The sequence below is a fragment of the Caldicellulosiruptor kronotskyensis 2002 genome, assembly GCF_000166775.1.
Classification (GTDB): Bacteria; Bacillota; Thermoanaerobacteria; order Caldicellulosiruptorales; family Caldicellulosiruptoraceae; genus Caldicellulosiruptor; species Caldicellulosiruptor kronotskyensis.
In genome coordinates this window covers 1,031,886-1,089,556 of the sequence record NC_014720.1, presented here as the reverse complement: position 1 = coordinate 1,089,556, position 57,671 = coordinate 1,031,886, and the positions used below count along the sequence as shown (strand labels likewise).

41 protein-coding genes, 5 pseudogenes and 1 riboswitch (1 of these 47 only partly in view) are annotated in these 57,671 nt (G+C 34.6%); of the genes and pseudogenes, 18 read left to right on the top strand and 28 right to left on the bottom strand.

The features are described 5' to 3' along the window. The 14 genes from CALKRO_RS04545 to CALKRO_RS04480 all read right to left on the bottom strand — a co-directional run. On the bottom strand, window positions 1-123 hold the beginning of the coding sequence (locus tag CALKRO_RS04545) for a thiamine diphosphokinase (RefSeq protein WP_013429916.1). It extends 513 nt beyond the left edge of the window; the window shows 123 of its 636 coding nt (coding positions 1-123); it begins with the start codon at window positions 121-123; the stop codon falls past the left edge of the window. A gap of 30 nt (window positions 124-153) precedes the next feature. Next, a complete protein-coding gene (locus CALKRO_RS04540; protein WP_013429915.1) occupies window positions 154-4,362 on the bottom strand; it encodes a PolC-type DNA polymerase III in 4,209 nt (1,402 codons plus the stop codon). Then, window positions 4,359-5,027: a glycosyltransferase family 2 protein gene (locus CALKRO_RS04535; RefSeq protein WP_013429914.1), complete on the bottom strand. Its 669-nt coding sequence runs from the start codon at window positions 5,025-5,027 to the stop codon at window positions 4,359-4,361. The genes CALKRO_RS04540 and CALKRO_RS04535 overlap by 4 nt, the downstream gene beginning before the upstream one ends. A gap of 20 nt (window positions 5,028-5,047) precedes the next feature. After that, on the bottom strand, window positions 5,048-6,094 hold the full coding sequence (gene ispG, locus CALKRO_RS04530; protein WP_041741574.1) for a flavodoxin-dependent (E)-4-hydroxy-3-methylbut-2-enyl-diphosphate synthase: 1,047 nt from the start codon (window positions 6,092-6,094) through the stop codon (window positions 5,048-5,050). Next, window positions 6,091-7,140, bottom strand: coding sequence for a M50 family metallopeptidase (locus CALKRO_RS04525; RefSeq protein WP_013429912.1), 1,050 nt, complete (start codon window positions 7,138-7,140; stop codon window positions 6,091-6,093). The genes ispG and CALKRO_RS04525 overlap by 4 nt, the downstream gene beginning before the upstream one ends. Then, window positions 7,140-8,306: a 1-deoxy-D-xylulose-5-phosphate reductoisomerase gene (locus CALKRO_RS04520; RefSeq protein ID WP_013429911.1), complete on the bottom strand. Its 1,167-nt coding sequence runs from the start codon at window positions 8,304-8,306 to the stop codon at window positions 7,140-7,142. Before CALKRO_RS04520 ends, CALKRO_RS04525 begins: the two co-directional genes overlap by 1 nt. Before the next feature lie 26 nt (window positions 8,307-8,332). Further along, window positions 8,333-9,118, bottom strand: a complete 786-nt coding sequence (locus CALKRO_RS04515; RefSeq protein WP_013429910.1) for a phosphatidate cytidylyltransferase — start codon at window positions 9,116-9,118, stop codon at window positions 8,333-8,335. Between the two features lie 19 nt (window positions 9,119-9,137). Then, on the bottom strand, window positions 9,138-9,884 hold the full coding sequence (locus tag CALKRO_RS04510; RefSeq protein ID WP_013429909.1) for an isoprenyl transferase: 747 nt from the start codon (window positions 9,882-9,884) through the stop codon (window positions 9,138-9,140). 85 nt (window positions 9,885-9,969) lie between these two features. Then, a complete protein-coding gene (frr, locus tag CALKRO_RS04505) occupies window positions 9,970-10,524 on the bottom strand; it encodes a ribosome recycling factor (RefSeq protein WP_013402856.1) in 555 nt (184 codons plus the stop codon). 1 nt (window position 10,525) lies between these two features. Next, window positions 10,526-11,245, bottom strand: coding sequence for a UMP kinase (gene pyrH, locus CALKRO_RS04500; protein WP_013402855.1), 720 nt, complete (start codon window positions 11,243-11,245; stop codon window positions 10,526-10,528). Window positions 11,246-11,376: 131 nt separating this feature from the next. Continuing rightward, window positions 11,377-11,991 (bottom strand): translation elongation factor Ts, encoded by a 615-nt coding sequence (gene tsf, locus CALKRO_RS04495; RefSeq protein WP_013402854.1) that lies wholly within the window; start codon window positions 11,989-11,991, stop codon window positions 11,377-11,379. 37 nt (window positions 11,992-12,028) lie between these two features. Next, window positions 12,029-12,805 (bottom strand): 30S ribosomal protein S2, encoded by a 777-nt coding sequence (gene rpsB, locus CALKRO_RS04490; protein ID WP_013429908.1) that lies wholly within the window; start codon window positions 12,803-12,805, stop codon window positions 12,029-12,031. Window positions 12,806-13,063: 258 nt separating this feature from the next. Beyond that, complete coding sequence (locus CALKRO_RS04485) at window positions 13,064-14,344, bottom strand: nucleotide sugar dehydrogenase (protein WP_013429907.1); 1,281 nt, start codon at window positions 14,342-14,344, stop codon at window positions 13,064-13,066. Then, window positions 14,337-15,503 carry a glycosyltransferase gene (locus CALKRO_RS04480; protein ID WP_013429906.1) on the bottom strand — a complete coding sequence of 389 codons (1,167 nt, stop codon included), beginning with the start codon at window positions 15,501-15,503 and terminating at the stop codon, window positions 14,337-14,339. Before CALKRO_RS04480 ends, CALKRO_RS04485 begins: the two co-directional genes overlap by 8 nt. A gap of 167 nt (window positions 15,504-15,670) precedes the next feature. Between CALKRO_RS04480 and CALKRO_RS04475 the strand changes: the two genes are divergently transcribed. The 4 genes from CALKRO_RS04475 (at window position 15,671) to CALKRO_RS04455 (ending at window position 21,192) form a co-directional block, all read left to right on the top strand. Next, window positions 15,671-16,189 (top strand): DUF4330 domain-containing protein, encoded by a 519-nt coding sequence (locus tag CALKRO_RS04475; RefSeq protein ID WP_013429905.1) that lies wholly within the window; start codon window positions 15,671-15,673, stop codon window positions 16,187-16,189. Between the two features lie 551 nt (window positions 16,190-16,740). Further along, on the top strand, window positions 16,741-18,126 hold the full coding sequence (locus CALKRO_RS04465) for an O-antigen ligase family protein (RefSeq protein WP_013429903.1): 1,386 nt from the start codon (window positions 16,741-16,743) through the stop codon (window positions 18,124-18,126). A 3-nt stretch (window positions 18,127-18,129) separates the two neighbouring features. Next, the gene (locus tag CALKRO_RS04460) at window positions 18,130-19,887 is read left to right on the top strand and encodes an Rqc2 family fibronectin-binding protein (protein ID WP_013429902.1); all 1,758 of its coding nucleotides are present in this window, start codon (window positions 18,130-18,132) and stop codon (window positions 19,885-19,887) included. Window positions 19,888-19,944: 57 nt separating this feature from the next. Next, entirely contained in the window at window positions 19,945-21,192 is a 1,248-nt protein-coding gene (locus tag CALKRO_RS04455) for a 6-phosphofructokinase (protein ID WP_013290916.1), read from the top strand. Between the two features lie 52 nt (window positions 21,193-21,244). On the opposite strand, the gene CALKRO_RS04450 is transcribed toward CALKRO_RS04455, so the two are convergent. Genes CALKRO_RS04450 through CALKRO_RS04435 form a run of 4 tightly spaced genes read right to left on the bottom strand, consistent with a single transcriptional unit; the run spans window position 21,245 to window position 25,765 of the window. Then, window positions 21,245-23,734, bottom strand: coding sequence for an ATP-dependent Clp protease ATP-binding subunit (locus tag CALKRO_RS04450; RefSeq protein WP_013429901.1), 2,490 nt, complete (start codon window positions 23,732-23,734; stop codon window positions 21,245-21,247). 16 nt (window positions 23,735-23,750) lie between these two features. Beyond that, a complete protein-coding gene (locus CALKRO_RS04445) occupies window positions 23,751-24,737 on the bottom strand; it encodes a protein arginine kinase (protein ID WP_013429900.1) in 987 nt (328 codons plus the stop codon). A gap of 9 nt (window positions 24,738-24,746) precedes the next feature. Continuing rightward, entirely contained in the window at window positions 24,747-25,259 is a 513-nt protein-coding gene (locus tag CALKRO_RS04440) for a UvrB/UvrC motif-containing protein (RefSeq protein WP_013429899.1), read from the bottom strand. Window positions 25,260-25,306: 47 nt separating this feature from the next. Then, on the bottom strand, window positions 25,307-25,765 hold the full coding sequence (locus CALKRO_RS04435) for a CtsR family transcriptional regulator (RefSeq protein WP_013429898.1): 459 nt from the start codon (window positions 25,763-25,765) through the stop codon (window positions 25,307-25,309). A 168-nt stretch (window positions 25,766-25,933) separates the two neighbouring features. Between CALKRO_RS04435 and CALKRO_RS04430 the strand changes: the two genes are divergently transcribed. Beyond that, complete coding sequence (locus CALKRO_RS04430) at window positions 25,934-26,836, top strand: polysaccharide deacetylase family protein (RefSeq protein ID WP_013429897.1); 903 nt, start codon at window positions 25,934-25,936, stop codon at window positions 26,834-26,836. Between the two features lie 42 nt (window positions 26,837-26,878). On the opposite strand, the gene CALKRO_RS04425 is transcribed toward CALKRO_RS04430, so the two are convergent. Together CALKRO_RS04425 and fusA are read right to left on the bottom strand one after the other, a co-directional pair. Further along, window positions 26,879-27,175 (bottom strand): zinc-ribbon domain containing protein, encoded by a 297-nt coding sequence (locus CALKRO_RS04425; protein ID WP_013290922.1) that lies wholly within the window; start codon window positions 27,173-27,175, stop codon window positions 26,879-26,881. A gap of 127 nt (window positions 27,176-27,302) precedes the next feature. Then, window positions 27,303-29,387, bottom strand: a complete 2,085-nt coding sequence (gene fusA, locus CALKRO_RS04420) for an elongation factor G (protein WP_013429896.1) — start codon at window positions 29,385-29,387, stop codon at window positions 27,303-27,305. A gap of 253 nt (window positions 29,388-29,640) precedes the next feature. Between fusA and CALKRO_RS04415 the strand changes: the two genes are divergently transcribed. Then, window positions 29,641-30,693 (top strand): HD-GYP domain-containing protein, encoded by a 1,053-nt coding sequence (locus CALKRO_RS04415; protein ID WP_013429895.1) that lies wholly within the window; start codon window positions 29,641-29,643, stop codon window positions 30,691-30,693. Here CALKRO_RS04415 and tsaD read toward each other — a convergent pair. Further along, window positions 30,690-31,700 carry a tRNA (adenosine(37)-N6)-threonylcarbamoyltransferase complex transferase subunit TsaD gene (tsaD, locus tag CALKRO_RS04410; RefSeq protein WP_013429894.1) on the bottom strand — a complete coding sequence of 337 codons (1,011 nt, stop codon included), beginning with the start codon at window positions 31,698-31,700 and terminating at the stop codon, window positions 30,690-30,692. The genes CALKRO_RS04415 and tsaD overlap by 4 nt on opposite strands. Window positions 31,701-31,846: 146 nt before the next feature. Here tsaD and uppP point away from each other — a divergent pair, with 146 nt between their 5' ends. Beyond that, window positions 31,847-32,644 (top strand): undecaprenyl-diphosphatase UppP, encoded by a 798-nt coding sequence (uppP, locus tag CALKRO_RS04405; RefSeq protein ID WP_013429893.1) that lies wholly within the window; start codon window positions 31,847-31,849, stop codon window positions 32,642-32,644. On the opposite strand, the gene CALKRO_RS04400 is transcribed toward uppP, so the two are convergent. Beyond that, the gene (locus CALKRO_RS04400) at window positions 32,610-33,590 is read right to left on the bottom strand and encodes a hypothetical protein (RefSeq protein ID WP_013429892.1); all 981 of its coding nucleotides are present in this window, start codon (window positions 33,588-33,590) and stop codon (window positions 32,610-32,612) included. The two genes, uppP and CALKRO_RS04400, sit on opposite strands and share 35 nt — an antisense overlap. 92 nt (window positions 33,591-33,682) lie before the next feature. On the opposite strand from CALKRO_RS04400, the gene CALKRO_RS04395 reads away from it, so the two are divergent. From CALKRO_RS04395 to CALKRO_RS04385, 3 genes are read left to right on the top strand one after another with little or no spacing between them, the layout of a single operon-like run. Next, entirely contained in the window at window positions 33,683-34,309 is a 627-nt protein-coding gene (locus CALKRO_RS04395) for a DedA family protein (protein ID WP_013429891.1), read from the top strand. A gap of 53 nt (window positions 34,310-34,362) precedes the next feature. Next, window positions 34,363-35,568 (top strand): aspartate aminotransferase family protein, encoded by a 1,206-nt coding sequence (locus tag CALKRO_RS04390; RefSeq protein ID WP_013429890.1) that lies wholly within the window; start codon window positions 34,363-34,365, stop codon window positions 35,566-35,568. Continuing rightward, window positions 35,546-36,103 carry a uracil-DNA glycosylase gene (locus CALKRO_RS04385; protein ID WP_013429889.1) on the top strand — a complete coding sequence of 186 codons (558 nt, stop codon included), beginning with the start codon at window positions 35,546-35,548 and terminating at the stop codon, window positions 36,101-36,103. The genes CALKRO_RS04390 and CALKRO_RS04385 overlap by 23 nt, the downstream gene beginning before the upstream one ends. 59 nt (window positions 36,104-36,162) lie before the next feature. On the opposite strand, the gene CALKRO_RS04380 is transcribed toward CALKRO_RS04385, so the two are convergent. Further along, entirely contained in the window at window positions 36,163-37,893 is a 1,731-nt protein-coding gene (locus tag CALKRO_RS04380; RefSeq protein WP_013429888.1) for an S-layer homology domain-containing protein, read from the bottom strand. Window positions 37,894-38,149: 256 nt separating this feature from the next. On the opposite strand from CALKRO_RS04380, the pseudogene CALKRO_RS13295 reads away from it, so the two are divergent. The 4 genes and pseudogenes from CALKRO_RS13295 to CALKRO_RS04360 all read left to right on the top strand — a co-directional run bounded on the left by CALKRO_RS13295 (window position 38,150) and on the right by CALKRO_RS04360 (window position 43,037). Continuing rightward, window positions 38,150-39,572: pseudogene (locus tag CALKRO_RS13295) on the top strand (transposase). 334 nt (window positions 39,573-39,906) lie between these two features. Further along, window positions 39,907-41,055, top strand: coding sequence for a GAF domain-containing protein (locus tag CALKRO_RS04370; protein ID WP_013429887.1), 1,149 nt, complete (start codon window positions 39,907-39,909; stop codon window positions 41,053-41,055). A gap of 46 nt (window positions 41,056-41,101) precedes the next feature. Next, a complete protein-coding gene (locus CALKRO_RS04365; RefSeq protein WP_013429886.1) occupies window positions 41,102-41,845 on the top strand; it encodes an MBL fold metallo-hydrolase in 744 nt (247 codons plus the stop codon). Then, complete coding sequence (locus CALKRO_RS04360; RefSeq protein WP_013429885.1) at window positions 41,832-43,037, top strand: sensor domain-containing diguanylate cyclase; 1,206 nt, start codon at window positions 41,832-41,834, stop codon at window positions 43,035-43,037. The genes CALKRO_RS04365 and CALKRO_RS04360 overlap by 14 nt, the downstream gene beginning before the upstream one ends. Before the next feature lie 62 nt (window positions 43,038-43,099). Here CALKRO_RS04360 and CALKRO_RS04355 read toward each other — a convergent pair whose 3' ends face one another. Continuing rightward, window positions 43,100-43,519 (bottom strand): hypothetical protein, encoded by a 420-nt coding sequence (locus tag CALKRO_RS04355; protein ID WP_013429884.1) that lies wholly within the window; start codon window positions 43,517-43,519, stop codon window positions 43,100-43,102. A gap of 140 nt (window positions 43,520-43,659) precedes the next feature. After that, a riboswitch (cyclic di-GMP riboswitch) is annotated at window positions 43,660-43,757 on the bottom strand. A 142-nt stretch (window positions 43,758-43,899) separates the two neighbouring features. On the opposite strand from CALKRO_RS04355, the gene CALKRO_RS04350 reads away from it, so the two are divergent. The 4 genes and pseudogenes from CALKRO_RS04350 to CALKRO_RS13290 all read left to right on the top strand — a co-directional run. Next, on the top strand, window positions 43,900-47,361 hold the full coding sequence (locus CALKRO_RS04350; RefSeq protein WP_013429883.1) for an adenylate/guanylate cyclase domain-containing protein: 3,462 nt from the start codon (window positions 43,900-43,902) through the stop codon (window positions 47,359-47,361). A gap of 175 nt (window positions 47,362-47,536) precedes the next feature. Then, window positions 47,537-48,422: pseudogene (gene istA / locus CALKRO_RS04345) on the top strand (IS21 family transposase); the annotation flags it as partial. Between the two features lie 169 nt (window positions 48,423-48,591). Continuing rightward, window positions 48,592-49,221 (top strand): annotated as a pseudogene (locus CALKRO_RS04340) (transposase). A gap of 54 nt (window positions 49,222-49,275) precedes the next feature. After that, window positions 49,276-49,443: pseudogene (locus CALKRO_RS13290) on the top strand (ATP-binding protein); the annotation flags it as partial. A 231-nt stretch (window positions 49,444-49,674) separates the two neighbouring features. On the opposite strand, the pseudogene CALKRO_RS04335 reads toward CALKRO_RS13290, so the two are convergent. From CALKRO_RS04335 to CALKRO_RS04320, 4 genes and pseudogenes are all read right to left on the bottom strand, one after another. Next, window positions 49,675-50,713, bottom strand: a pseudogene (locus tag CALKRO_RS04335) (IS256 family transposase). Window positions 50,714-50,855: 142 nt separating this feature from the next. Next, window positions 50,856-53,387, bottom strand: a complete 2,532-nt coding sequence (locus tag CALKRO_RS04330; protein ID WP_013429881.1) for a rhamnogalacturonan lyase family protein — start codon at window positions 53,385-53,387, stop codon at window positions 50,856-50,858. Between the two features lie 199 nt (window positions 53,388-53,586). Beyond that, window positions 53,587-54,930 carry a pectate lyase gene (locus CALKRO_RS04325; protein ID WP_013429880.1) on the bottom strand — a complete coding sequence of 448 codons (1,344 nt, stop codon included), beginning with the start codon at window positions 54,928-54,930 and terminating at the stop codon, window positions 53,587-53,589. Window positions 54,931-55,277: 347 nt separating this feature from the next. Continuing rightward, a complete protein-coding gene (locus CALKRO_RS04320; protein ID WP_013429879.1) occupies window positions 55,278-57,659 on the bottom strand; it encodes a helix-turn-helix domain-containing protein in 2,382 nt (793 codons plus the stop codon). Window positions 57,660-57,671 lie beyond the last annotated feature (12 nt).

The window sequence follows — 57,671 nt, the reverse complement described above, 5'->3', positions numbered from 1 at the left end:
ACCATATTTGTATGCTACGTTTGCTCCACCGTCACAGCAAATTATAAAATCAGCATCTTTCATATGTTCATCATAAAATGACTTGTCTGCAATCTTGCCATTTGAGATTATAACACCCTTCATGTCTTTTTTCCCTTTCCTGATAATAAATTTTTAGAAAAAGCTTAGCTGACTTGTCTGTGGCAAGTCTTTTAACACTTTATACTGAGTCAAAATCTCTATAACCTGCTTGTTTAGCTTTGCACGTCTTATAAGGTCATCCACAGACAAAAATCTTCCTTCTTTGCGCGCCTCCACAATGCTTTTTGCAGCTGCCACCCCAACATTTGGCAGAGCATTAAAGGGTATTAAAAGCCCTCCATCTTTTATAATGAACTTCTCAGCATCAGACTCGTTCAAATCAACAGGGTAAAACTTTAAACCCCGTGCTAACATCTCATTTGCAATCTCAAGCACTGTCAGAAGGTTTTTGTCTTTCTGAGAAAGACTACTTATCCTGTTTTCCAAATCTCTTATCTTTTGCCTTATAGCGTCTCTTCCCTTGAGGATTGTTGCATAATCAAAATCGTCTGCTCTGACTGTAAAATATGTTGCATAGAATGCCTCCTTATAATGTACCTTGAAATAAGCAATCCTGAACGCCATCATTACATAAGCTGCAGCATGTGCTTTTGGAAACATGTAGGTTATCTTTTTACAACTCTCTATATACCAGTCTGGAACATTGTGAGCTCTTAGAAGTTGCTCATCCTCCGGTTTTAGTCCTTTACCTTTTCTAACATCTTCCATGATTCTGAAACTGTCTTTTGGTGGAACACCCTTTTGAATTAAATATAACATAATATCGTCCCTTGTAGAAATTACCTCTTTGAGCGTTGCAATTCCATTTCTTACTAAATCCTGAGCATTGTTTGTCCACACATTTGTACCGTGCGAAAGACCTGAAATACGAACAAGCTCAGCAAACGTCTTTGGTTTTGTCTCAATTAACATCTGTCTTACAAACCTTGTCCCAAACTCAGGTATACCGAAAGTCCCTACTTCACAATCTATGTCCTCAGGAGAAATTCCAAGAGCTTCTGTGCTTGTAAAAATTGACATGGTAGCCTTATCGTCAAGTGGTATTGAGCGCGGGTCAACTCCTGTTAAGTCCTGGAGCATTCTTATAACAGTCGGGTCATCGTGTCCAAGAATATCAAGTTTTAAAAGTCTTCCTGATATTGCATGATAATCAAAGTGCGTTGTAATAACACTTTTGTCAGTGCTATCTGCTGGATGCTGAATAGGTGTGAAATCAAATATTTCTTTGTCTCTTGGAACAATCATAAGTCCCCCAGGGTGCTGGCCTGTTGTTCTTTTTACTCCTGTGCAGCCCTGAGAAAGTCTTAAAACCTCTGCAGGATGAAGATTCAAACCTTTTTCCTCAGCATATTTTGTCACAAACCCGTGCGCAGTCTTTTCAGCAACTGTTGAGATTGTACCAGCTCTGAAAACATAACCTTGTCCAAAAAGTTCTTCTGTAAACTTGTGCGCAATTGGCTGATAATCACCAGAAAAGTTAAGGTCAATATCAGGTTCTTTGTCACCATCAAATCCCAAGAAGGTCTCAAACGGAATGTCGTGCCCATCTTTTTTAAGTTTCTCCCCACAGCGTGGACAGTTTTTGTCTTCCAAGTCATAACCACATCCAACAGAACCATCTGTTATAAATTCAGAATACTTGCAGTTTGGACAAATATAATGTGGGGGCAACGGATTTACCTCGGTTATCCCACACATTGTTGCAACAAGAGAAGAACCAACAGAACCTCGCGAACCAACAAGATAACCGTCTGACAAAGATTTGGACACAAGCTTTTGAGCAATCAAATACATTACTGCAAAACCATTCTTGATTATCGAATTCAGTTCCTTTTCAAGCCGTGCTCTTACAATCTCCGGAAGAGGGTCCCCATATATTTCGTGAGCTTTCTTCATTGTCATATTGTATATTTCTTCCTCAGCGCCCTCAATCTTGGGTGGAAAAGTCTCATCGGGTATTGGTTTTACATCTTCTATCATATCGGCAATCTTATTGGTATTTTCTACAACAACTTCATAACAAGAATCACTGCCAAGATATTCAAATTCTTTTAGCATCTCATCTGTTGTTCTGAAATAAAGTAATGGGTCATTTTCAACATCATCGTATCCTTGGTTATGTTTCAAAATCTGGCGCAAGATTCTTTGGTGTGGATGACAATAGTGCGCATCAGATGTCGCAACAACAAGCTTGCCAAGTTTTTTGCCAAGATTGTAAATCTTCCTATTGATTTCTCTTAAATCTTCTTCATCTTTTAAATATCCTTCTCTAATCAAAAAAGAATTATTCTCAACCGGCATTATCTCAAGGAAATCATAAAATGCTGCTATCTTTTCTATCTCTTCCTCACTTTTTCCTTCCAAAAAGGCCCTGAAAATTTCACCAGACTCACATGCACTTCCTATCAAAAGTCCATCTTTTAATTGTATCAAAAGACTTTTGGGTATCCTTGGCCTTTTGTAGAAGTATTCTAAATGAGAATATGATACCAGTTTGTAGAGATTTTTTAAACCCTGTTGATTTTTTACAAGTATGGTTGCATGATAGCTGTGAGATTTGAGGTCTGCTTTTGTGTTTGACTCAATTGAATTAAGTTCTTTTAACCATTTGTATCCTCTTAATTTTAACTTTTCTAAAAGAGAGGTAAAGATACCAGCTGTTGTTTCTGCGTCAGAATCAGCTCTGTGATGATGTTTTAACTCTACATTTAAAAACTCTGCAACTTTGTTTAACTTATGAGAAGAAAGGTCTGTCAAAAGCCTTCTTGAAAGTTCCAGCGTATCGATATATGTATAGTCGAATATAATTCCACATTCATGATACGCCTTTTTCAAAAATCCAATGTCAAATTGAGCATTATGTGCAACAAGAATACTTCCGCTCGCAAACTTTTCAAACTCCAAAATGGCATCATTCAGCTTTGGGGCTTTATCAACCATATCTTGGTATATGCCTGTTAGCTCTGAGATCCTAACAGGGATTTTGCCTTCGGGGTCAACAAATGTAGAAAATCTCTCTATTATTTGACCGTTTTCTATTTTCACAGCACCAATTTCTATTATTTTATCTCTTTGACTGTCAAACCCTGTTGTTTCAATGTCAACAACCACAAAGGTAGAGTCAAATCCTTGTCCTTCCTTAGGATTGTAAACAACTGGCGCACCATCATCAATAAGATAACATTCCATCCCATATATTACTTTAATATTACAATTTTTACTTGCCTCTTGTGCTTCTGGAAACGCTTGAACAACTCCATGGTCTGTTATTGCAACTGCTCGGTGTCCCATTGAAGCTGCCAATTTTATTAATTCTTCTGCAGAGCACACAGCATCCATAGCTGACATTTTAGTATGAGCATGAAGTTCTACTCTCTTGTTATTGCTTGTATCAAGTCGCTGAGGTTTTTGACTTTTGTTTATGTTTTTAGCATTCACCACAACCGCTTTTTCAAAATCGTCAAATTCTACCCTGCCTTCAACCTTAACATAATCTCCAACAGAAATTGAAGTAGGAATTTTATCTTTCTTGGCAACAATTTTTACAAAGGTTGAATTTAAATAGTCTGTGATGTAAAGCTTGTATATGAGCACATTCTGGTTTTTAGTCTCTTTTATCTCAAGATTAAAAATTTCACCTTCAATCACACAATCAGTACCAACTTTGATAAGAGAAATAGGAATTACCTCTTTCTTTTCATCTATCTTTTTGCCAAATATAATGGTCGGGTCTGTCTCAACCCCACTCTTTTCAGTTGTAATTTTCTCAGTTTCTTCTTTCTTTTCCTCGAAAAACATTAGATATTTTTCTACTTCTTGGTCTGTGTCAAACTGGATAAAAAAGTCTTTAATCTTAAAATCCACGTCGCATACTATTCCGAACTCTTCAGACAGTATTTGCTTTACAAGTACATCTACCTTTCTTTCAAAAAGGATATCTCTTATACCATTTGGAACCAGAAAATCTAAGCCGTTTGAACTTGGCACAATCTCACATTCTCTCAAAAAATGACTAAGACCGTTACATCTTTTTGAAATCTTATAAAATAAAAACCATCTATATTTCTTCAAAAGTTCTTCCAACGTCAGGTTTCTGGTTTTGAAAAGTTTTATCTCAACATCCCTGCAACTTTCTAAAAGAGACTTAAACCTTTGTTCAATGCCAATAAGGTCTGTACCTTGAAGACTATCAAGGCTTTCCACATAAACTTTAAGGTCCTTACTTGATTTATCAAACTCAATCTTGACAGGCTTTACTGGCAAAAATAGAGTCTCGCTCATTGCCCATCCCTACTTTTTTTGAGATTGACATAACCTTTTATTATATCTGAATACATCTTCATCCGGTGCTGAGCACCTTTTATAAAACCCAGTTTTTCTTCTTTCATCACATGCGAAACCTTTGGTAGCGGTACTGTCAATACTCTTAAGTTAAACTTTTTAGCATACTCAGTTAATATAATCTCTATTGCATACCCTAAATCTTTTATATCCTTACGCGACTCTAAAATTTTTTCAAAAACCCATCTTTTTACTCCTCTCTGGCCTGACAAAAAAGGCGAAATCTTCTGGGCAAGGTCGGTTGAAAATCTGCCATCAGAGAAGATTCCAATTGTCATGTCAGCATGGTCTTCAAGCAAAGGTCTAATTAAATTTTCAACATCCTCAACTTTAAGATTTACAAGGTCTGCATCAAGCATCAATATTATATCACCTTGTGTATTTTCAACACCGTAAAAAATAGCATAGCTCTTTCCCCTGTTTTTTTCAAGTCTTAAGACACTCACACAATTTTTTGCTGCTACTTCAGCTGTTTTATCTACAGAACCATCGTCAATTACAAAAATCTCATCTACAAGTTCACACTTTTTTACAACACTAAGCACAGCACCTATTCTCTTTTCTTCGTTGTAAGCAGGAATAAGACAAACCACCTTCTTACTCATATTTTCACCTCATCGAAAAATTAAGAAAGAGAATAGATTTCCTTTACAAGCTCATCTACAATCTCATTCTCTTTCACTTTCCTTAAAATCTTGCCTTTCTTAAACAGAAGTCCTTCACCAACTCCACATGCCACACCTACATCAGCTTCTTTTGCCTCACCAGGACCGTTTACTGCACAGCCCATTATTGCGACTGTAATGTCCAAGTCCAAATTTTGTAATCTCTTTTCAACCTCATCTGCAATCTTTAAAAGGTCAACATTACATCTTGCACAGGTAGGACATGATACTATCTTAACACCTTTTCTGAGATTTAAACTTTTTAAAATCTCTTTTGCCACAATAACCTCTTTCTCTGGACTATCTGTAAGAGAAACTCTTATTGTATCACCAATACCCTTCATAAGAAGATAGCCAATTGCAATACTGGACTTAACAGTTCCTGCAACAAAAGTTCCTGCTTCGGTAAGACCAACATGAAGAGGATAGTTTAGGTTTTGGGATAGTATCTCATAGCTCCTAATAGTAGTTAAAACATTTGAAGATTTGACAGACACAACAATATTGTCAAAGTCAAACTTTTCAAGAAGTTTTACCTGATAAATTGCAGCCTCCACAATAGCCTCTGGTACAGGAGATTTGTATTTTTGCAAAATATCCTTTGGGAGCGAACCTGAATTTGCACCGACTCTGACGGCAATCCCATATCTTTTGGCCTCTTTAGCTATTTCTTGGACTTTTCTTTCATCTCCAATGTTCCCAGGATTTATTCTAATCTTATCAGCGCCATTGTATATAGCTTCAAGCGCGAGCTTATAGTCAAAATGAATGTCAGCAACAAGTGGAATGTGGATTCTTGACTTTATTTTACTTATGGCCTTAGCACTATCTAAATCAGGGACAGCAACTCTTATGATGTCGCATCCCAAACTCTCAAGGCTAAGTATCTGCTCAACTGTAGCCTCAACATCCTTTGTCTTTGTATTTGTCATTGACTGAATTCTAATTGGCTCACCGCCACCAATATAAAGATTGCCTATTTTAATCTTTTTCGTCAACAATTTCACCTTCCAGGCATTATAATGTTCTTTATATCATTAAAGGTAACTATCACCAGCAAAAACAGAAGAAGTACAAAACCAATTGTGTGAATCAGTGCTTCTTTTTCTCTATTAAAAGGTTTTCTTGCCACAGCTTCGTACAAATAAAACACAAGCCTGCTGCCATCTAAAGCAGGAAATGGGATGAGATTTATAACACCCAAGTTCACTGAAATCAGCTGCATAAGCCACAGAATATTCAAAAGACCACTGAGCACGCTCTGTTTAAATCCGGCATTCGCAGCCTCTCCAATTGTTTTCACCATACCAACAGGTCCCATAATCTCAGAACCAGAAACTTTTCCTGTTATCATCAGCACAACACTGTATATAGTCTCTTTTATCTCAGCATATGTCCCAAATATTCCATAATAGATGCTATCAAATAAATTTTTACGTGATATCTTTGACGAAACGCCTATTCGCTTTGTTTTTGTATTCGGGTCATACTTAGGCATTACCCTGAAAGTATATTGTTTGCCATCTCTTAAAACTTTTATCTTAACTTCTCTGTCTTTGTAGAGCATATTGTGAACAGCCAAATAAAAGCTTACCTGGTCCCAGACATAAACTCTATTTTTGTCAAGCGCAACAATCCTGTCACCACTTCTTATCCCAGCCTCATATGCAGGCATGTTTGGCTCCACCCTACCAATGGTGTTGGTTCCAAAACCAATAAAATAACCAATTCCTATCATGATTATTATGGCAAGAACAAAGTTCATAACAGGTCCCATCAAAACCATCAAAATTCTTTTGTGAACCTTTGCGTTATTGAGTGCTCGTGGGTGGTCAACATCCTGGTCTTCACCAAGAGGCTTTACATACCCTCCTATCAAAAATGCCCTCACAGAATATTCTGTCTCTTTGCCTTTGATGCTAAAGAGTTTGGGACCAAAACCAATGGCAAATTCTTCAACAAGTACACCTGAAAGTTTACATACAATAAAATGTCCAAATTCATGAACAAGTATCACTATTGTCAGCACAATTAAAGCCAGTATAAGATTCATTAGCTTTTCTCACCTTCCACAAGATTTTTAAACTTTTGCCTTGTCTCCGTATCAATTTCCAAAACGTCCTGAATGGATTCCACTTTTTGCCCCCTGTGACTTTCAATATTTTTAGCTACATACTTCATAATATCAACAAAGCCAATTTTCCCTTCCAAGAAATATTTTACAGCCTCTTCATTGGCAGCATTGAGCACAATCGGGTAACTTTCTCCTTTTTTTGCACACTCATATGCAATTTTGAGCAAAAAGAATGTATCAAAATCAGGCTCTTCAAATGTAAGGTTTTTTACTCTTACAAGGTCAAGTGGCGCAGCTACTGCTTTGCCTCTTTCGGGAAAAGTAAGCGCATATTCAATCGGAAGACGCATATCAGGATAAGATAGCTGTGCTTTTACTGACCCATCAATAAATTCAACCATTGAATGAATAATACTTTGAGGATGTATAACAACATCAATATCATCACATTTTTTATCAAAGAAAAACATGGCTTCTATCACTTCAAAGCCTTTGTTTATCAGGGTGGCTGAATCAACCGTGATTTTCCTACCCATGTTCCACGTAGGATGCTTCAGCACATCTTCTACATTGACACTTTGTAAGTCTTTGAGTTTTTTGCCTCTAAAAGGTCCTCCTGATGCTGTGAGAATTATCTTTTTTATATTTTTTTTGTCTTCACCTACAAGGCACTGGAAAATAGCACTGTGTTCTGAGTCAACAGGAATAAGAACAGGGATAGAATCTTTTGCTTGTTTTTGGGAAAGAATCCTTTTTATAATCTTTCCACCTGTCACAAGCGTCTCTTTGTTGGCAAGAGCAACTCTTTTACCTGCCAAAATAGCCTCAACTGTCGGCACCAAACCAGATATACCAACAAGTGCATTTACAATCAAATCTGCTGCTGGATATGTTGCAACACTAATTAGCCCTTCCTGACCTGTTACAACTATCTTATCAGGAAAATTCTCTTTTAATAAAGTATAGTACTTCTCATCTCCAATACATAAAATGTCAGGATCAAGCTCTCTTGCCTGCTCAATCAAAAGAGCAACATTTTTGTATGCTGAAAGTCCCACAACTTTAATCCCAAGTTTTGTTGCAACATCTATTGTTTGAACACCTATTGACCCGGTTGACCCCAGGATGCAAATGCTCTTTGTCATATACTTCGCTCCCTTAAAAGCAATTATTAAAGTAGTCCAAATTTTGCAAGAAAATAGATTATTGGTGTAACCATGATTAAACTGTCGAACCTGTCAAGCACACCGCCATGTCCTGGTAAAATAGAACCAAAATCCTTTTTCTGCTGCTGTCGTTTTAGCATTGAAGCAAACAAATCACCTGTGTGTGCAACTACAGATAGCATCATACCTTCTGCTGTACTTATAACCATAGTTGATAAATCAAAATTTTTGCCTGAAAGTCCAAACTGATAAAACCAGACAGCAAATATACCTCCAACCATTGCTCCAAAAAAACCTTCCAAACTTTTCTTAGGACTAATATTTGACCATATTCTTCTTTTACCAAATGCAAGACCAATAAAATACGCAAAAGTGTCTGAAAGCCAACATACAAGGTATGGAATCCATATCAGTTTTTCCCCATTTCCATATTCTCTAAGCAGTATCAAAAATAAAATGGGAAAAACTATGTAAATAAAAGAAAATAACACATAAATTATGTTCTGTGAAGCTATCCTGTTTTTAAAGCTTTCTATTAAAGCAAGTAGAAAAAGGAGTATAAATAAAAACAATATTTTATTGTTAATACTATAATTACTACAAATAACAAATAAGCTTAATGCTATGCTCAAATACAGCATATATCTTTCTATTCTAAACAAATTGAAAAATTCATACAAAGCAACCCCTGTAACAAGAGCACCAAAAATCTTCAGCCAAATTCCTCCAAGAAAATTTGCTAAAGCCACTAACGCTATTCCCCAGATAGCAGTGATTATCCTTTGTTTCATCATTTTTCCTCCAAAAAGGCTATTTAACACCGCCAAATCTTCTTTCTCTCTTTTGATAGTCTTCGATAGCTTTTAAAAGGTGATCCTTTTTGAAGTCTGGCCAAAGGACATTTGAAAACCAAAATTCTGTATATGATATCTGCCACAAAAGAAAGTTTGAAACCCTCATCTCTCCGCTTGGTCTTATCAAAAGGTCAGGGTCAGGGATATCCTTCGTGTAAAGGTACTTTTTAAAGAGGTTCTCATCAACATCTTCGATATCAATTTTACCACTCTTTATGTCCAAAGCCAAATTTTTTACCGCATTTATTATCTCCTGTCTTGCCCCATAATTGAGAGCTATAACAACACAAAGTCCTTTTTTGTCTTTTGTTCTTTCTTCAGCACTTACAATTCTCTCTTGAATATCTTTATCAAGCTTTGAAATATCTCCTATAACCCTGATTCTTATCTGGGTCTTGTGTATGAGGTTTTCTATCTCTGTATCAAAGAATTCTCTCAAAAGGTTCATAAGATTGTCAACTTCCTCTTTAGGTCTTTTCCAATTCTCGGTTGAAAAAGCGTAAACTGTAAGGTACTTTAGTCCTATCTCATCGGCAAAAAGGACTATCTCTTTTAGCTTCTGCGCACCAAACCTGTGCCCCGCTGAACGTGGAAGCCCTCTTTTTTTTGCCCATCTGCCATTTCCATCCATAATGATTGCAATGTGCTGTGGCATCTTTTCTTTATCTATTTTAATTTTTTTTCTTTTTAAAAATTCAAACATTTGTTTCATTCTCCTTTTTTTGAATTAAAAAAATAACGGGGTTGCCACCCCCGCCAAAACCTTAATCTTAACTGGTGTAAAAATCTTATACTTCCATAATCTCCTTTTCCTTTGCACTCAAAAGCTTCTCAATCTGCTCTATGTATTTGTCGTGAAGTTTCTGGACATCCTCTTCGGCGTCTTTGAGGTCATCTTCTGTAATCTCATTGTTCTTTTTCATCTTTTTGTATTCATCAAGTGCCTCTCTTCTTATGTTTCTAATTGCCACCTTTGCATCTTCAGCCATCTTTTTGACCTGTTTTACAAGTTCTTTTCTTCTTTCTTCTGTGAGTTCAGGGAAAATAAGTCTTATAACCTTTCCGTCATTTGTTGGATTTACTCCAAGGTCAGATTTTTGAATAGCTTTTTCAATTTCTTTGAGCATCCTTGCTTCCCATGGCTGGATAACAATCATTCTCGCTTCGGGAACAGTTATGCTTGCAACCTGAGGAATGGGAGTTGGAACACCATAATAGTCCACCATCACCTTGTCCAGAATATGAGGATTTGCTCTTCCTGCCCTGATTGTGGCAAACTCCTCTTTCAAAGTCTCAATTGCCTTTTTCATCTTCTCCTCTGCAACCTGAATAGGTTCTGCCATTTTACTTTGCCTCCTTTACATTTACAATTGTTCCTATGTTCTCGCCCATAACAGCCTTGAGAATATTTCCTTTTGCAAGTTCAAACACCAAAATAGGAATTTCATTGTCCATGCACATAGATGTTGCTGTTGAGTCCATAACCTCAAGTCGCTGATTGATGACATCTAAGTAAGTTATAAAGTCATACTTTTTAGCATTTGGATTTTTCTTCGGGTCACTGTCATAGACACCGTCTACTTTTTTTGCAAGAAGGATTGCCTCTGCATCAATCTCAGCAGCACGCAAAGCTGCTGCAGTGTCTGTTGAGAAGAAAGGATTGCCTGTGCCACATGCGAAAATCACAACCCTGCCCTTTTCCAAGTGGCGAATTGCTCTGCGTCGGATGTACGGCTCTGCAATCTGTCTCATCTCGATTGCGCTCTGGACTCTTGTCGGAATGCCTCTTTTTTCAAGAATGCTCTGAAGTGCAAGTGAATTAATAACAGTTGCAAGCATTCCCATATAGTCGGCTGTTGCTCTGTCTATATGTTCAGCACTTCTTCCTCTGAAGAAGTTGCCGCCACCGACCACAATAGCAACTTCCACTCCAAGCTCCCTTACCTTTTCAATCTCTTCACAGATGGTTTCAACAACCTGCCAGTCAATTCCAAAGCCCTTTTCACCGCCCAAAGCTTCACCACTTAATTTTAATATTACCCTTTTGTATTTTGGCTTAACCATTTTTATCTTCTCCTTCTTTACGATAATATTTTACAAACAAAGATACACTTATATCAAGAGTTTTTGCTCAAAAAAAGGGAACACCACTTTTCAATAAAATAGTGTTCCCTTCCTCTGCCATATTTAAAATTTTAACAAGAAGCAGCCTTTTCAATTCCTTCTCCTCTTTCAAATCTTGCAAATCTTCTTATAACAATATTTTCACCAATTTTTGCAATTTTTTCTGTGAGCAAGTCTTTTATCTTCATATCAGGGTTTTTAATCCAAGGTTGCTCAAGTAAGCAAACCTCTTCAAAGAACTTCTCAAGCCTACCCTCAACAATCCTGTCAACAACATTTTCCGGCTTTCCTTCATTCAAAGCCTGCTGTCTTAAAATTGCCTTTTCTTTTTCAATTACATCAAGAGGTACCTCTTCTCTTGAAACATATTTTGGATTTGCTGCTGCAATCTGCATAGCAATATCCTTTGCAAATTGTCTAAATTCTTCATTTCTTGCAACAAAGTCTGTCTCGCAATTTATCTCAACCAAAACACCAATTCTGCCATTTCCATGGATATAGCTTTCAACAATCCCTTCTGCCGCAACACGTGAAGCCTTCTTTGCAGCCTTTGCAAGGCCTCTTTCTCTCAAAAGTTCTATTGCCTTGTCCATATCGCCGCCTGCATCTTCCAAAGCTTTTTTACAGTCCATCATACCAGCACCAGTTTTTTCTCTGAGCTCTTTTACCATCTCAGCAGTAATCATAAAAAATCCCTCCTACAATTGTTTGATAAAAAACATATTACTCTTCCTCTATGCCATCATCAATTGTTATTTCCGCTTGTTCTACCTCTTTGTCAGCTTCTTGAGAAGTAGCTGTAGCAGGTGTAAACTGCTCACCTTCTCTTCCTTCAATCACAGCATCTGCAATCTTGGATGTGATGAGCTTTACAGCACGGATTGCATCATCATTTCCAGGAATTACGTAGTCAATCTCGTCAGGGTCACAGTTTGTATCGACAATCGCAACTATTGGAATCCCAAGTTTTCTTGCCTCAAGCACAGCATTTCTTTCTTTTCTTGGGTCAACAATATACAGGATATCAGGAATGCGTGGCATATTTTGAATTCCACCAAGATATTTCAAAAGTCTTTCTTTTTCTTTTCTCAAGAGATTTACTTCTTTCTTTGGCAGAACTTCGAATGTTCCGTCTTCTTCCATTCGCTGTAACTCTTTTAACCTCTCAATTCTTGTCTTGATTGTTCTGAAGTTTGTCAAAAGTCCTCCAAGCCATCGCTGATTGATGTAAAACATTCCACATCTTTCAGCTTCTTCTTTGATTGTCTCTTGAGCTTGTTTCTTTGTCCCAACAAAGAGTACAATCTTACCTTCTGCTACCTGAGACTTTACAAACTCATAAGCCTCGTCCATTTTCTTTACTGTCTTCTGAAGGTCAATGATATAAATTCCATTTCTTTCAGTAAAGATGTATTCAGCCATCTTGGGATTCCATCTGCGTGTCTGATGACCGAAATGCACACCTGCTTCAAGAAGCTGTTTCATTGTTAAAACTGGCATTTGTCTTACCTCCCTCAATTCGGTTTTTCTTCGAGCCGGATAATAAGAAGGCTTTTTATGCCTTCCACCGAAGATTTCCGACTCTGCTTTTTTACAAAGCCGACAATATTATAGCACAGGTTAATATTAATAACAAGACAATATTGTTTTTTTGCAAAAATTTTTATATAATCATATCTGCAAAACCCCCCAAATTTTATTTTGAAGGTCTATATCCAAAAAAAGAGGTCGTGGCAAGTTGCCATGACCTCTTTTTCTTTATATCTTTTCCAACACAAATCCTTTTTCTTTTGCATCATTGTAAGAAAACACATTTCGGGTGTCAATAATAATTGCCTTATAAGGAGAAATATACTCAAAAATTTTTTCAAATTCTATCCCGTGCTGCTTTGCCAAAATCAAAACAAGCTGTACATCTTTCAAAGCCTCTTGCAAACTCTCAACTTTAAAATCATATTTGGTTTTTACCGCAGGGTCAAACGCTTTAACCTCAACACCTCGATCTTTTAAGATCTTAATTATTTCAATGGCAGGGCTGAGCCTGTCATCAGAAGAATAATCTTTCATCGCAATGCCAAGTACTGCAATCTTTTTATCACAATTATATTTTTCAATAGTTTTCATAACAAGGTCGGAAATATAATTAGGAATGCCTTCATTGAACATTCTTGCGGTTTTAGAAAGTTTAAGCTCAATACCCAGCTCCTGTGCCTTTGCATCTAAGTAATAAAATGCATTAGGGATGCAAAATCCTCCAACCCCAGGCCCAGGATACAAGAGATTTACTCTTTTGTGAGTGTTTGCAACCTTTATCACCTCAAATATATCAAGATTCATTGCCTTTGTAAATCTCTCAAACTCGTTTACCATCGCAATATTTATATCTCTTTGCAGATTCTCAATCACCTTTGCTGTCTCAACAACTTCAAACGAAGATGCAACAATTATTTCTTCCTTGCAAATCACCTTAATCAAATCAACAGCTCTTCTTACGCTATTTTCACAAAATCCCGCCAAAGCAGTAGGCATATTTTCAAATTCTTCAAAAGCCTTCCCCTCTGCAATTCTCTCTGAAGCATAGGCTAAATAAAAGTCCTCTCCACATTTCAAACCACTCTCTTCTAATATTGGTAAAAATATATTTCTTGTTGTACCTGGAACAACGGTTGAACGCAAAAGTATCAGCTGATTTTTTCTCAAGTTTTTGCTTATCTCTTTTGCACACGAAATGAGATAATCAAAGTAAGGTTTTCCACCGTAAACAGGTATTGGAACCGTTACTATTACATCATTTACATCTTCAAGTGCCAGCTTGTAATTTACCATGGGAATAAAGTTTCCATTTTCAAGCTGCTCCTTTAAAATCTCCTGTATAGTCTTTCCATTGTAACTTTCTAAATGGTGAGTCTCTCCCTTTTTAAGCTCCTCAATCAATTTTTCATTGCTATCAACACCAAAGACTTTGAAACCTTTCATTGCAAACGAAAGAGCAAGAGGAAGACCAACATATCCAAGGCCAATTACACATACATTATTCAATAGCTATCCCTTCCCTCTTTAGTATATCAATAATTTGAGTTACTCTGCTATCCCATGAGGTTTGCTTTGCATACTTTATTCTTTTTTCTATCTTTTCAATATCAGGATTTTGTGCCTCTTGCAGAGCTTGACTGCACTTTGCAAGAATATCTTCATAGCTTTTACCAATATAAACAACATCAGAGAATTCTTCTACTTGGGGCATTGAAGTTGAAACAATTGGTTTTCCTGTTGCCAAATATTCATAAAATTTTAGCGGGCTTACATTCTCTGAGAGCTTGTTTGTTCTGAATAAGTTTAAGCAAACATCAAATTGAGATACATACTGCGGCAAATCCTTGTTATCAATCCTTCCAAGTAAATAAACATTGCTCAGTTTCTTTAAATTATCTACGCTTACACCAGCACCAACAGGTCCTATCAAAACAAAAGACCACTCTCTTTTTTCTTTTGCTAAATATTCTATAAGCTGAGTGTCTATCCATGTGTGGATAACACCTACAAAGCCAAAGATAGGACGGGGTATATTATTCATCTTATCGGGTACAGGCAGTTTATTTGAAGCTTTATTAAAGTGTTCAAACTCAGCACCGTTTGGCACAAGATATGTGTGAGGATTTAATGGCTTAAGTTTATTATATAATCCATGGGTTGTTGTAAAAACTACATTACTCTTTTGAGCAAGCTCATCTTCCATGCTCTCAACCAAAGCCTTGTCAATAAACCCTTGAAACTCTGAATGTTTGTCTATACAGTCGTAAACTAAAAAACTGTAAGAAAGATGTTCAAGAAGATCAACAGTGTTTGGCATGTAGGTCCATATTATAGGTGACTTTAAATCAAAGTTTTGATAGATAACTTCTTTCACAAAATTTGCTATCATTTTTTGATTGAACTTATTGATGGACCTTTTCTTGTTATAAAAAGGAATAATTGGTGGCAGAGCAAATACAAAAAGGTTCTCCTTTATTCTTTTTGGAGACTTTCTAAATCTTGTTAGGTAAGGTCTCAAACTAGGGTCTTTTAATGGACCTATCAAGGTCACAGGTGGGTCTAAATAAAATATTCTACAGTTTTGTGGCATTCTTTTCATTATCTGTTGTTTACGTGTTGGTATAGGATCCCATGGTGTTGTTGAAAAACAAATTATATCTATCATCTTTATCCCAGTCCCTTAGTAATTTTTTTGAAACTCTTTTTACAAATCTTAAGATACAATATTTCTGGCAGTCCAGTCAACAAAAAATTCTAAAATCTCTTGACCAAGCTAAATAATTTGTAATACTATGGTCTTGATAAACTATTGTGGTGGAGGGAGAAACAAATATGAAAATAGTGGACCAAAAGGGAAAACTATTTGGCATCATTAATATTGTTGACCTCATTTTGATAGTGTTGATTGTTGCAATTGCATGGGTAGGGTTTGCAAAGATTTCCTCACATACGAAATCATCCGAAAACACTCCACAGAATGAATTTGTGGAAATTAAGCCGGGTGAAGCAATCATCAATGTAAAAATTCCTCTTGTTGACCCTGCTATGGCTCAGTCTCTTCACAAAAAGGATTATTTGGTAACTGGCGACACTTTGACAAAATCATACATTCAAGACATTCAAATAAAAGATGGAATATATGAAAGAACATCATCAGACGGCAAAATTGTTGTCGCAACCCATCCATACAAGAAAGATGTCTATCTTACTATCTATGGCTATGTAACTTTGCAAGGGGCAACAATAAAGCTTGACAAGCAAACAGTCAGAGTTGGAAAGACATTTTATGTAAAGACAAGAACTACAGAACTTGTTGGAGTTGTTACTGGAGTGAAAATTGTGAAAGAATAAGGCTGGTGGAAACATGATTAAAGAAAGTTATTTCTATAAATTAGCTATGTTATTAGCAAGATATTTGAAGGAGAGCAGAATATATGAGCTTGTTTCCAAGCTATTTTATTTTTCAAGATACTCAGCAGTTTTTGAACTTGTTAGAAAAAAGCCAAAAGAAGACTACATACAACAATCCCTTATTTTAAGGGTTCTTTTGAACTTTTATAACCAAATTATTAATATTATGCATCGGAGGCTGCTATTCTCAAAAAGTCTGTGGTCACACAGTTTTTTGGTTTATGTTGTCCGTGAACAGATAAGATTTATGAAAGAAAAACCTGTTTTTTTCTGCATTCTTTACGCTTTTATCTTCTACACTGGCTTTATAGCTGGAAAAATTGTAAAAGGTATACTCTCAATAAATAGTTTATCTTTATGGGCAATCTTGCTACTTTTAAATTTTTTCAGCTTTCAAGATATAAAGAAAAAGTTTTCAAAAGAAAGTATAATTATCAGATTCTTCAAAGATATTTTTGCTTGAAAATAGAATTGTTGAAAGGTGAAATAGGATGGTGGAAAAGAAATCTTTATATATCACCTCTTTTTTGATATTTGTGCTGGGAATTGCAAGCAGTTTAATTTCTGTAAAGTTAGGTATACTTGTACTTGGTCTGTTTTTGCTTGTGCTGATAATGTTAGAAGACCCATCTAAGTTGATATATGGTGTTGTACTTTATGCTTTTGTGGATTTTCTTTTCAGAAAACTTTCTATTTTAAGCGGTTTTGCTTCTGTGTGGGATGAAGCGCTATTTTTGATAATTGTCTTTGCGTTCTTATTAAAGTCAATTATAAAAAATCAATCAAGTTTGAGAGTTTCCCCTTTAGATGTATACATTCTGATTTTTTTTCTTGTCTGTGTGTTTTTACTGTTTAAAAATTCGCCTGATATGAGAATAGCAATAGAAGGATTTAGAGTATATGCAGAGTACGCTTTATGGTTTTTCGTAGGACTGTGGCTTTTAAAAGACGCAAGGCAATTTGAAAGGATTATTACAATATTTATCCTGATGATGTTTATAATATCCATCTACGGCATATACCAGTATATTATTGGTGTTGAAATACCTTCAAGCTGGATTGATAGCAGTAGAGAAACGTATATAAGAACAAGGGTATTTTCAATTATAGGAAGTCCAAATGTCCTTGGAAGTCTTTTGGCAATGTCAATACCTTTTGTTCTTCCTTACGTCCTTTATGAGAAGAATATTAAAAAGAGAATTTATTATTCGGTTGTATTAATTTCAATGATTGCCTGCCTTGGGTTTACATTTTCAAGAGGAGCATGGCTTGCATTTTTGTTTTCAATGCTTCTTTTTGGTTTTTTCATAGATAAAAAAGTTTTGGGAATTCTGTTTGCCATCTTTATATCAGTCCCTATTTTGGCACCTTCAATAGTGATGAGGATACTTTATATGCTCAGCTCTGAGTATGCAAAAAGTAGCGCAAGGGCAGGAAGAATTGCACGCTGGACAAAAGCATACGAAATTTTGATGCAGCATCCTCTTTTTGGTGTTGGATTTGGAAGATTTGGCGGTGCGGTTGCAAAGAGAAATATAGCCAATGCGTTTTATGTTGATAATTTTTACCTTAAAAGTGCTGTTGAAATGGGAATTACTGGAGTGGGTATTATGATATTTTTATTCATAATAGGACTTTTATTCGCTGCAAGAACTGTAAAACATCTGCGCTCAAAAGAACTTAAGAATATAGCAAGCGGAGTGCTCATTGGTCTTGCAACAGTCTTGATGCATAACGTGGTTGAAAACATTTTTGAAGTTCCAATGATGACAACATATTTCTGGCTGTTTTTGGGATTTTTGTTTGCTCTCAAATCAGCAGAAGATAAAAGCCAATTTTCTGAACAAAGCAATATTTGCAACAATGGGGGAAGCTAAAAGATGCCATTTGACGGTGTTGTTTTAAGTGCTCTTAAAAAAGAATTAATTTCGGAGCTTGTAGATGGTAAAGTTGAAAGAATATATCAGCCAAATCAGTTTGAAGTCAATCTTTATGTTTATAAGCTCGGAAAAACAAAAAAACTCATTATCTCCGCAAATCCTTCTTTGCCAAGGATATACATCACAGAAAGGCAAAAGAAAAACCCAGAAGTTGCTCCAAATTTTTGCATGATTTTGCGCAAGAATTTGCTCGGAGCAAGGCTTGTCGGAATTTATCAGCAAGGTTTAGAAAGAATTTTGCAAATAGAATTTGAAACAAAAAGTGAACTTGGTGACACAGAAGTAAAGTATCTTATATTTGAAATGATGGGGAGACACAGCAATATATTCTTGGTAGATTCCAACTACAAAATTATTGATGCTATAAGAAGATTGTCATTCGAAGATTCACCAAGACCAATTTTACCCGGAGTCAAATACACATTGCCGCCAGTTTTGACAAAGAAAAATCCTATTGAAGTTTCATTTGATGAATTTATATCATTTTTTAAATCCTCAAATAAAAGTCCAGAAAATATATTGACCGACAATCTTTCAGGAATTAGCAAACAATTTGCAAATGAAGTTATCTTGCGTGCACAAGTTTTTGAAAAAAGTCTTGAAAATGTAGATACAATTAAAAGGATTTTTGACTCATTAAAAGAATTATTATATTGTATAGTCGAAAAAGGGGAGATACTTCCAACACTCTATACTGAAAGAGGAAACGTTGTAGACTTTTATGCTATCGATTTGAAATGTTACACAGATTACTCCAAGAAACATTTTTCAAATCTAAATTTGTGTATAGACGAATACTATTTTAAAAAAGAACAATATACAGTATTTATTGAAAAACGTCAACACCTTCAGAAGATTATAGAACAAAATGTAAAAAAGCTGAGTCAAAAATATGATCAGAACATTCAAAAAATACAAGAGGCTAAAAATGCTGAGATGTACAGAAAATATGGTGACCTAATTTTAGCAAATCTTTACCAGCTCAGAGAAACAAATGAGGATTTTGTTGAGGTTATTGATTATTACAGTGAAGATTTATCTACTATAAAGATTCCGCTTGAAAAAGACAAAGATTTGAAACAGAATGCTGAGAGGTATTATAAGCTTTACAATAAGCTTAAAAAAGCTGAAGAGTATGCTAAAAATGAAATTGCTGAAATTGAAAAAGAACTTGAATTTTTGCAAAGTTTAGAAGCACTGCTTGAAAAGAGCCAAGAGATAGAAGACCTTTTGAGTATTGAAGAGGAGTTGGAAAAGGAAGGCTATATCAAAACTCAGGCAGAAAATGCAGGTCAGCAAAAGAAAAAAGAAAATCAGAAATCAAAACCTCACCACTTTATCAGCTCAGATGGATTTGACATATATGTGGGAAGAAACAACCTACAGAATGATTTTCTTACCATAAGATTTGCTTCAAGCCATGACATCTGGCTTCACACCCAAAAGATTCCCGGCTCTCATGTTATAATTCGAACAAACAACAAAGAAGTCCCACAAACAACCTTGGTTGAAGCTGCACTTCTTGCAAGCTACTTTAGCAAAGCCAAGCATTCAACAAAAGTGCCGGTTGACTATACCTTTGTAAAGTATGTAAAAAAGCCACCTAAATCCAAGCCAGGTTTTGTTATATACGACAACTTTAAAACTATCATTGTTGATTCACCTGAAAATATTGATAACTTCAACAAAGTTGAGTAATGGCTTCTATGTTTAACAATTTAGATAAACTAAAAATACGGACGGGAGGGATTTTGAATGCCAAAAGAAGGTAACTGCGTGGTTGCGCAATCAGGAGGACCAACTGCTGTCATCAACGCATCGCTTTTAGGTGTTATTGAAGAAGCTATGAAACAGCACCCAATTCGTGCTATTTATGGTGCTAAAAATGGAATCATTGGACTTATTGATGAAGAGCTTTATGACCTCAGAATGGAAGACCCTGAAGAGCTAAAACTTTTAAAGACAACTCCATCCTCTGCCTTAGGTTCTTGCAGGTATCAGCTCAAGCCTTTTGAACATGATGAAAAAGACTATATCAAGATTTTTAATGTATTTGAGGCGCATAACATTCGCTACTTTTTCTATATAGGCGGAAACGACTCAATGGATACAGCTGATAAGCTTACACGATACGCGCAGAAAATTGGGTATGACATCTGCATAATCGGAATTCCAAAGACAATTGACAACGACCTTGTGATGACAGACCACTGTCCGGGTTTTGGAAGTGCTGCAAAGTACATTGCAACATCTGTGATGGAAATTGCAAGAGATGCAGTTGTGTATCCGACAAACATTGTTACTATAATTGAAGTGATGGGAAGAAATGCTGGTTGGCTTGCAGCAGCATCTGCTCTGGCATCCAAAGATATAGGTGCACCAGATTTAATATACCTCCCTGAGGTTCCATTTTCCATTGACAAGTTTTTGGATGATGTAAGAAATATTCACAAGAAAACTGGAAAGATTACCATTGTTGTATCAGAAGGTATTAAAGACAAAGAAGGCAAATATATTGCTGATATGAGCCACAAGTTTGGAATAGACGCGTTTGGACATGTACAGCTTGGCGGAGCAGCATTTGTTTTAGAGAACATCATCCGCGAAGAAGTGGAAAAGAGAGTAAAATCAATTCAATTCAACGTGCTACAGCGAAGTGCTGCTCACATCATGTCCAAAACTGATGTTGAGGAAGCATACATGGTTGGACGCATGGCAGTAAGGTATGCGGTTGAAGGTGCTTGTGGATACATGGTAGCAATAAAACGCGACAGTGACAATCCTTATTCAAGTTCAACAGAACTTGTTGAGCTGAACAAGGTTGCAAACGCTGAAAAGCTTGTCCCGCTTGCGTGGATTTCTCATGACGGCAACTATGTAAAAGAAGACGCTTTAAATTATATCCAGCCACTAATTGAAGGTGAAGTTGAAGTCAAGTACGAAAGAGGCCTTCCTCGATATGCAAAGCTCAGAAAGATAATGGTTCCAAAGAAGGTTGTATAAATCACAAAAAAGCGGGAGCTTTAAACCAAAAGTCCTGCTCCCGCTTTAATTTTTACTGTGACTGAGCCATTTCAGATGAAGATGTAGATGCCTTTTCTTTTTTGATTATCTCTGTATTTCCATCAACAAAGTCTACTATAAATTCATCGCCCTGTTTTATCTTCCCTTCCAAGATAGCCTCGGAAATCTTATCTTCTACCATACTCTGGATTGCTCGCTTTAACGGTCTTGCACCAAATACAGGGTCAAATCCTTTTTTAGCAATTGCTTCAACTAAGGAAGGAGTAAACTCTGCATAGTACTCGCTTGCTTTTATCCTTTCCTGTAGATTTTTGAGCATTATTTCTACAATCTTTTTAACATCCTCTTCATCAAGCGGATGGAAGACTATAATTTCATCAATTCTGTTCAAAAACTCTGGTCTGAAAGTTTTCTTAAGCTCTGCCATGACATTTTCCTTTATTCTCTCATATGTTCTTTGTTTTTCATCTTCTGAAGTTGAAAATCCTAACTTTTTAGGGTTTGTGATGAGGTTTGCTCCTATGTTAGATGTCATGATGATAACAGTGTTTCTAAAGCTTACCGTTCTTCCCTGAGAGTCTGTGAGCCTTCCATCGTCAAGTATCTGCAAAAGCAGGTTAAAAACATCAGGGTGCGCTTTTTCTATCTCATCGAACAGCACAACAGAGTACGGTCTTCTTCTGACCTTTTCGGTAAGCTGGCCACCTTCTTCATATCCGACATAACCTGGAGGCGAACCAATGAGCTTTGACACATTGAACTTTTCCATATACTCCGACATGTCGATTCTTATCATAGCATCCTCTGTGCCAAACAGTGCTTCTGCTAAAGCCCTTGCAAGCTCTGTTTTACCTACACCAGTAGGTCCAAGGAAGATAAATGAACCAATTGGTCTTTTCGGGTCTTTGAGACCAACTCTTCCTCGTCTTATAGCCCTTGCAACAGCTTTAACAGCCTCATCCTGACCAACAACTCGTCTGTGCAAAACCTCTTCAAGCTTTAAAAGTCTTTCAGATTCATCTTCGGTAAGTTTATTTACCGGAATCCCTGTCCAGCTTGATACAATGTACGCTATATCATCTTCTGTAACAATTGGCTGTGTCTTTTGCTGATCATTTGTCCATGAATTTTTTATCTTTTCAAGCTCTTGGCGAAGTTTCATTATTTCATCTCTTATCTTTGCAGCTTTTTCGTACTCCTGAAGTCTTATAGCCTCTTCCTTTTCTTTTTCAAGCTTTTCAATCTTCTCTTCAAACTCCTTAACATGCGGTGGCAGTGTGTACATTCTGAGTCTCACTCTTGATGCTGCTTCATCAATAAGGTCAATTGCTTTGTCCGGCAAGTATCTATCTGTAATATATTTAGTAGACAGCTCAACAGCAGCTTTTATAGCCTCATCAGTTATCTTTACACCATGATGAGCTTCGTATTTGTCTCTAAGACCTTTTAAAATCTGTATAGCCTCTTCAGGTGTTGGCTCACCAACCAAAATTGGTTGGAATCTTCGCTCAAGTGCAGCATCTTTTTCTATGTGTTTTCTGTACTCATCAAGTGTAGTTGCACCAATTACCTGTATCTCACCGCGTGCAAGAGCAGGTTTTAAGATGTTTGACGCATCAATTGCACCTTCTGCTGCACCAGCACCAATTATGGTGTGCATCTCATCAATAAATAGAATTACATTTCCTGCTTTTCTAACCTCTTCCATAGCTTTTTTGAGCCTTTCTTCAAACTCTCCTCTGAATTTTGACCCTGCAACCATAGCGGAAAGGTCTAAAGCCACAACTCTTTTATTTCTCAAAAGTTCAGGAACATTTCCCTCAACAATCTTTTGTGCAAGCCCTTCAACAATGGCAGTCTTACCAACCCCCGGCTCACCAATCAAGCACGGATTGTTCTTTGTTCTTCTTGACAAAATTTGAATAACTCTCTCTATCTCCTTCTCACGGCCAATTACAGGGTCAATTTTGCCCTCGAGCGCAAGCTGTGTAAGGTCCCTACTAAACTGATTTAGCGTTGGAGTGTTCTGTGTTTGGAAATTGATCTGCTGCTGCGGAGATACCCCACCAACATTTTTTGCGTCCTCATTCAAAAGCTTCATTATCTCTTCAAAAAGTCTCTGCGGGTCAACACCAAGGTCCATTAAAATCCTGACAGCAACACTTTCTCCTTCTCTCATTATCGCAAGCAGGATATGTTCTGTGCTGATATAACTGCTGCCAAGTCTTCGCGCTTCCATAAAGGCAATCTCAAACACTCTTTTGGTCCTTGGGGTAAAACCTGTCGGTGGCTGTGGAAGCTGATAATCGCCTCTTCCAATTAGCTCTTCAATTTCATCAATAACCTTTTCTTCAGTAACACCCTGGCTTTGCAAAACTCTTGCAGCAATGCCACCACCTTCTCTTATAAGTCCCAAAAGCAAGTGCTCTGTTCCAACATAGTTATGGCCAAGCTCGGCAGCAGCCTGCTGCGCAAGCATTATTGCCTTTTCAGCTCTTTCTGTAAACCTTCCTTGAAACATATTAATTCTTCCCTCCCTATTCTAAAATTTTTCTTATAAGTTCTGCTCTTTTTATGTCTCTTTCCTCTGGTGTCATTTCCCTGCCAAAGTAGTCTTGGATAATGGCTGGCTGAATTAAATTCAAAAGCACATCCAGCCTGTCAATTGTTGTCTCTTTAATTATACCCATACTGATACCCATTCTCACATCAGATATGAGCTTTAAAGCTTCGTTTGAAGAGATATTCCTTGCATATTTTAAAATTCCATATGCTCTGTAGACCTTGTCTTCGACAAAAGCTCTGTTTTCGCTCAAAAGCTTCAATCTTGCCTGCTGTTCCTGCTCTATTATCTGGTTTGTAATTGAAACCACATTTGCTATAATGTCTTCTTCAGGCTGGCCTAAGGTAATCTGATTAGAAATTTGATAAAGATTTCCTGCTGCCTCGCTTCCCTCACCATAAAATCCTCTCACTGCAATCCCCAGCTTTGTTATTGTGTCAATTATTCCTTTCATGTATCCCAAAAGTGTCAAAGCAGGAAGATGAAGCATAAAAGATGCTCTCAAACCAGTTCCAACATTTGTGGGACATGAAGTAAGATACCCCCATGTTTCGTCATAGGCATAAGAAAGATGCTGTTCCAAAAAGTCGTCAATCCTGTTTGCATCTTCCCATGCTTTTTGTATCTGCTGTCCCCTATAAAGAACCTGAATTCTTAAATGGTCCTCTTCATTTATCATAATGCTGATATTCTCATTTTGGTCAATTGCCACAGCACTTTTTATTTTTGATGATGCAAGTGCGGGTGATATTAAATGTTTTTCTATTAACACCTGCCGTTTTATAAGAGGTAGCTTTTTTATCTCAAAAAACTCAAAATGATACTGTTTGTTTTTTAAGATTACATCCCTTACCCTGTCTATAACATTTGAGGCATCATAGTCATTCATCTTTATGGTAAAAGGCACATCAGAAAGATTCCTTGCAAGTCTTATTCTGCTTGTAATAACAATATCACTCATCTTGAAAAATCACTCCCGTGAAAGCTTTTTTTCAAGCTCTCTTATCTTATCTCTAATCTGTGCAGCTTTTTCATATTCCTCATTCTTTATAGCCACATTGAGCTCTATTTTGAGTCTGTCTATTTCCCTTTTTATTGCTATGTCTTCACCCATCTTGGTAGGAATTTTACCCACATGCTTGGTATTACCATGAATTCTGCGAAAAATGGGATAGAGTTTTTCTGAAAAGGAGCTGTAACACATAGCACAACCAAACCTGCCAGCTCTTCTAAACTCGTCAAACGTCATACCACAACCCTTGCATGTAAGCTGCATTTCGAAAGAGGGTTTCAAAACCTGGGTTCCAAAAGCTGGCTCCAGTATTCCTGCCAAAAAGTTTGTTACAGAAAATGGTGCATCGAACTCTATACTGCCTTTTTGCTTTGCACATACTTCGCAAAGATGCATCTCGGTTTTAACTCCGTTTATAATCTGGGTATAGTGTACAGTTGCTGGTCTTTTCCCACAATTTTCGCAAAGCACGATATCTCACCGTCCTTTAAAAAGAAAAGCTTCTTCACATTTAAATATTACCCATTCATAAGAGAAATTATCATTGCTTTTAGAATTAACATTCTAAGCGTATCTTTCAACGGCTGGTTCACAGGTATTGTCTTGTCATTGAGCGCAGCTTTCATTATATTTGCTTCTCTTTTTGATATCACACCATTTTCAAGTAAACACTCAACAATTTCGTTTGCCTGATGCTGGCTTACAGGTGAGTTTATATTGTTCAAAATATTTTCAAGAAGATTAGAAGAATTTTCAAACTTGACCTTTACAATTCTAATAGACCCGCCACCACCACGTTTACTTTCAATGTAATATCCTCTTTCAATAGTAAACCTGGTGGAAAGCACATAATTTATCTGAGATGGTGCACAGTTGAAAAAGTTTGCAAGTTCATTTCTTTGAATCTCAACCTCACCATCTTTTTTTTCAATAAGTTGTTTTATGAACTCCTCAATGATGTCAGAAAGCCTTGGCATAAAAATTCCACCCCGCTTTAACCTTTGCTGACTTTGACTATCTTTGACCTTGCAAATATATTTTAAAACATTTTTCTTTAAAATGCAATATATTTCTTGTTGTTAAGATGTAACAAATATATTATAATCATTTGTATAAAATGCTTGTTTGAGAGGTAAGAAAAAAGGTTGAACCTCAAAAAGTTAGTATTTGTAACCTCTTTGATAGTTTTGGCGTTATTTTCCTTCTTCTTATCCATGCATATTAGCAAAAACTTTTTCTCAGCTATAATTTTAAAACAAAATCACAACTACATTCAAGAAGAGAGACTTAAGATTTTTGAAAAACCAAAACCTTCACATAATCAAAATTCAGCCAATCTCAGTCTAAATAAAAATGATAAAAGTAAAAATCTTCTTCATACTCAAAATAAAGATGTACAAGTTGAAAAGCAGGAAAAAAATGAAAAAATTATTTATCTTACTATTGATGATGGTCCATCACCTGTCACCCCTTCTATACTCGAAATTTTGGAAAAGGAAAAAGTTAAAGCTACATTTTTTGTTGTAGGTGTAAACTGTATAAAATATCCACAATACTTAAAAGAAATTTATCAGAAAGGTCATTTGATAGGAAATCATTCATATTCCCATAAGTATAATAGCATATATAAAGATTTTAAACATTTTGTTGAGGACTTCAAAAAGGCACAAGCTACTATATATAAAATTATAGGAGTAGAACCCAAATATTATAGATTTCCTGGGGGGTCTTTAAGCAGAGTTTCACCTCAAATTAAAAAATTTCTTGATGCAAATGGTATAGTATATATCGATTGGAACGCAATTACTGGCGACTCAATTAGAAATCATGAAAATCTTACACCAAATCAAATCTTAAAAATTACAACTTCGACAGCTAATAAAAAAAATGAAGTTGTACTTTTAATGCATGACAGCTCTTCTAAAAAGAATGTAATAGAAGCTCTGCCAAGTATAATCAGAACTTTCAAAAAACAGGGATACAGATTTGAAACAATTGACAGGATACAAAAACCCATTCAGTTTAAAACAAAAGCCGCATCACACTGATGCGGCTTTTAATCTCCCCATTTTATTTAAAACCTGCAGCGGTTATCTTGCAGCCTTTATCTTGGAAAAACAATCACTGCAGTATATGGGTCTGTCGTTTCTGGGTCTGAACGGAACCTTTGTCTCTTTCCCACAAGCGCTGCACACTGCATCGTAAAGTTCGCGTCTTTGGGTTTGTCTTCCTTCTCTTCTTTGCATAGCCTTTCTCTGGTCTCTGCACTCTTTACATCTTGTTGGTTCGTTCTTGAACCCCTTCTGCGCGTAAAATTCCTGTTCACCTGCTGTGAACACAAACTCTCTTCCGCAATCCTTGCAAACTAAAACCTTGTCTTGATACATTCTAAAATTCCCCTCACTTCATGGATTTAGATTTTTCTGACGCCCATTGTTCTTTTGCCGAACAACTAACGTCTTCTTAATTATAACCCCATTTTAGCATTTTGTAAATAGCAAATTAAAAATTTTTTTACTCCTCTTCTTCCTCCTGCAATGAAGCTTTAGCTGCCTCTATTACCTTTTGGGCAATATGGCTTGGAACCTCTTCATACCTTGCAAACTCCATGGAAAAATATCCTCTTCCCTGTGTCATGGACCTGAGGTCTGTTGCGTATTTGAACATCTCAGCAAGAGGAACCTCTGCCAAGATCTCTTCTAAGTGATTGTCAAGCGGCTGCATACCCAGAACTCTTCCTCTTCGCCTATTCAAATCACCCATAATATCACCTGTATAGTCTTGTGGAACTACAACCTTCACACTCATGATAGGCTCTAAAAGCACCGGGTTTGCCTGCGCAAGACCTTTTTTGAAGGCTAAAGATGTTGCAACTTTGAACGCAAGCTCTGAAGAGTCAACCGGATGGTATGATCCATCAACCAAGGTAGCTTTCAAATTCATAACAGGATAGCCTGCAAGCACACCCTTTTTAATACACTCTCTCAGTCCCTTTTCAACAGCAGGAATGTACTGTTTTGGAACAGCACCACCAAATATCTTCTCTTCAAAAACTAAGTCTTCTTCCGGGCTTGGTTCAAATTCAATAAACACATGCCCGTACTGGCCATGTCCACCTGTTTGTTTTTTGTACTTTCCTTCGCTCTTTACCTTTTTTCTGATAGTTTCTCTATAAGGAACTTTTGGGTCAGACAAGACAACTGAGACACCAAACTTGTTTTTAAGCTTGCTGACGATCACATCTATGTGCATCTCACCAATACCATAGATGATGTTTTGACCAGTCTCATTGTTCTTTTCTATCCTGAAAGTGAGGTCCTCTTCCATAAGCCTGTGAAGACCATTTGAAATCTTTTCCTCATCGCCTTTTGTCTTTGGTTCAATTGCAAGCATTAGCCATGGACGTGGAAAATCAATCTCTTGAAGCTTGACAGGTTTTGACTGTTCGCACAGGGTGGAGTTTGTCAAAGTAGATTGTAGCTTTGTCACAACACCAATGTCACCTGCCACAAGCTCAGATACAGGAATCTGTTTTTTGCCTCTTATCATAAAGATTTGTGAAATCTTTTCAGGCTTTTCTGACATGGTATTAAGCAAGGTCATCTCCGGCTTTAAAACACCGCTTACCACTTTAAGATATGAAATTCTACCAACAAACGGGTCAGCAACTGTTTTGAATACAAAAGCACAGACAGGTTGGTTTTTATCAACTTTTATATTTAATTCATTTCCATTTTTCGTATCCTTTGCTTTATACTGCTTTTCATTAGCTGTCGGCAAGAGTCTTGAGATGCTGTCCAAAAGTTCTTTAACACCAAGACCCTTTGTAGCACATCCGCACAATATCGGAAAGACCGACCTTTGTTTTACCCCTTCGCTAAGTCCCCTGTAGATTTCATCCTCAGAGATTTCTTCGCCTGCAAAATATTTTTCCATCAGATTTTCATCATTTTCGACCGAATCCTCAATAAGACTATTTCTTATCTCTTCAATTTTATCACTCAACCCGCTAGGAATTTCTATTTCCTTTGCGGTGTTATCTTCATACCTATAAGCTCTTTTTGAAATCACATCAACAAAACCAACAAACCTTCCATTTTCGACTATCGGATACTGAATTGGGATTGCCTTTGGCGTTAACACTTGCTTAATTTTATCCACTACTTTATCAAAATTGGCATTTTCCTCATCCATCTTGTTAACAAATATAAGCACCGGAAGACTATGTTTTTGAGCAAGCTCCCATGCCTTCTCAGACCCAACCTGCACACCTGTTTTTGCACCGATCACCAACACTGCAGAGTCAGCTATATGCAATGCTTCACATACCTCTCCAACAAAGTCAAAGTATCCCGGTGTGTCAAGAATGTTTATCTTGTAGTTCTGCCACTCAAGAGGTTCTACTGTCATTGAAATTGAGATTCGCCTTTTTATCTCTTCAGGGTCAAAATCTGATGTTGTTGTACCATCTTCTATCCTTCCCATTCTGTCTATACATTTTGCGGCAAACAACATACTCTCTGTGAGGATTGTTTTTCCATCCCCCCCGTGACCAAGTAAAACCACATTCTTTATATACTGCGGAGCATAATCTTTCATACAGGCATTCCCCCTTGTAACTTAAAAGATTTAAATTTGTGTACGATAAATAAGATATTCTACAATGATTTTAAAAATCCTTTTGCTACTTTGCTAATCTTTTCAGAAAAAATTTGAAAAGGTATGTTTAGCAGAAGTTTAAAATGAGTTAAAATATATAAATCTTATTGACGTGGCAAAAAATGTTGCTGTAAAATTTTAAATAGGATACTTTTTAATCTGATTTTAAAAAATAAAGGGGTTTTAAAATCACATGAAAAAAGTGACAGTTGATAAGCTCGAAGAAGGTATGAAACTTGCGCGGGATGTGTTTACTGAAAACGGCAAGCTTTTGCTTCCAGAAGGGTTTATCATAAAACCTTCATTTATTCAAAAGTTGAGAGAACACAACATTGACAGCGTCTATGTGGAAGATGAAAAAGCTGAAAGTTATGTGAAAGAAGAGGTTATTTATCATGAAACCTTTGTTGCCATTCAGGACCTGATGCTGTCTGCAAAGGCAGGAGAAGTTGTTGACCCATTTGTTGCAAAAGAAATAGTAAACGACATTGTAGGGCAAATAATTGAAGAAGAGGATGTGTTCTTGAGAATAGTTGGATTTAGAGATGTCGACAACTATACATATTTCCACTCTGTTGATGTGAGCATTTTTGCTGCTATAATTGGAAAGCTTTTAGAACTTGACAGAAAACAAATAGAAGATTTGGCTTTGGCAGCACTTCTGCATGATTTTGGCAAGATGAAGATTCCCCATGAAATATTAAATAAACCTGCAAAGCTTACTGATGAAGAGTTTGAAGAAATGAAAAAACATACTATATATGGATATCAAATTGTAAAAAACATGGATGGTATTTCTGAACAAGTTGCAGAAGTAGCACTTTTGCATCACGAAAGACTTGATGGTTCTGGATATCCTCTCAAACTAAAAGGTGATAAAATACCACTATTTGCCAAAATTGTGGCAGTGGCAGATGTTTACGATGCGCTTACAGCAGACAGAGTGTATAAAAAGAAAATAGTGCCAACAAAGGCGGCAGATTATCTTACAAAATATTCGGGTATTCATTTTGACAAAGATATTGTCCAAAAGTTTTTAAAGATGGTAGTTAAATATCCGGTGGGTTGCTTTGTTGTTCTAAATACTGGCGAGATTGCAATTGTGTACGAAGAAAATCCTTTCAACAAGACAAGACCAATCGTGAAGGTTGTTGCAAGAAAAGAAGGTCCACCTGTACTCATTCCTTATTTTGTGGACCTTTCTCAAGATTATAAAAGGGAAATTATTGATGTAATTAACTATTAACTTTTTTTGCTTAAAAGATTTATATAAGGGACAGCATTTTCACAGTAAGATGATATTATTCCTTTTTGCAGCTTAAAGTATCCACACGAAGCAATCATAGCTGCATTGTCTGTACAGTACTTAAAGTCAGGCACAAAAAATTCAATATTGTGCTCAGCACACCTTTTATAAAATTCGTTTCTTAGCCTTGAGTTTGCAGCAACGCCACCGGCAACTGCTATTTTTCTTATATTTGTCTCAAGTGAAAGATTGATTGTTTTTTCAACAAGTATGCTCACAACTGTTTTTTGAAATGACGCAGCAACATCTTCTATTTTAAATTCTTCGCCCCCCTGCCAAAGCCCATGAACATGGTTTATCACGGCAGATTTTAATCCGCTGAAGCTAAAATTGTATCCATCAACATCAGCAACAGGATATTTGTATTTGTTCTCATCACCTTGCTTTGCGATTTTGTCTATGGCAGGACCGCCCGGATATCCAAGCCCTAAATACCTTGCAATCTTATCAAAAGCCTCGCCTGCCGCATCATCTCTTGTTTTTCCAACCACTTCATATTCATCAAAATCTCTAAAAATAATTAGATTAGTATGCCCTCCAGAGACTACAAGAACAATTAGTGGTGGAGTAAGTTGAGGGTATGTTATAAAATTGGCATAAATATGCCCTTCAATGTGATTCACAGCAATAAACGGAAGTTTTCTGGCATAGCTTAATGCCTTTGCAAAAGAAAGTCCAACAAGAAGCGAACCTACAAGACCAGGTCCGTACGTTGCAGCAATACCATCAATGTCGTCTATAGTCAAACCTGCCTGTTTGAACGCCATATCAACAACGTATGAAATTTTTTCAACATGCTTGCGAGAAGCTATTTCTGGAACAACGCCACCAAATTGATAATGAATATCTATCTGGGAGTATATTACATTTGACAGAACCTTTCTTCCATCTTCTACAATTGCAGCAGAAGTTTCATCGCATGATGTCTCGATCCCAAGTACAAGCATCTTTTAGTTCTCAGCTCCTTAACAAGAATAAAGTTTAATACCCTTTTATTATACCAAATTCTCGTAGAATTTTAATTTTTCATATTACATATTTTTGATATAATAGATTAGTCTAAGACTTTTTTAAACAGAGGAGGGTATGGCTTTTGACAACATTTCAAGCAATCTTCTTAGGAATATTGCAGGGGCTTGGAGAATTCTTGCCAATTTCAAGCTCTGCACACCTGATAATCTTCCCATGGCTTTTTGGCTGGAAAGAACACTCTCTTGTATTTGATGTTGCTTTGCATCTTGGAACACTCTTGGCGGTACTTGTATATTTTTGGAAGGATTACTTGGATATCGTGGTACAAGGAATTGCAAAGCCAAAGTCAGAAAAAGGAAAATTGCTTTGGTTCATAATAGTTGCAACAATTCCGGGTGCACTTTTTGGATACTTTTTTGAAAATATTGTAGAAGAAGTTTTTAGAAAACAATATCTTTTGATTGCAATTGTGCTTGCAGTATTTGGATTCATACTATACTATGTAGATTCAATCGCAAAAAACAAAGTGGAACTTTCAAAGATGAATGTGTTGCAAGCAGCTTTAATTGGTGTCTCACAGGCGTTTGCTCTTTTCCCCGGAATTTCGCGATCTGGCATAACAATGACAACAGGACTTTTGCTTGGTCTTAAAAAAGAAGCTGCAGCTAAATTTTCGTTCTTGATGTCAGCACCTATTATACTTGGTGCAGGAGCTGTGTCGCTTTTAAAAAACATCAATCATGTGTCTGCTGAGTTTTCCAACTTTGCAATTGGCTTTTTTACATCGGCAGTTGTAGGTTTTCTGGCAATTCATTTTTTGCTTGGTATTGTCAAAAAAAGTGGTTTTAAAATCTTTGCATATTATAGATTTTTCTTAGCTGCAGTCATTTTAGCTTTCTATCTTTTAAGAGCAGTGTAGATAAGCTCAGCATTGCTATAATGCCAAGGCCTATATATCCCATGAGAGAATAAAGTTTTCTCAGCAGATCCTGAAACTCATTAAAACCTAAAATAAGCGAAACGATGATAATCGCAAATTCAACTTTTGGATTTTTGATAGAATAAGAAAGCCCTATGTAGTTTGCAAGAGTAGTTGTGAGTATTTCTAAAAATGCACAAGTAACAAGGACATACTGCAAAATAGTATTCTTTTCAACTTTCAAAAGAGGCATCTGGGAGATTTGAATACTCCCCGTTGAAAGTAACAATGTGTTTATAATACTCAGTAACAAAAAAATTAGTATTGATGATATTATTATTGATATTTTTATTTCCTTTTTGCTAAATCTTTTTTTGAGACTATCTATTACAGGAAAAGCAATTAGTGAGTTATAAGTAGAGTAAAGGACAGGAAAGATAAAGTGTTTAAAAATATTTTTGGGAAAAATATATTGTAAACTTTCAAATTGAAAAACTAATTCACTTTTATGTACAAATCTTAGAAAAATTAAAATAATGGTTGTAGTTAAAATGCTAACCACAACTTTATTTATATTTATAACTGCCAGTAAACCATGTTTAAAAATTGCAATGCTCAAGACAAAACAAAGCAAAGTAAACATATATCTATTTGCTCCCAAAAATTCTTTTCCTAACTGACCAAATGCTGAAAACATAACTATTAATGTGATTATAGAAAAGAGTAATATGTAATATTTGAAAATAATTAAAATTATTCTGTTCTTAATTTTGATGTTTATAAGATAAAGCAAAATAAGAAATATCAAAATGGAAGAAAGGCTAATATAAAAAATGCTTGTTTCTTTGAACTGAGAGAAAAAATAGAAAACCTCCTGACCGGTAGAAAAACCAGCACCTATTATTGACCCTAAGATTGTAGAAACAATTGCAAAAATTTTTCCCATGTAGGATGGTTCTCCTTACCTACACATATCTCTCAAATTACATGATATTTAATTTCAAAATACTATATGAAAGAATTCTGGAGGAAGAAAAAATGGAGTTTATAAAACAAATATTTATCTCAATTGCTGAATACCTCTCTCAGTTTGGTCATTCAGGCATATTCATAGGAATGACGCTCGAGTCTGCCTGCATTCCAATACCCTCTGAAGTCATCCTGCCACTTGGTGGGTATCTTGTATACAAAGGAATTGGAAGTGTACTTTCCATGACCATTGTTGCAACCATGGGATGTTTAGCAGGATCTGTAATAGCCTATGTAATAGGGTATTTTGGCGGAAGGCCATTTATACTCAAGTACGGTAAATACTTTTTTATCTCAAAGCACGATTTCGAAAGAGCAGAAAAATTCTTTCAAAAAAGAGGGGAAATTACTATATTTTTAAGCAGACTTCTGCCTATTATAAGAACATTCATCTCACTTCCTGCTGGAATTGCAAAGATGAATTTTGCAAAGTTTTGCTTTTATACAATCCTTGGTTCATTCCCATGGTGCTTCCTTTTTGTGTATCTTGGCAAAAAACTTGGAGATAATTGGAAGTCAATTGAAGAGCATTTAAAAGGTTTTGATTATCTTATATTAGCCCTAATAATTGCTGCAATTGTGGGTTATGTTGTCTATAAAATCTTCAAAGGCAAAAAGTCAGCTGATGTTGAATAAATATAAATGTTGATGTATAATTATTAAAAACATTTGAGTGAGGGACCAAAACAATGAAGTTAGATGAGATAATCTCTTATGATTCACAGTACTATGTCAACGTTTTTGGCAGTCGAATACCACTTGCATTTGTAAGAGGAGAAGGATGCATTCTTTATGACAGCCAAAATAAAGAATATCTTGATTTTATTTCTGGAATTTCTGTGTGCAATTTGGGGCACAGCCACCCAAAATTTGTTGCTGCCCTGAAAGAACAGATTGAAAAGCTTATACACACATCAAGCCTGTTTTATATTGAACCTCAAGCACTTTTGGCAAAAAAACTTGCTGAAGTTTCTAAATTTGACAAAGTATTTTTCTGTAACTCTGGGGCTGAGGCAAACGAGGCTGCAATAAAGCTTGTGAGAAATTATTTTTATAAAAAAGGGCTTTCTAAATATAAAATCATCACACTTGAAAATTCGTTCCATGGAAGAACTCTTGCAACAACTGCTGCAACAGGTCAAAAAAAGTATCAAAAGCCCTTTGAACCAATGCCAGAAGGATTTATAAACGTTGAAGCAGACATTGAAAAGATAAAAAATGCTATAGACGACAAAACAGCAGCGGTTATGATTGAGCTTGTTCAGGCAGAGGGCGGAATAAAGGTACTTTCAAAAGAATTTGTACAAAAGCTTTATAGCCTTTGCAAAGAACATGGGCTCTTGTTTGTAATTGACGAGATTCAAACAGGAATTGGAAGGTGCGGAAGTCTTTTTGGTTTTGAGCAGTATGATATAACACCTGATATAATTACTCTTGCAAAAGGGCTTGGAAATGGTGTGCCGATTGGAGCTATGCTTTGCAAAAAAGAGGTTGCCACATTTGAACCAGGGGAGCACGGTTCAACTTTTGGTGGAAATTTGCTTGCAACAAGAGCAGCTTTAGAAGTATTGAAGATAATCGAAGAAGAAAATATAATTGAAAATGTAAATAAAATGAGCACATACTTAAAACAAAAACTTCTTGAGCTAAAAAAAGAATTTGATTTTATAACAGATGTGAGAGGTTTAGGTCTTTTAATAGGTGTTGAATTTTCCTTCCCGGTAAAAGATCTTGTAAAAGAATTAGCGTTAGCTGGACTTTTGACTAGTAGCTGTGGTGGAGGCAATGTAATACGATTTGCTCCACCTTTGATTGTTCAAAAAACTCACATAGATAAAGCTTTGGAAATTTTCAAAGACGTGGTGAAAAGGTATGCTTACATGGGAAGAGCTTGAAAGTGCGTGTCTTTTGTGCGAAAAGTGCCCTATTTCCAAAAATCGCACAAACGTTGTTGTGGGTGATGGGAACAAAAATGCAAAGCTTGTGTTTGTTGGTGAAGCTCCGGGTGAAGAAGAAGACAAGCAAGGCAAACCGTTTGTAGGAAGAGCAGGAAAGTTTTTGGACTTGGCTTTGACTTCTTTAGAGCTTTCAAGAGAAAAAGATTTTTATATCTGCAACATTTTAAAGTGTAGACCCCCAAACAACCGCGTTCCAACAGAGGTAGAGGCGCAAAACTGCTTGCCTTTTTTGAGAGCTCAGATAAAACTTATCTCCCCAAAAATAATTGTCTGTCTTGGTGCAACAGCTATGAAATATATTCTTGGAAAAGACCTTAAAATCACTCAAGACAGGGGAAAGTGGTTTGAAAAAGGTGGATTTTGGATTATGGCTACATACCATCCAGCGGCACTTTTAAGAGACCCAGGCAAAAGAGAGGATTTTTACAGGGATTTGAAAAGTGTAAAGGAAAGACTGGAGAAAATAAAATAGTTGCCAGAAAAAAATATAAATGAGGGGCAAACCATTTTGTGGAATGCCCCTTTAGCTTCTTATGGTATCTTTATTCTAATTACATTGCCACCTACTACTCTATCAGAGTAAATGGCATAAACTGTAAAGTAATAGTAATGTCCTCTTTTGAGTTCCTTATATTCTCCATTTAGTAAATACTTATCTTTTGCTTTGATATTTACAGAAGTAACGTTTTTATCTGATATTACTGCCAGTAACCCATCTTTATTTAAGTCGGGTGTTGAGTTTTTCTCAGATACTACAACTTTATATCCTTGAAGCTTATCGCTATCAATTTTGTCCCATCTTAAGTTTATATACCACTGTCCCCTCCATCTTACTGTTTTTGCCTGCAATTTTGGTCTTAATTTTGCAATCTCCAAATTAGAATAATAAATGGCCTTGATGCTATTCCCAGGGACAACCCTGTCCTGATACTGAGCTGTTACACTAAAATAATATTCTTCACCATCTTTTAAATACTCACCGAAATCTCCACTTTTGTAAGGAATTGTGTTGTCAATAACAATCTGAGTTGTATTTTTGTCATTGATAAAAACAAGATAACCATTGTCAGGATATTTAGGTTCTTTACTCTTTTTGGATATCACAATCCAATATCCTACGAGTCGGGAATCGTCTATCTTTTGCCAGCTTAAAACAAATTTATTGTCTTTATATTCATACTTTACAGATGGTTTTTCAAAATAATTTGGTATAATTGGCATTCTCATTTTTACAGCATTGCCTTTTACATTGACATTTCCTTCATAGATTGCTGTAACACTGAAATAATACTCTTCTCCGCTCTTTATATAAGCTCCAAAATCGCCATTGTTATATTTTGAGTTTACTCCAATTTCTATATAATTGGCATTTCTGTCAGATAAGATTGTAAGATAACCATCTTGCGGATATCCGGGTTGGCTATTGTTTTTTGAGATAACAATTGCATATCCTTTAAATTTTTTATCATTTATTCTATTCCAAACAAGTACAACCTTATCACCCTTTGTATAAGCAGTGACATTAGGTACAGGATAATTATTTTGCTGATTAGAACCTGTTGAAGAATTATCATCATAGGTAATCTTTTCTTCGATTAATTGGGTATTCAAAATATTGTACAGTAGCATTGCTGCCTGAGCACGAGTAAGAATTCCTTGCGGATCAAACTTATATTGATTTGAATTCGGAATTTGAGTTCCTACCATGATACCCTTTGCAATTGCAATTGCAACATATTTAGCAAGGTTTTTTGATATTTGTTCTTTGTCAACATAATTATTTAAGATGTTCATATCAACATTTTCGTTTTGCAACCCTTTGGCTTTTACAAGTGCAACTGCCATATCTTCTCTTACAGCATAGTCAGATGGTTTAAAATAATCTCCATTTTGAGTTCTAAAACCTGTTAAATAATATTTTGCTGTCTCTACATAAGGATATGCCCAATGTTCTTTTGGCACATCTTTAAATGATGGATTGTCTGTAACCTTGATAGGAAGATTTAACCCAATTACCATAATCCTTGCAAACTCTGCCCTTGTGACTGGATTATTTGGTCTGAACGTGTTGTCTGGATAACCTGTTATAATTCCTCTTTCTACCATAAATTTTACAGCGTTATAAGCCCAGTGATTTTGAGGAAGGTCAGAAAAAATAGGATTTGATGTGCCTTGCGCAAAAGCAATTGCAGAAAAAATTTGTACTATAGCAAAAACCAACATTACACATATCAGCAAAAGACGCTTTTTAAATAATTTCATCCTCCTCTGAACCCCTTTCTTAAATTTATTTTAATTGTGATACTTTCATTATAACCATAATTTTTATAATTCATATTATCAAATGATTACAAAATTGTGTAATTTATTTCTAACCTTTATTAGCTTTTTGCAAAAACGCTCAAGACGAGCGTTATCAAGCTTTACATAGAATCAAAAAAGTCTGGTCACCCTCCTCATAATTGTAGTAAAATATGATTATATAAAACAAATCTTCTACTATGAGGAGGGTTCCAAAATGTTCAACACCAAACCTAAACAACTTTCATTTTTAGATTTATTCTCCCACCTAAAGGCTTTGGTTTCTTAACAACTCTTGATACCCTCTTGGGCTTGTTCAATAAATTCATCGACTTGTCAAACTACATACCTTCTTCTTTCTACAATGCTTACTATAAACACTTTGGCAAGCATAGATACTTCTCCTTAGAATCTATGCTTCTGTGCTTCCTTGTCCAAAAATTACTCAAACTAAATACCCTTACACAGCTTCGCACTGTTCTTCTTAACACTTATGAACTCCGTTTATTTTGTAACTTAATAAATGGCAATGTCCCCTCTATTTCTACTTTCTCTCGCTTCAGAAAACTATTTAACAGTGAAATCCATAAACTCTTTCAAAATATCTCTATCCATGCACACAATATTTCTCTCCAACAATGCCCCCAAGATTCTTCAATCTTAATCTTCGACACAACTGGTATTGTTCCAAAGGTTCGTGAAAATAACCCTAAATTCATTCATCTACTGCTGAAAAATACCTCAAAAGCTAACCCGCAGCTGTCTTCTGACAAAATCTACTTCTGCTGTCTATTCTTCTTTGCCTAAAAGTGCTAACGCTAATCCTAACATCCGCCTTATGTTCACAAATGGCCATTTCTGCTGGGCTTTGAAATTTGCTGTCATTACAAATGCTCTTGGTATCCCTTTAGCTTTAGTTCCTCTATTTAACTATGATTCTGCTTCCTCGGACAAACAAGAAGCAAAAGCTATCTCCGACTTCTGCCGCTTTAATTCCTTCGCTCAAAACTCTATTCTCCTACATCCCCAATAATTTCTCTACCATCAATCGCTGACAGTGCTTTGGATTCCCACAACATATACTCCACTTTAAAAAATACCTTTAACTTCTCCAAAATCGTTATCCTTCTGAATACAAGAACTTCTAAAAATACTATACCTACATCAGACCCTAATATCGTTATTTCTGAGGATGGTGCTTCTTCTTGTAAAAAGTTCAATCAACCTTTTAAACCTGAAGGCAAATGTCAGGGTAAAAATCGCTCTTTGCGCCTTAAATGGACTTGCCCTATGTCACAATACAAAGATGGCAAACGCATCTGCTCTTGCCCTCAACCTTGTACTACCTCTAAATCAGGGGCAATAGTTTACACTTACCCTGACGATTTTCGCTCTTTCCTATGTATAAACAGAAATTCTCAAGAGTTTTTAGACCTCTACAAAAAACGTGTCGCTGTAGAGCAGACTATTTACCACTTAAAATCCTACATGGGTTCTGATACTATTCTGTCCTTATGACCATATTTCTATTTTCTCTGATTTCTTGCTTCTGAGCCATTACTTTTTCGCTCTTATTCATCCTTGCTCACAATACCAAACTCTATTGCTTCTTTATTGACTATCAAAAACTTATCGCTTAAAACCACAATTTTTTTAAATCTATTTCTTACAAAAAATTTACAGTTTTGTTTTTACTTAACCTTCTAAAACAAGGAGTTAAGAAGGCTCAGGATATTATTGTTTTCTTTGAAATTGTTAATTTTTGTCATATGTTTGTCGCTGATTATTTTTTGGTATAGATAATATTTGGTTATCATTTTGCTTTTCTTTTTGTATCTTGATTGTATTCCATGTTAGTATTGGCACTCTTACCTTCAATCACCACCCATTTTGCAAACGCCTATATTGATTTACCATCTAAATTTTGCGATAATTTTATATAGCGATTTTCTTAAAAGTGGTGACTTTGACATTATGATAGAATTTTATGACCAAATTTCGAAATTACGAAATATTCTTGAGAAATTGAGCTCTTATATATTATATGTTTCAACTGAAAAAAATATAGAGGATATTCTCCGTCAAACCATTGATATATGTTTAGAACTTACGACAAGTGATGGTGCCACAATTTATTTTAAAGAAATGATAGAAAACGAGGAAAAACTTGTAATTAAAGCTACAAAAAATCAATCAGTCAATTTTGAGTTTTACTTGGGATACTCACTGCCTATAAACTCTATTAGTTTAGCAGGATATGTTGCTTCTAATCGCAAACCTGTGGTCATAAATAACACTTTATCTTTACCTGAAAATCATGAATATAGGCAATTCAAATTTTTTGACAGGAGTTTGCATTATATTACAATTAACACTATAATAGTACCAATTTTTGATTACACAAACAGTGTTACAGGAGTTTTGCAAGTTGTTAATAAGAAGGCAAAACCTCAATTAAAACTTGAAGAAAATAATGCTCATATATTTACTATTGACTATACTGAGAACGATGCAAGAATAATATTAGCAATCTCGGCACTTTTAGGAATCATTTTAGACAGAATTTTGCTTTATCAAAAAAATGAACAACTGATAATAAATACTCAAAAAATGTTAAGTAATATTTTCGACTCGGTAAAAAAATCAATTTTAACTTTAAATGATATAATGCTGACAGGTCAGCAAAAGTTCATAGAGTATCTTCAAGATGAGAAAAGAAAAAAAGTTCTTGAGTTTAAAGAAGGACTTGAACTTTGTAAAAAACAAATTGAACTCTCAAAAGTTACTGAGACAATTATAACTGTATGTTATTTATTAATCGAAACTTCAGATAATAAATTATCAAATATATTCTATGAAGTACTTTCGTCAGAAATAAGAATATATGATATTCCTGTAATGGTAAAAGAAAATGAGTATGTCCTTCTACTTTATAACGTCGATTTGATAAAAGCTAAAATGATTGCCAAAAGGATAGAAAGAAAAATGATTGAAAAGGCAAATTCACAAAACTATAACTTTTCATTCAAAACCAAATGGAGTTTCTATGAAATAAAGCCTTCAGAAGAAAAAACTCTTGAGGAAATATGTGAAGGTTTAAAAAGTACTGGAGCAGAGCTTTAAATTGCTTTTAAGCTGTTAATTAATAAATGGTGGTGAAGAAATAAAAATGTCAAAGGAAAACCCTTTGAAATTTCTGGGAATTGGAAGTGCTTTTAATCCTAATTATAACAATACCTCTGCTTACTTCGATTTGGAAGATAATCTTTTTTTAATTGACTGTGGTGGAGGTATATTAAATTCCCTTTTGAATTTGAAACTACTTGAAAAATATCTACATTTAAATGTTTTAATAACTCATACACACCCTGACCACATTGCAAGTTTAGGTCAATTAATATTGTATTGTTATTATCAACTAAGTAAGAAAATAACTCTCATCTTTCCTCAACCTGAAATAATATCAAATTTACTTGACTATATGGGTATCAGAAATGAGATATACACTTTGAAAACCCCTCAGGACTTTGTTAACTATCTCAGTAAACTTACGGTAATATCCTTAGAACAAGTTCATGTAAATGAATTGCCTTGTTTTGGATATCTAATTTACTTGAATAATGTAACATTTTATTACAGTGGGGACTCAAAATCAATCCCTCTTTATATTCTAACTAAATTTTTGGAAGGCGAAATAGATTTTTTATTCCAAGACACTTGTTCAGCAAATCATAACCATCATCCCCATCTTTCCATAAAGGAACTTTCGGAACAAATACCACCTTCAAAAAGAAAACAGGTTTATTGTATACATATTGATGAAAGGTTTGATATAAATTTAGCTAAAAATTTAGGATTTAATATACCTCAAGAAATTGTACCTGAGAGGGATGAAAAAAATGATCGAATATAATAATCCCCAAGATTTAAAAAGACTAATCAGAAAACTCAATAAAATTGGAATTACAATTTCACGAGAGAAAAACGTCGATACCATTTTAGAAATGATCTTAAATGAAAGCATTGACATCACAAATAGTGATGGTGGTACCCTCTATATCGTAAAAGAATTTGAAGGACAAAAATATTTAGTCATCACACTTTCCAAAAACTACTCAGTTGATTTCAATTACATTGGTTATAAAATACCTATAGATAATCAAAGCATTGTCGGATACGTTGCCCAAAATGGCATTCCTGTTACAATTAACAACATTCAAAATATCCAAAATTCTCACCTGCAGCAGTTTAAACTTTTCGACCAAGCTTTACATTATAAAACCCTAAATCTTATGGCAATACCCATGATTGATTATCAAGGCAATGTGATTGGTGTTTTGCAGATAATAAACAAAAAGAAAGACAACTCCATTAAGCTAACAGAAGACAACATCTACCAAAATATTGTTGACTTTACAAAAGAAGATGAAGAAATTATTTTGTCACTTGCATCTCAAGCGTCTTTATTAATTGAACGAATTCATCTTTACCAAAGGATAGAAAAAAATATTGCAAACACTCGTTATGCTCTAATCAGTTTATTTAATTCTATGAAACAAGTGATTGCAAACTTGAGTGAAGATATTTTAATAGAACAAGAAGAGTTTAAAAAATATGCATCTTTGGACGACCTGACAGGTCTGTTTACGCGAAATGAAGGAATGATTTATTTAGAAAAGCAGATACAACTCTCCAAAATGAATGAAACACACTTTGTTGTTTGCTTTATTGATGTCGATGGATTAAAACAAGTAAACGATACATTTGGCCACCAAATAGGCGATGAACTTTTAAAAAGCTTTGCTCAAATTCTAAAAGAAAGTATCAGAAGTTATGATATAGCATTCAGATATGGCGGAGATGAGTTTGTGTTGATACTTTATAAAGCAACAATAAGAGAAGCTAATATTGTTCTCACAAGAATCCAAAATAAAATCGACGAGTTTAACGCAAAAGTCCAAAAGCCCTATAAGATTCAAATAAGCTATGGATTTGCTGAATATTCCCCAACTTCCAATTTGAACTCCGAAGACTTGATTAAAATAGCTGATGAGAATATGTATAAGGTCAAGAAAGAAAAGAAAAAAAGTCGACCCTCATATTAATTATGAGGGTCGTTCAAAATATATAAAGGAGTTCGAGGGGTTATGAGGATAGAGGGATTATCTTAGAATGACCATACAAACCTTGAAAAATGATCTGTTTTTAGCTGTTGTTTTTTAAGTTTGACATAAATATTCTTCCCCGCAGACCTATCATAGATGTACCCTTTATATCCTTCACATCTTAGGTGCACATCTTTTTTGAACTTAGCATCTGGTGAAAATTCAATGTACACAATTCCATTTTCAGCATATATCTGTGCATAAAAGGTAATTGCATCTATTCCATCAGGTAGCGAGTCTTTCTTAAAATCAATTTCTACAAAGCCTACCTGGAATTTTCCTCCTTCATTTGTTACAGTAAAACTACCACTAAATTGAATAGGAGTTTCATCTTGTGCAAAAGCAATGCTACTCAAACCTAATGATAAAATAATTACCAAAAGTATAGCAATTGACCATTTCTTTAAAACATGATGCTTCATAACTTTTTACACCTCCTTTAAGTTGAGCAAGCAAAATCTTGCTCATTTTAATATATCAAAAGGCACCTGCCTTTACTGCCAGGTGCCTCTCTACCAAAGGGAAATACTCTTTTTTACTCCCTTTACCCTTGGACATATGTTTCGGCAGCCTGGCAATCATAGGAAAAGGTAAAAACCCTTTTCCGACAGACCCATGGCTTTGCGCCCCTGCCTTTCGACAGGTTTGCCTTTATCGACATATGCTTCACTTATTTTTAAAAGCTCTGTTCAAATTAGCATTCTTTGTGTATAATTTTTATGTATTTCTCTAATTATATTATCGCATAAATTTTTAAATTTTCAATAGCTTTTTAAAAAAAATTTTTAGGTTGTGAAAAACTATGATTTGTTTTAACTGTGGCAATAAAATTCAATCTCCTAATGCTGAAAAATGTATTTTCTGCGGAATGAAATTTAAGGGTGTGTGTCCATCTTGCAATTCATTATTACCTACCTACATTAATTTCTGCCCTAATTGTGGGGAATTTGTAAGACAAGGTGAAGCTAATCAACAATCTGCTGACGAACTTAAAAAAGTAGCCGTGCTATTTGCAGATATATCAGGGTTTACTAAGCTTTCCGAAAAAATAAGCCCTGATGAGGTTAATAATATAATCAATGAATTTTTTGAATATATTTTAAAGCCTGTTTACTACTATGAAGGTACCATAGATAAATTCATTGGAGATTGTGTTATGATACTATTCGGTGCAAAAAATTCTCACTTGGATGACCCAAAGCGTGCTGTGTTGTGTGCTCTTGAAATGTTGAAGCTCTGTAACGAGTTTTCAGTACAAAAAAATTTAAAAATATCAATGAGTATCGGCATAAATTATGGTATAGTTGCAATTGGCAAAGTCGGAGGATATTATGAAAAGGATTATACTGTTATTGGTGACGTCGTTAATGTTGCTCAAAGATTACAAGCAGTAGCGCCTGAGAATACTATTTATGTATCAGAGAGTATTTATAGGGAGACTTTTGATTTATTCCTATATTCAGAGGCAAAAGAAATTTATGTTAAAAATAAAAGCAATCCCATAAGGTGTTATATACCTTTAGAAATTATTAATGAAGCTACAACATTTGATGTAATTTCTCGTATCCAAGATAGCTATTTATCAAAACTATTTAATATCATCGCATCAAAAGATACAAATAGCATTCTTTTATTGGGGCCAAATGGTGTTGGAAAAACTTCTATTTTAGAAAAATTAACAAATCATTTAGTTGCAAACAATATAAAAACGTATTACATTAGATGCAGTTTTAATAATTATTCGCGTCCTTACTTGTTAATTTCGCAAATAATATGTAAAGTATTAAATGTAAGTGTAGACGATGTGCAAACCATAAAGCAACATCGATTAATCTCTTTTCTTGACTTTTTATTTAAAGATGACTTAGAAAAAAAAGAAACTTGTTTCAATTTTCTTTCTATCATTCTGCAATTAGATATCGAGGATGATTTTAGAAATATTGTTTCATCCATGACCCAAGAAGATTTGGAATTTGAAATTCGGCAAAATGTACTTCTATTTTTTGATGCTTTTTTGAGCTCAAATTTTTCTATTTTTTTAATAGATGATATCCATTATGCTGACATTGAATCAATTCAAATCCTGGAATATTTAAAGACAAATTTGTATTGTGATAAAGTAATCTTTATAATAACTTCAGAAAATGAAAGTATCCACCTTAATGTCGGAAAAACCATCTATGTGCAGAAATTATCACTTCAGGAAACAGAGGAGTTTCTGAAATCTTTCTTTAATGTTAATACTGTTGATGAAAAATTTACTCAGCTAATGGTGGACATATCAGAAGGAAAAATTTCTTACCTTCAAGAGGTTTGTAGATGGCTTTATTTGAATCATCAGTTGTGCATTCAGAACAATAAGCTGTTTCTTCAAAACACTAATATAAATGTTTCAGAAATATTTCGTAAAATTGTTGAACACAGACTTTCTCAACTCGATAAGGAATTAATACAATTTTTGAAAATAGCAGCTGTTTTTGGACAAAGATTTAATTTGCGTATAGTATTAAATGTTCTAAAACCTTCAAAATCTGAAAATGATATCATCTTAACCCTTACAAAAAGTAATTTTATCAAATTTGTTGACATAACTTATCAATCTTCAACAGCAGACAAAATCTTTGAATTTGTAAATAATATTATTTTTGAAACAGTCCTTAGGTCAATACCAAAAAGTACTAAAATAAATTTTCATCTTAAAATTGCCAAATCTATTGAAAAATTATTGAGAGAAAATATTAGTTATTATTATGAGCTTTTGATTTATCATTACCGTGAATCGAACGATATAATAAATTCTTCCAAATATTGTATATTGCTTGCAAATTATTATAAAAAGCAGCTTTTGTACAAGTACGCAGTAAAATACTTTAAAATTGCAATTGAAATGTTAGAAAATTACAATCAGCAAAAAAACAATCTATATACAAGAGCACTTGAAGAATTATCAAGTTTAGAAAAACAAATGGGTAACTATGTTGAAGCTCTTAAGTACTTAAATATCTTAGACAGTATATTAGATGCCGAAAAAAGTCTATTTATAAAATGTGAAATATGTGAATGTCTCATCCTTACTGCTGACTTTACTAATGCGAAGGAAATATTAATAGGGCTTGAAAAAAATATTGATAGGAATAGTACCTTATATTCAAAATTAGCCTACCTTAAGAGTCTATTTCAAAGTTATACTGGGGCTTCAGATATTGACCAAATTTTGAAAGAAGTAGAAACTATAATAATACAAGATAATGAGATTGAGAACCTTGTGAAAATCTATAATTTAGTTGCATATACATTTTATAGAAACTATGGAGATATTAATAAGGCAATAAATTACTTACAAAAAGCTAAATCTGCCGCAATTAAAACTAATAATATTGCTTTACGTGTCAAACTTACCAGTAATCTTGGTATTCTTTATTTTCAAACTGGTCAAATTAATAGCGCAATACAAAATTTAACATCAGCCTTAGAAGAAAGCAAAAAAATTTCCGATAGACATACACAAATTCATATTTTGATAAATTTAGGCGTAATTCATGCAAAGAAGGGATTTTTTGGAAAAGCATACGAATATCTAAACCAAGCTTATGAAAATGCTAAAAAATGGAATTTTTCTTATGAAGAATGTGTTTGCTTACTTAATATAGGCGAAATCTACATTGAAAAAGGTTTATTAATACATAGCTATGAATTGTTTTTAGCATCTCTAAATATCAGCGAAACAAAAATGTTTACTGCCGAAAAAGCTTTGAGTTTAATAAATCTTGCAAAAATTTTGATCCTTATGAAAAATTGGCAAGCTGCTGACGAATTTCTTAATAAAGCAACAAGTTTTATTGAAAATTTAAAGGACATAGATATATCTTATGAATATCATCTAACTAAGGCAGAGTTTTTTTTGTTGATAAACAATTTTTGGGATGCAGAGAAAGAAATTGATATTTCATTAAAGTTTGCAGAAAAAAACATATTTAGGCAAATTGAATGCATAAGAAAGAAAGGGGAGATACTTTCTGTTGCTGAAAAGTACAGTGAAGCAATAGAATGCTTCAAAAATGCAGTAAAACTTAGTGAAGCAAGTGGTTCTGCCTTAGAAGTTGCAAAGTGCTATTTTCTCTTAGCAAAAACTTATCTAAAAATTTATCAAAAAGATCAAGCAAAGTATTATTTTGAAATGTCAGAAAAATGGAGTAAATTAATTGATGAGGAGTGCAGTTTCAAGACTGAAATAACTTCATTTAAAAAGTTTTTGATAAGTTAGATCAACTCTATTGTTTGAGCAGAAGTATTTTAAAAATGCAACATTTCTTTGTAAAGTAGAATACAAGATATTATTTTCAATGATAAATTAAAATTCTATTGAAAGTAGAAATATAATGATGTACAAAATTGTACATTGATATGATATCCTTTCTCATAGTGAGGAGGGATATCAAATGCAGAACTTAACAGCACATTTAAACATGATAAGGGCGATGAAAATGAAACCTAACTTTTCAGAACTTGCAAGAATATATGGGATGGATAAAAGAACAGTTAAAAAATATTATGAGGGTTATGAAGGAAAACCTAAGAGCAGAAATAAACCAAGTAAATTGGATAAATACTATGACGAGATAAAACTAAAGCTTTCCATCAAAGGAGTTACAGTCAAAGGTGTTTATGAGTATTTAAAATCAAAAGATGAGACAATAGGAACATACTCAAACTTCAATAAGTATGTTAAGAAAAAAGGATTAAAGCCAGAGAAGAAAATAAAAGGTCACCCAAGAATTGAGACAGATCCAGGTGAGCAAGCGCAAGTTGATTGGAAAGAGAATATAAAGCTTGTCTCAAGAAATGGAGAGGAGCTTATCATTAATGTTCTTGATTTTAAATTAGGTTATTCAAGATATTGCTTCTCTGAGATAAACAGGACAAAAACTCAAGAAGAATTAATAAAAACTCTAATAAAAATATTCAAGGATATAGGAGTACCGAAAGAGATTTTATTTGACAATGCAGCAGCAGTTGTTGATATAATAGGTGAGAAAATTAAAGTAAATTCAATATTTAAAAATTTTGCAAAAGACTTTGGGTTTAAAGTGAAACTGTGCAAAACAAGATATTCGTACACAAAAGGAAAAGTTGAAGCAGTAAACAAGTTTATAGATTGGATACTGCCATATCAGGGTGAATTTGAAACAGAAGAGGATAGAAAAAGAGTATTTACAACCCTTGCCATACAAAAGGTTAATAGACAGTTATCTAAATTCCTACAAGTCAGTTAAAGTCCAAAAGGACTCTTTGATTTACTACAAGGGAAGTAAATACTCTATTCCACATAGAATAAAGGCTTAAACATTTTTCAAAATATTAAGTTTTAATAATAGATTAGCTTGTTGAATAAAATTAATTAACAAAAAAAAGGCAATGAATAGATATATAAAAAGCCATCCTCCTTGAAGTAAAATTATAGTAAGAGAAAACAAAAAACACCTAACCAAGGAGGATGGCAACGTCTAATTTTATTAAAACAAAAAAACAAAAATTTTTAAAAGTCTTTATGACAAACGAAAAAGCAATAAAAGTCTTGGGATTTAAGATAAAAAGTAGCAGAAAAGGAAGATCGAAGAAATTTAAGCTAAGCCATATAATAGCTTGTTTGTTTACAAAGTCAAAAACAAGATGGTGGTTGACACGTGCAAATATCCCTGACAGTAAAGTAGTAGAACTTTTATATTGATCTAAGATATTTGGCTTGATGTGATATTAGCAGATGCAGGTTATGATTGTGCGAAGTGGTTTGAGGTGGCAGATAGACTTGAGATAAAGTTTGTAGCGGCGGTAAATAAGAGAAATAGTAAGGATTTTAGTAATGTAAAAAATATTTTGAGGGTAAAAAATATGGAATTTTTAATAAGTGAGGAAGGACAAAGGTTATATAAGCAAAGGACAAAAATTGAAAGATTATTTGGGAAGTTAAAAGGAGAATACAATTTAGAACAAGTAAGGTTAAGAGGTTTTAGAACATATAAGAGGCATGTAGAGGGGAATAATGATTACTTATTTGATAGAGGTCTATATTCAAAAAATTGAAAACTGTAAATTTTCTTTTAAATACACGTGGAATAATTTGTAGTTCTATATAATAACATTAATGGCATAATTATTTATCCAACAACTTAAATAGATTAAGATAGGTTATTTGCCAATAGACAATGATTGAGCGAATTTATTTTTCCAGCTGATATCAAACAGATATGAGAAGAGCAGTACAATAATAACAACTAATGTTGTATTCTCAGAATGGGGAGAGATATTTTGTGGAGCGACAATAGCAAATGCAATTTTAGATAGGGTCTGTAAATAATCTTGTGTATTTAAATTAGACCAACCTTCTTGGTAAGAGATCATTCAGGATAAAAACTTTTCTACTTTCTATTTTTTAGTATTACCATTTTAAAAATCTTTATGCATAAATTTTTAAAATCATGGACAAAATTTAATACTGGGTTATGATACTCTGTTTTTGATTTATTGTTTTAAACTGCTTCCATGGAAGCAGTTTAAAATGCGAACTGGTGATTGCTATCTACTTTATATACTCTCTCAAACGCTCAGGATACATTATCAAAAGCTGATTTAATATTACATCCTAATTTCTGTACCTCTGTGTCCACTTTCTTACAACATTTTTTTGCAAGATAAAGCATTTTCTCTAACGCTGTATCGTTTGGAAATACTGATTTTGTCTTTGTCACTTTCCTAAACTGTCTGTGAATTCCTTCTATGATGTTTGTGGTATAAATTATCTTTCTTATCTCTGGGGGAAACTTAAAAAACGATGTTAGTAGCTCCCAGTTGTTTTCCCAGCTCCTAAACGCATAAGGATACTGTTTCCCCCATTTCTCTTTTAATTGACAAAAATTTTCAAACGTCTCTTCTTCATTGACTGCTTGATATACATTCTTAAAATCCCTCAAAAACTCTTTTATATGCTTGTATGAAACATACTTAAAGGAATTTCTCAAGTGGTGGTGAATAATGCATCTTTGAATATCACTCTTTGGAAATACTGCTTTTATTGCTTCTTTTAATCCTGTTAATCCATCAACACAAAACAGTAATACTTCTTCTACACCTCTTGTCTTTAAGTCGTTTAAAAACCAAGCTAGAATTTAGAACTTTCACTTTCTCCTATCCATATCCCTAAAACATCCTTGTATCCTTCAATGTTAATTCCTAAAACAACGTAAGCAGTTTTGTTTACAATCTTACCTTCATCTTTTATCTTGTAATGAATCGCATCCATGAAAATAAACGGATATATCTTTTCCAATGGTCTATTTTGCCATTCTCTTATCTCAGGAATAATCTTTTCTGTGATTTTGCTTACCATTTCAGCAGATATTTCGATACCATAAATATCTTTAATTTGCTCATGAATGTCTCGTGTTGTCATTCCTGCAGAAATACAGGGCTATGATTTTGTCTTCAATCTCTGCTTCTAAAAAACTTTGCAGCACATCTTAAAATAGGTCCTTCAAGCTTTCATAAATGTCATTTACACTCTGGATGTTATTTTTCCTTATGAACTCAAGCAATTGTTCTTTGTTAAAACCTTTTTCCATAAAAAGACCTCCCCTTGGATATTTTTGTTTATTTTCTGATTCTTACCAAGAAGGAGGTCCTTATACTTTACACAAAATTACTTACAGTCTTTTTAATTTCCAATTATCAGTTTTTGCCATTAAGTAATTTTCTATAAACCTATTATTTTGGTGCTTGCCCCCATACCAATACTCCATCTATATACGCAGTTACCTTCGTATTCTCTCCATAATTCGTCATGCTCTGCATCCATGACCAGTCATTCCCCTGATTGTAATTGCTCCAATCACTCTTGTTAAACCTTATCTGTATCTCCCCTGTGTCTTTACCAGCCTGCAACTGCCCAGCTCCACTCTTAAATCCTATCTCTAAATAATAGTCCGCTCCACTTACGCTACTGCTCAGCTTCACAAACTTGAATGTCACATTGCTTGCTCCTATCTGGGCCCAGTCTGATATCGCACTCTGTGCCCTCTCTCCATCTACCGTGTACCAGTACCTTATCGTTACTCTGCTCAAATCTATGCTGCTGCTTCCAGTGTTCACTACCTTCAACCATGGCCTTATCGTATTAGTTGTGCTATTTGTCTCCTTGTTTGCATACAATACCTTTATCTGCCCACCTGCTACAGGTGTGCTGCTCGGCGTCGGTGTTGGGGTAGCAGTTGGGGTCGGTGTTGGTGTTGACGTTGGTCTTGGTGTCGGGGTTGGAGTTGGTGTTGCTGTTGGAATTGGCGTAGATGTTGCAGTTGATGTTGGCAATGGAGTTGATGTAGGCGTTGGTGTTTTCATCGGGGTTAGCGACGGTGTAGCAATTGGTTGTTGCCCATAACCTTCAAAATATTGATATATGTTATTCACATTAGTCTCATACCCTAAATAAAAACTTACGTGAGGTGGTTGATTATATGCAACGTTCTGCCATGCTATAGACACCCTATATTGCCTGTTATGCATAAGCGTAGGTATCTTATAATCTGTCAATGTGGTGGTTGTATATATCCTGATTGCATTGTTATCACTAGTCCTAAATATAACCTCTTCTCGCCAATCCCCAAGTATATCTGCACACAAGCAAGGTGTTGCTTTTGTGCCATTGTTTGATGAACATCCACTTGCTGTAAATATAGTATTACTCCTATTATTGTTATAATCCCATTTATAAATATATATATTATCCAACAATTCTCTACCTAAATCTCCATCCCACCATATTGCAAAATTAATTGGTGGTGTCGCATTACTGATTACATTACCTCTACAATCTCTAACACTTATCCCACCTGCCGCCCACATTTCTAATCCTCTATATCGCGGGTTAATATCTGCCGTCAAAGCACGTCCACAATCTCCAGATGTTAAAACTCTCACTAATATCTGTCCAGTTCGTGCATCCCTTAAACTCGCTCCTGTACTTCCTTCATGACACTGCCAAACTTCTAATCCTGGCCTGTCTGGATCAATATCTGTCACATGCATTGCATCACCATGACCTAATTTAGTTGAATATAATGGTGCTCCATTATCATCTACTACCATAGCACCATATATTATCTCATCCTTACCATCATTGTCAACATCAGCCACACTCAAATTGTGATTTCCTTGTCCTTCGTAATCATCTCTATATCCATCTCTAATCTCTCCTGTGTCAAATTGCCATAACTTCGTTAACTCACCATTTCGCCAATTCCAAGCAACTATATATGTTTTTGTGTAATATCCTCGGCACATAATTAGGCTAGGTCTATTCCCATCCAAATAAGCTACTGCTGCTAAAAACCTGTCAACCCTGTTTCCATAAGAATCACCCCATGATGAAACATTCCCACGTGGCGGAATATAATTAACCGTCTTTATTGCTCGTCCTGTCGCACCTTCAAATATAGTCAAATATTCAGGCCCTGATAAAATATAACCAGAGGAATTCCTCCAATCAGCATTTGGATCACCTATCACATTCCCTTGTCCATCTATTGTTCCATCAGCTGTTTTACATGCAACTTCAGCTTTTCCGTCACCATCTAAATCATATACTATAAATTGTGTATAATGTGCTCCTGCTCTTATATTCCTACCCAAATCAATTCTCCATAAGAACTTGCCATTTAATTTGTAAGCGTCTAAATACACATTGCTTGTGTATCCAGATTGTGAGTTATCCTTTGAATCACTTGGATCCCATTTCAGAACAATCTCATATTCCCCATCACCATCTAAATCGCCGACACTTGCATCATTTGGCGAATATGAAGCACCGAGTGGAGAATTTGCTGGTTTATTTAATCTTATTTCTATATAATTGCTACTAAGCACACTTACTTCTTCAGATTGCTCTACCTCTACACCATTTATCACTGCTTTTACATAATACTTCGAAGCAGCTGTCCCAGCAGTATCAACATAGTTTGTGCTGTTCTGAATCGGCGTATTAGTTATCTTAACTCCATTTCTGTAAATATTAAACCCTATATTCGCTAGATCTGAACCAAACATTCTCCAACTCAAAAATACTCCGTTGGTTACCTTTATTGCAATTAATCCTCTATTTAACTTCTCAATTTGACTTCCTGTTGCCGCCAATGCTAAATTACTTTTGCTCACATTTATCTGTCCATTTAACAATATAATAGTCATGAAAAAAATAATCGATACAAAATATACATACTCCCTAAGCTTTTTATTAGTTAACATTGAAACTCCCCTCCAAAACCTTTCTCTTTATCTTCAATTATAATAACCTACAAAAGACTCATCCAACTCATCCAAAAAGTGGCGTGTGATGAATTTGAGGACTTCATATAAATATCAAATTCATCACACACACTCTTACCTCCTTTTTTCTCTATCTTTACTCACTAAAACGTCATTATTCCTTATCTTAAAAGAACGATTAGTATTGATGTATCTGTGATTGGGACGGAAATTCAAATAATGTTTTACAATTGTTTACATTCAAGTTATGATACCACAGTTCTGATACTGGACTATCAGATTTTGCAACACAGCTTTTTACATTGTTTAATGTTACATCTTCAAGATAAATAACTACTTTGAAAGTAGTACCACCATTTTGTCTTACAAGCTTTCCTATATTTGTAGCTGTGAAGTTTTTTACTTTGAATGTACACGGTGCATTAAGTTGGAACACCTTGTCAGCAGCTTCTTTTGCTGAACCACCAATAACTTCCACTACCCCCTCACCTTTTACAGTCAACGCATCCTCTCCAACATCTTCCCATACAACATTTTCAACCACATTATCACCATAACAATGTATCCCGTCACAACCTGGCGCTCCAATTATTACATTTTTCAAATTTGCCCCTTTTTCAAGTTTAAATATGGGCTTTTGATTTTCAGATTGACTTCCGTCACCCATTCCTTGAGCTATTATTTTTATTCCTTTACCATCATATGTTTGACCGGATTTTACAATTATTGTATCTGTAATAACTAAAACACCACCCGTATTTGGGGTCGGCGTCGGTGTTACTGCTGGGGTTTGTGTTGGTACTGGTGTGGAAGTTGGAGTAGGTGTTTTGGTTGGCGTTGGAGTCGATGTTGGTGTTGGTGTCACTGATGAAGTCGGTGTTGGTGTCGGAGTAGGTGCTGTACCGCTCACACTTGAATTTACAACAACATCATCAAATTCAGCAACACACCTGTCAGCTATTAAACCTGCTTTTCCTGTCGCAATCGATAAATCACTTGCACTTAATACTTGACTCCCATTAACATATCCAACTAACTTGCTCCCATTTACTTCTAATTTCACATTATACCAGGTATCCTTATTCAACGTAAATGACTTGAACGCCAATGTACTCCAGTTACTGTTTAATTTCTTCCCTATTTCTATCTTTGAACCCCTTAGCACCAACGCATAAAAGTTACCTGAGTTTTTATATCTCACTATCACTCCCGCACCTGAACTCGAATCCTTCACATTTAATACTTTAACTTTCGCTTCAACTGTATAATCACTCCAATCAGATGAACCAGTATATGCTCTCGCCTCAGAACCTGTGCTAGCCTGCTTTAAAACCTTGCTCCCATCCACTACTACACTCCAACTACCGTTCGATGTCGACCATCCATCTCTGTTGCCATCTTCAAAATCATCTGTTAAAAGTGTCGCTGCCTTTGCAACTTCATTACGCAACCCAATCCCTGTAAACAATGATACAACCATTATCAAACTGACTACAATGGCTAAAATCTTCCTGTTACTCATCACCCAAACCTCCTCTTTTTTGTTATAATTATTTACGGTCTGCATCAAAAATTTGTTGAAAATAGTTCTTTAACTGTTACTTACAAAAAATGTGCTAACAAATTCATCCCTCCCTTGGTGTTCTTATTCTTTTGAATCCACAGTATGGAGTATAAATATTCTCTTTTACTCTTCTACTCCACTGTTATTATTAATAATAATTAATTTGAATTCTTTTTTTCAAGGGACACTTCTTTAGTTTTATAATATGGTTAAACAATTTTATATTACTAATTTGTTTATTTTGAATAAAGAAAATTTTAATGTGATAGGATTTTATTAAGGTATGTTTAAATACATATGGTTCTCTATATATCATGTTCATTTATGTTTAAAATTTCACTGGGTAAACAACCTTTTACCCTTTTAAAAGCTCTTCTAAAGGTTTTAATGTTAGTATATCCTACCATTTTACTAATATCGTCTAAATTCCACTTTTTTTGCTTTATCAATTTATATGCTTCTTCTATTCTTAACTTTTCTACATAATCACTGAACTTTATACCTACTGCATTTTTAAAAATATTAGAAAAATAAGATTCAGATAAATTAAATCTTTCAGCGACAAGGGATATACTCATGTTTGGATTAAATAAGTTTTTGTTTATAAATTCTAATATCTCCTCTATTAATTTTTCCTTAGAAGCTTTCCTGTTTCTCTTGATTTGTTCTGTTATATTAATAAATACTTGCTTTATATCTTCAAATAACCTGTCAAAGTCATTTTCTTCAATAAAAATAAAGTTCTTAATGTCAAATAGATTGTCAATATTTACTTTTGTCATATTTGCAATTTTAATAATTGTTCCAATTAACTCACTAATTAGCACATACTTTAAACTCAGTGATATATCTTTTTCTTCAAAGTTTTTATAATATAATAGGTGTAGAATTTCTTCAATCTCAGATATTTTCCCAAGATTAACTAGCAACATTAATCTCTCTTCTATTTCTATTGGATACCATATATTATTATCTTTCTTAACAACATTATAATACCACAGTATGCCATTCTCAACGTTCTCTGTTGTGATTAATTTATTAGCTTCAATAATTTCTTTTGCATCTAAAAATGAAATTCTACATTCGTCAATGTTATTAACTATACGACCAACTGCAATTAAATATTTGTCACATATCTTAATTACTAATCTATCACCTATCAATCTCAGCCATAGATTTACATTTTGACTTACTTTTTCGTCTTCATCTTCATCAAATGCTAAAATTAAAGCAAGATCACTATCTGCAAGTTGGTAAACATAATAAAATACCAAGTTAATTTTTGAGTCAACCCTAATACTTTCTAACTCATTTTTTATTATATCTCTTGTTCTAACTTGTTTGGTAAGAGATAGCATTTTGATTATGGCAACTAAAAATTTTTTACCTCCAATTTTTAAGCCTATACTTTGGATTTTTTCTTCTATCGCCCCTTTGCTATAAGACCAACCATAAATAAGTTTTTCTATTATCATATCGTTTAATAATTCTTGTTTACTGGTTATTTTATTAAGAATCCTGTAACTTGTAATTTTAGTGTGTATTAACCTACGGTCTTTCTCCTTTAACTTGTTTATGCTCTTAAAAGTAAGTATTTTGTTCTCATTCTCCTCGTTTACATTTTTTAAGCCCTTAGTTATTTTATATTTCCTTACTTTATATAATTTGATATAAATAGCATATAAACTTATAATAATTATGAAAAGTGTAAACTCCGTTAGATACAATGTATAAACAGTTCTTGAAATGTATATTTCACTTTTTATGCTGTTATATGGTACTAGATAAACATAATCCCAATCATATACATTTGAAGCCAACCGTAAAAATATATACTTTTTATTTTGTATTGTTACTTTATTATACAGATTAGAAATATATTTCTTGTTTTCACTAAGTTTTTCTAATATGTAATTTATTGTATTATTAATATTTGCTTTATTTGAAGTTAATATTTTTTTCTCACACCTATCATAAATTAAAATTATTGAATCTTGGCTGTTTAATTTGTTTTCCTTTAGTAGCTTACAAAATTTAGCAACATCAATAATTACCAGAAGAATTGCCGATCGACTTTCAATGTTATCAAATGGAAAGTAATATGTTGCATGCAATGCCAATATTCTTTGCCCACTAATTGAATATTCTTGTGATATTAACTTATTTTTGCATTTACTGTTGTTTTTATTGAATATTTTATTGAGCCAAACGCGGCAGTTCATTCTGTCAGGTGAAAAGTAATTACAAAAATTTTCAAATCCAAATGTAAAAAAAGAGCCAAATTCTTCGGAAGCAAAATATACTATTTCTCCCTCGCGTAAAAAAAGTACTATGATAGGTTTTAACTCTCCATTAATCATGCCTATGTCTTTAAAGTGTTTATAATATTCAAAGTACTCCCATAAATCTAAAGAATTTTCTCTTAACCCCCTTAGATTCCCTACCCATTTTAATTCATCATCAGTAAGAATACGTGTAACTATCTCATTCATTTTCTTTAGTTCATTGTCTATTTTTTCGCGAAGTTTATCTAATTGAAGTGACTTATTATTAATTATGTCTCTTAAAATAAGTTCTTTAGTCATATATAATAAGAAAACTGACATTAGAAAATGAAAAAGAAAAACCATAACTAAAAAGATTAAGAACATATTTGCACTTTTTTTAAAACATATAATTCTTCCCATTTTCCTACATAA

Excerpts from the sequence above, each read along its gene's own strand:
- tsaD (WP_013429894.1), bottom strand. The coding sequence starts at position 31,700 with ATGCTTGTACTTGGGATCGAGACATCATGCGATGAAACTTCTGCTGCA.
- CALKRO_RS04360 (WP_013429885.1), top strand. The coding sequence starts at position 41,832 with ATGATCGAATATAATAATCCCCAAGATTTAAAAAGACTAATCAGAAAA.
- CALKRO_RS04400 (WP_013429892.1), bottom strand. The coding sequence starts at position 33,590 with ATGGGAAAAATTTTTGCAATTGTTTCTACAATCTTAGGGTCAATAATA.
- tsf (WP_013402854.1), bottom strand. The coding sequence starts at position 11,991 with ATGATTACTGCTGAGATGGTAAAAGAGCTCAGAGAAAAAACTGGTGCT.
- CALKRO_RS04455 (WP_013290916.1), top strand. The coding sequence starts at position 19,945 with ATGCCAAAAGAAGGTAACTGCGTGGTTGCGCAATCAGGAGGACCAACT.
- CALKRO_RS04460 (WP_013429902.1), top strand. The coding sequence starts at position 18,130 with ATGCCATTTGACGGTGTTGTTTTAAGTGCTCTTAAAAAAGAATTAATT.
- frr (WP_013402856.1), bottom strand. The coding sequence starts at position 10,524 with ATGGCAGAACCTATTCAGGTTGCAGAGGAGAAGATGAAAAAGGCAATT.
- CALKRO_RS04325 (WP_013429880.1), bottom strand. The coding sequence starts at position 54,930 with ATGAGTAACAGGAAGATTTTAGCCATTGTAGTCAGTTTGATAATGGTT.
- pyrH (WP_013402855.1), bottom strand. The coding sequence starts at position 11,245 with ATGGTTAAGCCAAAATACAAAAGGGTAATATTAAAATTAAGTGGTGAA.
- CALKRO_RS04435 (WP_013429898.1), bottom strand. The coding sequence starts at position 25,765 with ATGCCAAGGCTTTCTGACATCATTGAGGAGTTCATAAAACAACTTATT.
- CALKRO_RS04370 (WP_013429887.1), top strand. The coding sequence starts at position 39,907 with ATGATAGAATTTTATGACCAAATTTCGAAATTACGAAATATTCTTGAG.
- rpsB (WP_013429908.1), bottom strand. The coding sequence starts at position 12,805 with ATGCCAGTTTTAACAATGAAACAGCTTCTTGAAGCAGGTGTGCATTTC.
- CALKRO_RS04535 (WP_013429914.1), bottom strand. The coding sequence starts at position 5,027 with ATGAGTAAGAAGGTGGTTTGTCTTATTCCTGCTTACAACGAAGAAAAG.
- CALKRO_RS04355 (WP_013429884.1), bottom strand. The coding sequence starts at position 43,519 with ATGAAGCATCATGTTTTAAAGAAATGGTCAATTGCTATACTTTTGGTA.
- fusA (WP_013429896.1), bottom strand. The coding sequence starts at position 29,387 with ATGAAAGATTATGCTCCGCAGTATATAAAGAATGTGGTTTTACTTGGT.
- CALKRO_RS04330 (WP_013429881.1), bottom strand. The coding sequence starts at position 53,387 with ATGTTAACTAATAAAAAGCTTAGGGAGTATGTATATTTTGTATCGATT.
- CALKRO_RS04445 (WP_013429900.1), bottom strand. The coding sequence starts at position 24,737 with ATGAGTGATATTGTTATTACAAGCAGAATAAGACTTGCAAGGAATCTT.
- CALKRO_RS04475 (WP_013429905.1), top strand. The coding sequence starts at position 15,671 with ATGAAAATAGTGGACCAAAAGGGAAAACTATTTGGCATCATTAATATT.
- CALKRO_RS04450 (WP_013429901.1), bottom strand. The coding sequence starts at position 23,734 with ATGTTTCAAGGAAGGTTTACAGAAAGAGCTGAAAAGGCAATAATGCTT.
- CALKRO_RS04320 (WP_013429879.1), bottom strand. The coding sequence starts at position 57,659 with ATGGGAAGAATTATATGTTTTAAAAAAAGTGCAAATATGTTCTTAATC.
- CALKRO_RS04390 (WP_013429890.1), top strand. The coding sequence starts at position 34,363 with ATGAAGTTAGATGAGATAATCTCTTATGATTCACAGTACTATGTCAAC.
- CALKRO_RS04350 (WP_013429883.1), top strand. The coding sequence starts at position 43,900 with ATGATTTGTTTTAACTGTGGCAATAAAATTCAATCTCCTAATGCTGAA.
- CALKRO_RS04480 (WP_013429906.1), bottom strand. The coding sequence starts at position 15,503 with ATGATAGATATAATTTGTTTTTCAACAACACCATGGGATCCTATACCA.
- CALKRO_RS04380 (WP_013429888.1), bottom strand. The coding sequence starts at position 37,893 with ATGAAATTATTTAAAAAGCGTCTTTTGCTGATATGTGTAATGTTGGTT.
- CALKRO_RS04510 (WP_013429909.1), bottom strand. The coding sequence starts at position 9,884 with ATGTTTGAATTTTTAAAAAGAAAAAAAATTAAAATAGATAAAGAAAAG.
- CALKRO_RS04425 (WP_013290922.1), bottom strand. The coding sequence starts at position 27,175 with ATGTATCAAGACAAGGTTTTAGTTTGCAAGGATTGCGGAAGAGAGTTT.
- CALKRO_RS04540 (WP_013429915.1), bottom strand. The coding sequence starts at position 4,362 with ATGAGCGAGACTCTATTTTTGCCAGTAAAGCCTGTCAAGATTGAGTTT.
- CALKRO_RS04515 (WP_013429910.1), bottom strand. The coding sequence starts at position 9,118 with ATGAAACAAAGGATAATCACTGCTATCTGGGGAATAGCGTTAGTGGCT.
- CALKRO_RS04365 (WP_013429886.1), top strand. The coding sequence starts at position 41,102 with ATGTCAAAGGAAAACCCTTTGAAATTTCTGGGAATTGGAAGTGCTTTT.
- CALKRO_RS04395 (WP_013429891.1), top strand. The coding sequence starts at position 33,683 with ATGGAGTTTATAAAACAAATATTTATCTCAATTGCTGAATACCTCTCT.
- CALKRO_RS04415 (WP_013429895.1), top strand. The coding sequence starts at position 29,641 with ATGAAAAAAGTGACAGTTGATAAGCTCGAAGAAGGTATGAAACTTGCG.
- CALKRO_RS04465 (WP_013429903.1), top strand. The coding sequence starts at position 16,741 with ATGGTGGAAAAGAAATCTTTATATATCACCTCTTTTTTGATATTTGTG.
- CALKRO_RS04525 (WP_013429912.1), bottom strand. The coding sequence starts at position 7,140 with ATGAATCTTATACTGGCTTTAATTGTGCTGACAATAGTGATACTTGTT.
- CALKRO_RS04385 (WP_013429889.1), top strand. The coding sequence starts at position 35,546 with ATGCTTACATGGGAAGAGCTTGAAAGTGCGTGTCTTTTGTGCGAAAAG.
- CALKRO_RS04520 (WP_013429911.1), bottom strand. The coding sequence starts at position 8,306 with ATGACAAAGAGCATTTGCATCCTGGGGTCAACCGGGTCAATAGGTGTT.